General features: G+C 51.9%; 53 protein-coding genes, 1 tRNA gene and 10 pseudogenes. 16 read left to right on the plus strand and 48 right to left on the minus strand.

From position 1 onward, the window contains the following. The first annotated feature begins 238 nt into the window (after positions 1–238). Complete coding sequence (locus tag JCM15764_RS17415; protein ID WP_054698005.1) at positions 239–1,162, plus strand: selenium metabolism-associated LysR family transcriptional regulator; 924 nt, start codon at positions 239–241, stop codon at positions 1,160–1,162. Between the two features lie 118 nt (positions 1,163–1,280). Here the strand turns inward: JCM15764_RS17415 and JCM15764_RS17420 are convergent, their stop codons facing one another. The 9 genes and pseudogenes from JCM15764_RS17420 to JCM15764_RS17455 form a co-directional block, all read right to left on the minus strand. Then, a complete protein-coding gene (locus JCM15764_RS17420) occupies positions 1,281–1,976 on the minus strand; it encodes a Bax inhibitor-1/YccA family protein (RefSeq protein WP_054698012.1) in 696 nt (231 codons plus the stop codon). A 71-nt stretch (positions 1,977–2,047) separates the two neighbouring features. After that, positions 2,048–2,601 (minus strand): annotated as a pseudogene (locus JCM15764_RS17425) (YaeQ family protein). 49 nt (positions 2,602–2,650) lie between these two features. Next, positions 2,651–3,196 carry a tRNA-uridine aminocarboxypropyltransferase gene (locus tag JCM15764_RS17430; RefSeq protein ID WP_243689314.1) on the minus strand — a complete coding sequence of 182 codons (546 nt, stop codon included), beginning with the start codon at positions 3,194–3,196 and terminating at the stop codon, positions 2,651–2,653. An 11-nt stretch (positions 3,197–3,207) separates the two neighbouring features. Further along, complete coding sequence (locus JCM15764_RS24825) at positions 3,208–3,987, minus strand: helicase-related protein (protein ID WP_243689338.1); 780 nt, start codon at positions 3,985–3,987, stop codon at positions 3,208–3,210. Beyond that, positions 3,936–4,538: a DEAD/DEAH box helicase gene (locus JCM15764_RS24830; RefSeq protein ID WP_243689315.1), complete on the minus strand. Its 603-nt coding sequence runs from the start codon at positions 4,536–4,538 to the stop codon at positions 3,936–3,938. The genes JCM15764_RS24825 and JCM15764_RS24830 overlap by 52 nt, the downstream gene beginning before the upstream one ends. 74 nt (positions 4,539–4,612) lie before the next feature. Further along, positions 4,613–4,812 (minus strand): annotated as a pseudogene (locus tag JCM15764_RS17440) (cold-shock protein). Between the two features lie 160 nt (positions 4,813–4,972). Beyond that, a complete protein-coding gene (locus JCM15764_RS17445) occupies positions 4,973–5,263 on the minus strand; it encodes a putative quinol monooxygenase (RefSeq protein ID WP_054698017.1) in 291 nt (96 codons plus the stop codon). Between the two features lie 67 nt (positions 5,264–5,330). After that, on the minus strand, positions 5,331–6,476 hold the full coding sequence (locus JCM15764_RS17450; protein ID WP_243689316.1) for an HD domain-containing protein: 1,146 nt from the start codon (positions 6,474–6,476) through the stop codon (positions 5,331–5,333). A 152-nt stretch (positions 6,477–6,628) separates the two neighbouring features. Further along, on the minus strand, positions 6,629–7,717 hold the full coding sequence (locus tag JCM15764_RS17455) for a polysaccharide deacetylase family protein (RefSeq protein ID WP_054698024.1): 1,089 nt from the start codon (positions 7,715–7,717) through the stop codon (positions 6,629–6,631). Positions 7,718–7,947: 230 nt separating this feature from the next. Here JCM15764_RS17455 and JCM15764_RS17460 point away from each other — a divergent pair, with 230 nt between their 5' ends. Further along, positions 7,948–8,226 (plus strand): type II toxin-antitoxin system Phd/YefM family antitoxin, encoded by a 279-nt coding sequence (locus JCM15764_RS17460; protein WP_054698028.1) that lies wholly within the window; start codon positions 7,948–7,950, stop codon positions 8,224–8,226. After that, entirely contained in the window at positions 8,210–8,524 is a 315-nt protein-coding gene (locus tag JCM15764_RS17465; protein WP_054698031.1) for a type II toxin-antitoxin system RelE/ParE family toxin, read from the plus strand. The genes JCM15764_RS17460 and JCM15764_RS17465 overlap by 17 nt, the downstream gene beginning before the upstream one ends. A 183-nt stretch (positions 8,525–8,707) precedes the next feature. On the opposite strand, the gene JCM15764_RS17470 is transcribed toward JCM15764_RS17465, so the two are convergent. The 8 genes from JCM15764_RS17470 to JCM15764_RS17495 form a co-directional block, all read right to left on the minus strand. Further along, positions 8,708–8,932: a type II toxin-antitoxin system RelE/ParE family toxin gene (locus JCM15764_RS17470; protein ID WP_243689339.1), complete on the minus strand. Its 225-nt coding sequence runs from the start codon at positions 8,930–8,932 to the stop codon at positions 8,708–8,710. Further along, positions 8,851–9,249, minus strand: coding sequence for a hypothetical protein (locus JCM15764_RS30200; RefSeq protein WP_243689341.1), 399 nt, complete (start codon positions 9,247–9,249; stop codon positions 8,851–8,853). Before JCM15764_RS30200 ends, JCM15764_RS17470 begins: the two co-directional genes overlap by 82 nt. A 517-nt stretch (positions 9,250–9,766) precedes the next feature. Then, the gene (locus tag JCM15764_RS24840) at positions 9,767–10,237 is read right to left on the minus strand and encodes a TRAFs-binding domain-containing protein (protein ID WP_439645328.1); all 471 of its coding nucleotides are present in this window, start codon (positions 10,235–10,237) and stop codon (positions 9,767–9,769) included. Further along, entirely contained in the window at positions 10,174–10,560 is a 387-nt protein-coding gene (locus tag JCM15764_RS24845; RefSeq protein WP_243689318.1) for a TRAFs-binding domain-containing protein, read from the minus strand. The genes JCM15764_RS24840 and JCM15764_RS24845 overlap by 64 nt, the downstream gene beginning before the upstream one ends. Beyond that, positions 10,557–11,093, minus strand: a complete 537-nt coding sequence (locus tag JCM15764_RS24850; RefSeq protein WP_243689319.1) for a DUF4071 domain-containing protein — start codon at positions 11,091–11,093, stop codon at positions 10,557–10,559. The genes JCM15764_RS24845 and JCM15764_RS24850 overlap by 4 nt, the downstream gene beginning before the upstream one ends. Positions 11,094–11,122: 29 nt before the next feature. Then, the gene (locus JCM15764_RS17485) at positions 11,123–15,694 is read right to left on the minus strand and encodes a TIR domain-containing protein (protein ID WP_054698039.1); all 4,572 of its coding nucleotides are present in this window, start codon (positions 15,692–15,694) and stop codon (positions 11,123–11,125) included. Between the two features lie 9 nt (positions 15,695–15,703). After that, positions 15,704–16,174, minus strand: coding sequence for a TIR domain-containing protein (locus JCM15764_RS17490; protein WP_054698041.1), 471 nt, complete (start codon positions 16,172–16,174; stop codon positions 15,704–15,706). 208 nt (positions 16,175–16,382) lie between these two features. After that, positions 16,383–17,012, minus strand: coding sequence for a nucleotidyltransferase domain-containing protein (locus tag JCM15764_RS17495; RefSeq protein WP_054698044.1), 630 nt, complete (start codon positions 17,010–17,012; stop codon positions 16,383–16,385). Between the two features lie 235 nt (positions 17,013–17,247). Between JCM15764_RS17495 and JCM15764_RS17500 the strand changes: the two genes are divergently transcribed. Continuing rightward, on the plus strand, positions 17,248–17,535 hold the full coding sequence (locus tag JCM15764_RS17500) for a DUF1540 domain-containing protein (protein ID WP_054698047.1): 288 nt from the start codon (positions 17,248–17,250) through the stop codon (positions 17,533–17,535). Positions 17,536–17,582: 47 nt separating this feature from the next. On the opposite strand, the gene JCM15764_RS17505 is transcribed toward JCM15764_RS17500, so the two are convergent. From JCM15764_RS17505 to JCM15764_RS17510, 3 genes and pseudogenes are all read right to left on the minus strand, one after another. Beyond that, positions 17,583–17,930 (minus strand): nitroreductase family protein, encoded by a 348-nt coding sequence (locus tag JCM15764_RS17505; RefSeq protein WP_279384528.1) that lies wholly within the window; start codon positions 17,928–17,930, stop codon positions 17,583–17,585. Then, positions 17,921–18,085, minus strand: a complete 165-nt coding sequence (locus tag JCM15764_RS27180; protein WP_279384529.1) for a nitroreductase family protein — start codon at positions 18,083–18,085, stop codon at positions 17,921–17,923. Before JCM15764_RS27180 ends, JCM15764_RS17505 begins: the two co-directional genes overlap by 10 nt. A 15-nt stretch (positions 18,086–18,100) precedes the next feature. After that, positions 18,101–18,427, minus strand: a pseudogene (locus JCM15764_RS17510) (peptide chain release factor-like protein); the annotation flags it as partial. Between the two features lie 106 nt (positions 18,428–18,533). Between JCM15764_RS17510 and JCM15764_RS30205 the strand changes: the two are divergent. The 3 genes and pseudogenes from JCM15764_RS30205 to JCM15764_RS17520 form a co-directional block, all read left to right on the plus strand. After that, positions 18,534–18,662: pseudogene (locus JCM15764_RS30205) on the plus strand (phosphohydrolase); the annotation flags it as partial. A 137-nt stretch (positions 18,663–18,799) separates the two neighbouring features. Next, positions 18,800–19,078 carry a hypothetical protein gene (locus JCM15764_RS30210; RefSeq protein ID WP_439645329.1) on the plus strand — a complete coding sequence of 93 codons (279 nt, stop codon included), beginning with the start codon at positions 18,800–18,802 and terminating at the stop codon, positions 19,076–19,078. Between the two features lie 43 nt (positions 19,079–19,121). Further along, positions 19,122–20,212: pseudogene (locus tag JCM15764_RS17520) on the plus strand (AAA family ATPase). A 176-nt stretch (positions 20,213–20,388) separates the two neighbouring features. On the opposite strand, the gene JCM15764_RS24855 reads toward JCM15764_RS17520, so the two are convergent. From JCM15764_RS24855 to JCM15764_RS24865, 3 genes are read right to left on the minus strand one after another with little or no spacing between them, the layout of a single operon-like run. Then, positions 20,389–21,117: a cation transporting ATPase C-terminal domain-containing protein gene (locus tag JCM15764_RS24855; protein ID WP_243689320.1), complete on the minus strand. Its 729-nt coding sequence runs from the start codon at positions 21,115–21,117 to the stop codon at positions 20,389–20,391. A 23-nt stretch (positions 21,118–21,140) separates the two neighbouring features. Continuing rightward, positions 21,141–22,436, minus strand: coding sequence for a cation-translocating P-type ATPase (locus JCM15764_RS24860; protein WP_279384530.1), 1,296 nt, complete (start codon positions 22,434–22,436; stop codon positions 21,141–21,143). Next, positions 22,349–23,005: an HAD-IC family P-type ATPase gene (locus tag JCM15764_RS24865; protein ID WP_279384531.1), complete on the minus strand. Its 657-nt coding sequence runs from the start codon at positions 23,003–23,005 to the stop codon at positions 22,349–22,351. Before JCM15764_RS24865 ends, JCM15764_RS24860 begins: the two co-directional genes overlap by 88 nt. Positions 23,006–23,106: 101 nt before the next feature. Between JCM15764_RS24865 and JCM15764_RS24870 the strand changes: the two genes are divergently transcribed. Then, positions 23,107–23,517, plus strand: coding sequence for an endonuclease Q family protein (locus JCM15764_RS24870; protein WP_243689321.1), 411 nt, complete (start codon positions 23,107–23,109; stop codon positions 23,515–23,517). Between the two features lie 26 nt (positions 23,518–23,543). Continuing rightward, a complete protein-coding gene (locus JCM15764_RS24875; RefSeq protein ID WP_243689322.1) occupies positions 23,544–24,332 on the plus strand; it encodes an endonuclease Q family protein in 789 nt (262 codons plus the stop codon). A gap of 29 nt (positions 24,333–24,361) precedes the next feature. Here JCM15764_RS24875 and JCM15764_RS17535 read toward each other — a convergent pair whose 3' ends face one another. The 15 genes and pseudogenes from JCM15764_RS17535 to JCM15764_RS17600 all read right to left on the minus strand — a co-directional run bounded on the left by JCM15764_RS17535 (position 24,362) and on the right by JCM15764_RS17600 (position 35,535). Further along, positions 24,362–25,078 (minus strand): DsbC family protein, encoded by a 717-nt coding sequence (locus tag JCM15764_RS17535; protein WP_243689323.1) that lies wholly within the window; start codon positions 25,076–25,078, stop codon positions 24,362–24,364. 68 nt (positions 25,079–25,146) lie between these two features. Continuing rightward, a tRNA-Arg gene (locus JCM15764_RS17540) sits at positions 25,147–25,223 on the minus strand. 108 nt (positions 25,224–25,331) lie between these two features. Continuing rightward, positions 25,332–26,216 carry a DMT family transporter gene (locus tag JCM15764_RS17545; RefSeq protein WP_243689324.1) on the minus strand — a complete coding sequence of 295 codons (885 nt, stop codon included), beginning with the start codon at positions 26,214–26,216 and terminating at the stop codon, positions 25,332–25,334. A gap of 25 nt (positions 26,217–26,241) precedes the next feature. Continuing rightward, positions 26,242–27,071 (minus strand): annotated as a pseudogene (locus tag JCM15764_RS17550) (TRAP transporter substrate-binding protein). After that, a complete protein-coding gene (locus JCM15764_RS24880; RefSeq protein ID WP_243689325.1) occupies positions 27,025–27,279 on the minus strand; it encodes a hypothetical protein in 255 nt (84 codons plus the stop codon). Before JCM15764_RS24880 ends, JCM15764_RS17550 begins: the two are co-directional and overlap by 47 nt. 402 nt (positions 27,280–27,681) lie before the next feature. Next, positions 27,682–28,196, minus strand: a pseudogene (locus tag JCM15764_RS17555) (adenine phosphoribosyltransferase). 37 nt (positions 28,197–28,233) lie between these two features. Continuing rightward, entirely contained in the window at positions 28,234–29,244 is a 1,011-nt protein-coding gene (locus JCM15764_RS17560) for a sigma-70 family RNA polymerase sigma factor (RefSeq protein ID WP_054698099.1), read from the minus strand. 68 nt (positions 29,245–29,312) lie between these two features. Continuing rightward, positions 29,313–29,963 (minus strand): protein-L-isoaspartate(D-aspartate) O-methyltransferase, encoded by a 651-nt coding sequence (locus tag JCM15764_RS17565; protein ID WP_054698053.1) that lies wholly within the window; start codon positions 29,961–29,963, stop codon positions 29,313–29,315. Positions 29,964–30,040: 77 nt separating this feature from the next. After that, positions 30,041–30,786, minus strand: a pseudogene (surE, locus tag JCM15764_RS17570) (5'/3'-nucleotidase SurE). Positions 30,787–30,876: 90 nt separating this feature from the next. Then, the gene (locus JCM15764_RS17575; protein WP_243689326.1) at positions 30,877–31,194 is read right to left on the minus strand and encodes a hypothetical protein; all 318 of its coding nucleotides are present in this window, start codon (positions 31,192–31,194) and stop codon (positions 30,877–30,879) included. Between the two features lie 131 nt (positions 31,195–31,325). After that, a complete protein-coding gene (locus JCM15764_RS17580) occupies positions 31,326–31,661 on the minus strand; it encodes a hypothetical protein (RefSeq protein WP_054698059.1) in 336 nt (111 codons plus the stop codon). Continuing rightward, the gene (locus JCM15764_RS17585; protein WP_054698062.1) at positions 31,658–32,449 is read right to left on the minus strand and encodes an energy-coupling factor ABC transporter ATP-binding protein; all 792 of its coding nucleotides are present in this window, start codon (positions 32,447–32,449) and stop codon (positions 31,658–31,660) included. Before JCM15764_RS17585 ends, JCM15764_RS17580 begins: the two co-directional genes overlap by 4 nt. Then, positions 32,446–33,327 carry a cobalt ECF transporter T component CbiQ gene (cbiQ, locus tag JCM15764_RS17590; protein WP_439645327.1) on the minus strand — a complete coding sequence of 294 codons (882 nt, stop codon included), beginning with the start codon at positions 33,325–33,327 and terminating at the stop codon, positions 32,446–32,448. The genes JCM15764_RS17585 and cbiQ overlap by 4 nt, the downstream gene beginning before the upstream one ends. A 148-nt stretch (positions 33,328–33,475) precedes the next feature. Beyond that, a pseudogene (locus tag JCM15764_RS17595) lies at positions 33,476–34,979 on the minus strand (cobalamin-dependent protein). A 202-nt stretch (positions 34,980–35,181) separates the two neighbouring features. Continuing rightward, positions 35,182–35,535, minus strand: a complete 354-nt coding sequence (locus JCM15764_RS17600) for a hypothetical protein (RefSeq protein ID WP_054698102.1) — start codon at positions 35,533–35,535, stop codon at positions 35,182–35,184. Positions 35,536–35,934: 399 nt separating this feature from the next. Between JCM15764_RS17600 and JCM15764_RS17605 the strand changes: the two genes are divergently transcribed. Continuing rightward, complete coding sequence (locus tag JCM15764_RS17605; protein WP_054698068.1) at positions 35,935–37,413, plus strand: LuxE/PaaK family acyltransferase; 1,479 nt, start codon at positions 35,935–35,937, stop codon at positions 37,411–37,413. A 162-nt stretch (positions 37,414–37,575) separates the two neighbouring features. Here the strand turns inward: JCM15764_RS17605 and JCM15764_RS17610 are convergent, their stop codons facing one another. The 4 genes from JCM15764_RS17610 to JCM15764_RS17625 all read right to left on the minus strand — a co-directional run bounded on the left by JCM15764_RS17610 (position 37,576) and on the right by JCM15764_RS17625 (position 41,464). Further along, positions 37,576–38,844 (minus strand): B12-binding domain-containing radical SAM protein, encoded by a 1,269-nt coding sequence (locus JCM15764_RS17610; RefSeq protein WP_243689329.1) that lies wholly within the window; start codon positions 38,842–38,844, stop codon positions 37,576–37,578. A gap of 49 nt (positions 38,845–38,893) precedes the next feature. After that, positions 38,894–39,439: a hypothetical protein gene (locus tag JCM15764_RS17615; protein WP_243689330.1), complete on the minus strand. Its 546-nt coding sequence runs from the start codon at positions 39,437–39,439 to the stop codon at positions 38,894–38,896. A 24-nt stretch (positions 39,440–39,463) separates the two neighbouring features. Next, positions 39,464–40,288 carry a cytochrome c biogenesis protein CcsA gene (gene ccsA, locus JCM15764_RS17620; protein WP_054698071.1) on the minus strand — a complete coding sequence of 275 codons (825 nt, stop codon included), beginning with the start codon at positions 40,286–40,288 and terminating at the stop codon, positions 39,464–39,466. 144 nt (positions 40,289–40,432) lie between these two features. Then, positions 40,433–41,464, minus strand: a complete 1,032-nt coding sequence (locus JCM15764_RS17625; protein WP_243689331.1) for a cytochrome c biogenesis protein ResB — start codon at positions 41,462–41,464, stop codon at positions 40,433–40,435. A gap of 219 nt (positions 41,465–41,683) precedes the next feature. Between JCM15764_RS17625 and JCM15764_RS17630 the strand changes: the two genes are divergently transcribed. Continuing rightward, positions 41,684–43,273, plus strand: coding sequence for a tetratricopeptide repeat protein (locus JCM15764_RS17630; RefSeq protein ID WP_243689332.1), 1,590 nt, complete (start codon positions 41,684–41,686; stop codon positions 43,271–43,273). A gap of 34 nt (positions 43,274–43,307) precedes the next feature. Here the strand turns inward: JCM15764_RS17630 and JCM15764_RS17635 are convergent, their stop codons facing one another. From JCM15764_RS17635 to JCM15764_RS24895, 6 genes are all read right to left on the minus strand, one after another. Continuing rightward, entirely contained in the window at positions 43,308–44,123 is an 816-nt protein-coding gene (locus tag JCM15764_RS17635) for a TolB family protein (protein ID WP_243689333.1), read from the minus strand. Beyond that, positions 44,120–44,611: a hypothetical protein gene (locus JCM15764_RS17640; protein WP_054698081.1), complete on the minus strand. Its 492-nt coding sequence runs from the start codon at positions 44,609–44,611 to the stop codon at positions 44,120–44,122. The genes JCM15764_RS17635 and JCM15764_RS17640 overlap by 4 nt, the downstream gene beginning before the upstream one ends. A gap of 15 nt (positions 44,612–44,626) precedes the next feature. Continuing rightward, entirely contained in the window at positions 44,627–45,892 is a 1,266-nt protein-coding gene (locus tag JCM15764_RS17645) for a hypothetical protein (protein WP_054698083.1), read from the minus strand. Between the two features lie 567 nt (positions 45,893–46,459). Beyond that, on the minus strand, positions 46,460–46,702 hold the full coding sequence (locus JCM15764_RS24890; RefSeq protein ID WP_243689334.1) for a hypothetical protein: 243 nt from the start codon (positions 46,700–46,702) through the stop codon (positions 46,460–46,462). 145 nt (positions 46,703–46,847) lie between these two features. Then, positions 46,848–48,734 carry a CxxxxCH/CxxCH domain c-type cytochrome gene (locus JCM15764_RS17650; RefSeq protein WP_054698087.1) on the minus strand — a complete coding sequence of 629 codons (1,887 nt, stop codon included), beginning with the start codon at positions 48,732–48,734 and terminating at the stop codon, positions 46,848–46,850. Beyond that, the gene (locus JCM15764_RS24895; RefSeq protein WP_243689335.1) at positions 48,731–50,695 is read right to left on the minus strand and encodes a cadherin-like beta sandwich domain-containing protein; all 1,965 of its coding nucleotides are present in this window, start codon (positions 50,693–50,695) and stop codon (positions 48,731–48,733) included. The genes JCM15764_RS17650 and JCM15764_RS24895 overlap by 4 nt, the downstream gene beginning before the upstream one ends. Before the next feature lie 756 nt (positions 50,696–51,451). Between JCM15764_RS24895 and JCM15764_RS27185 the strand changes: the two are divergent. The 5 genes and pseudogenes from JCM15764_RS27185 to yedE all read left to right on the plus strand — a co-directional run. Further along, positions 51,452–51,769 (plus strand): annotated as a pseudogene (locus JCM15764_RS27185) (PhnD/SsuA/transferrin family substrate-binding protein); the annotation flags it as partial. Between the two features lie 107 nt (positions 51,770–51,876). Continuing rightward, on the plus strand, positions 51,877–52,224 hold the full coding sequence (locus JCM15764_RS27190) for a phosphate/phosphite/phosphonate ABC transporter substrate-binding protein (RefSeq protein WP_279384532.1): 348 nt from the start codon (positions 51,877–51,879) through the stop codon (positions 52,222–52,224). A gap of 7 nt (positions 52,225–52,231) precedes the next feature. Next, a complete protein-coding gene (locus JCM15764_RS17665; RefSeq protein WP_054698093.1) occupies positions 52,232–52,774 on the plus strand; it encodes a tetratricopeptide repeat protein in 543 nt (180 codons plus the stop codon). Between the two features lie 2 nt (positions 52,775–52,776). Further along, complete coding sequence (locus JCM15764_RS24900; protein WP_243689336.1) at positions 52,777–53,073, plus strand: YeeE/YedE family protein; 297 nt, start codon at positions 52,777–52,779, stop codon at positions 53,071–53,073. Continuing rightward, entirely contained in the window at positions 53,052–53,807 is a 756-nt protein-coding gene (gene yedE, locus JCM15764_RS17670) for a YedE family putative selenium transporter (protein ID WP_243689337.1), read from the plus strand. The genes JCM15764_RS24900 and yedE overlap by 22 nt, the downstream gene beginning before the upstream one ends. The last annotated feature ends 36 nt before the right edge of the window (positions 53,808–53,843 follow it).

The raw sequence follows: 53,843 nt of genomic DNA on the forward strand, positions 1-53,843 counted from the left end.
ACCCTTCACCTTCACCCTTCACCCTTCACCCTTCACCCTTCACCCTTCACCCTTCACCCTTCACCCTTCACCCTTCCCTTCTCCCCTGGGAAAGGAAACTGTACCGGACGGCTGGTGCTAATCAGGTTTCTAATGGGAAACGCTACTCTTCTCATAAATGATTGACTCCCCACTGTCAAATTGATAATTTTGATAAAACTTATAATCATCATCGTTTTTTCCAATAGGAGGAATATTCATGAACCTGAAACAGCTTGAGGTTTTTCTGGCGGTGGCCGAAACGGGCAGTTTTTCCCAGGGGGCAGAGGCGACCTTCATTACCCAGTCGACGGTAAGCCTGCACATATCCTCATTGGAAAAAGAATTCGGCGTCAAGCTGCTGGATCGGACCGGCAAGGGTGCACTGCTCACCGAGGGGGGGAAGGTGTTCCGGCAGCACGCCCGGCAGGTCGTTGTCGCGGCACAGGAGATCGCACTGGCCATGAACCGCTTCCGGGGCGTGGAATACACAACCCTGTGCATCGGCGGCAGCAACATTCCAGGCGACTATATCATTCCTGAAATACTGTCTTTATTGCTGGCCCGGTTTCCTTCGCTCACCGTAAACATGATTCAGGGTGACAGCCGGGAGATTCTTGCCAAGATCCGGAATGAAGAAATTGAAACCGGAATCATCGGCAGTTGGTTCGACAATGATGACTTTATCCTCACACCGGTGGGTAATGACGTAATCAGGCTGGTGGTGGGGAAAAAACATCGATGGCACGGCAGGAAAGCAGTAGGCCTGGAGGAGCTACAGGAGGAGGCTTTCATCCTCCGTGAGTCCGGTTCCGGGACGGGCAAAACAGTAGCTGAAGCCTTGGTGTCTGCAGGGATGAATATAGCCGCCATACAGGTAAAGGCGCGGCTGGGAAGTAACGAAGCCATAAAGCAGGCGGTGATGAACGGATTGGGGATTTCTTTTATTTCGCAGATCTCAATAAATAAAGAACTGTCAAGAAAAGAACTTGCAGCAATGGACGTAAGCGGGGTGAATCTTTCGCGACATTTTTACCTGGTACAAAGGAAGGGACGGGAACTGTCGCCCGCAGCCCATGCCTTTGTTGAAATTGCCCGGAAGATGCATTCAACGGAGAAGGCTAGGTTCTTGTCCTATTTCTAGGTTCCAGGAGTCTGTCTGACATGGGGGATCGCAGCGAGAGGATAGCAGGTCGAGGACAGATTTACGGAAATATGGACCGACCTGCTATTCTCGCAGCATTCCTAAGTCCGACAGACTCCTAGCGGCGGTTACCGAGCAGACGCAGCAGCATGAGAAACAAGTTGATGAAATCCAGATAAAGGGTAAGGGCGCCTAGGATGGCCGGTTTCCGACCCTCTGCACCGCTCGCGGCCATGGCCTTGATCTTCCAGGTGTCATAGGCGGTAAGACCGGTAAAAACTATCACCCCCAGGGCAGAAATGATCCACGAGGCGGCGCTGCTTTTGGTAAAGATATTGACGATCGAGGCGATGACAATACCGATCAGCCCCATGAAGAGAAAGCTGCCCATGCCGGTCAGGTCACGCTTTGTCACATAACCATAAATGCTCATGGCGCCGAAGGTGGCGGCGGTGATGACAAAGGTGGAGCCGATGGATTCGGCGGTGTAGACGGCGAAGATGGCGGACATGGTGACGCCATTCAGGGCGGCATAGAGGATGAACAGTGACGAGGCTGCAGTGGCGCTGAGCCTGTTGATAGCGCCGGAAATGGCGAATACCAGCCCCAGTTCGCCCAGGATAAGTGCGTAGAACACCAACCTGTTGCCGAAGATGGCATTGAGCATAACCGGTGAAGAAATGGTGACCATGGCCAGAATTGCAGTGACCAGAAGTCCGCCACCCATCCAGGCGTAGACCTGCCTGATAAGGGTGTTCTGGGCGATGGCAACCTGATCGGCGGTGCGTGGGTATTTCACATTGAAGTCGTCCATTTTGTGCTCCTTCCTTTTCTAGGTTTGCTGATAAAATTGATTACTATATGTCCGCCTGTCAAGCGTGCACTCTATGCTTCGCTCAATGGGAGACCGGCCAGCAGTTCCAGTGGAGCTTCCAGAGTCTTGCCGGAAGTGGTTACATAGATAGTGCCACCGGTGATGGTAACTTCCCAGGCGATTGACCGCTCCAGGCCGTCAGCCAGTTCCCTTACAAAGTTGAAATCAACGCCGACGACTGAAAGGTTCGGCATGGCGGCAAGCCGGGCCAGGTGCTGGTCCTCCCAGCGGCTCCGATTCTGGGCGCCCGCCACAAGCACTACCCTGCCCGCATGACGGGCCGCCTTGAGCAGGCGTTCCGGCTCCGGTGTTCCCACCTCGACCCAGAGCGTAACCCGGCCATCGCCCCCCTTGACCCACAGATCGGGCTCGTCTCCGGCGCCGACTCCTTTGGTAAAGGCCAGTTCGGCGCATAGCAGATGGAATAGGCCAAAAGACGCAGCACCAGCCGCTCCGCCGTCTCCGAAGGGTGCCGGGCAATGGTCGCCTGCAGCGCTTCATAGGTGCTGCGGTCCACATCGGTCAGTTGAATGTTTGCACGGTAGATGGTGGATGGTAAGGCCATTATCCGATCGGCTCCTTGTGTTGCTCCGGGTGAAATGCAGTTTCAGGTGCTACTGCCCAACCGCCGCGCCGCGCATGGCACCCGGCGGCCTGATGAAAGAGAGAAAGCGCTCCTGCAGCTGCTCGGCCTGCTCGGCCTGCTCGATCCGCCCCGTGTTCCGCAGTATCTCGATAACGCATTCGGCCGTACACAGGCAGGCCTCTTTCTGGTTTTTTCGCAGGTTGTAGCGGGACATGCCGGCCGGCTTGAGGCTGACCCGGTGGGCCTTTCGCAGATAGGGGCTGCGCTGGTGAATCTTGCGGGCCTCGTGCCAGGTGCCGTCGATGAGGATAAAGCGGGTGATGTGCGACAGATTGCCGTTGCTTTCTTCGTTTTCGTCCGCGGGTCCGGGATAGACAAGCGCCACCCCGCCGGCCTCGATCTCTTCCACCAGCCCGGCAGGGGGATTCATGCGGTCCCAGCGCACCTGCTCGGCCGCATCCCCCATGATTTCCAACACCAGACGGCCGGTATTGGAGCGCTTGTCGAATTCCTTGAAATGGGTCAACAGGGTGATTTTCATTGGTGGGAAAATATCACGTAATGGGGAATTCAACAAGAGCTACGTCACTGGGCGCGCCGCGAGCGATGTACCCGTGGCCGTGAAGCACCAGGGCGAGCTTCCTTACCCGGATGGCCCGCTGCCACCTGTTTTGCAGGCTGGCCGCCTTTGGCAGGAGCCGCGCTTTTATTTGCGGCCGGCTTTGCCTTGGGCTGCTTGCGGACTTGGGGCGTTCTCGGGGGGCGTGCGAATTCAGCGTCGCGGTGCGGCGCCGGGACATTGTAATCAAAGCCCTCGACCGTGCGCCGCTCCAAAGGGGCGCCAAGTGCCTTCTCGATGGTGCGCACCATTGCCGTATCCTCGGCAGTTACCAGGGTAAAGGCGTCGCCGCTTCTTGATGCACGACCGGTACGGCCGATGCGATGGATGTAGGTCTCAGCCTTATCGGTAATGTCGTAATTCACCACGTGGGATATCTGTGTCACGTCAATGCCACGGGCTGCGATATCGGTTGCTACCAGGATCTGGAACGAGCCGTCACGAAAGCCATCCAATGCGGCCTGGCGCCTGTTCTGGGAAAGATTTCCCTGGAGCGATGCGGCCCGGTAACCGGCTTTTTCCAGCTGCTCGCCGACACGCTTGGCGCGGTGTTTCGTTTTGGTGAAAACCAGCACCGACTGCTTGTCGGTGTGGCGCAGCAGTTCCAGGAGCAGAGGGGTCTTGAGGTGTTGGGAAACCGGATAAATGGCATGATTTACCGTAACCGGCGGAGCAGTGGATCCCACCTGCACCGTCACCGGGTTGTGGAGGATTTCCCCGGCCAGGCGTTTGATATCCGGAGGCATGGTTGCTGAAAAGAGCAACGTCTGGCGCTTTTTCGGCAATTGTCCGAGGATGCGGCGGATGTCGGGAAGAAATCCCATGTCGAACATCTGGTCGGCTCATCCAGAACCAGCACTTCAAGATGGGATAAATCGATGGTCCTTTGGCCCATGTGGTCCAGGAGGCGTCCCGGACAGGCAACGACAATTTCGACGCCGTTTCTCAGCTTCTGTATCTGCGGATTGATGTTAACGCCGCCATAGACGGTGGCGCTTTTAAGTCGAGTCTGCTGTCCGAGCACCGTAATGGCCTCGTGAATCTGCTCGGCCAGTTCCCTGGTCGGCGCGATAATCAGGGCGCGCACCCTGCCCCTCGGTCCCTCCATCAGCCTTTGCAGGATTGGCAGAACAAACGCGGCTGTTTTCCCGGTGCCGGTCTGGGCCAGGCCCATGACATCCTTTCCATCCATAACAGGAGGAATTGCCTGGGTCTGAATCGGTGTCGGCGTCACATAGCCTGCTTCCTTCACTGCGGCCGAGATAAGTGGGTGAAAATTAAATAACTGAAAATTCATAAGATCCTTTTTTCAAAAAAAAAAGCCGCGGATTTCTCCGAGGCTTTTTCTGCGTTAACGAAGTACTACTTGCTTCAAATTCTGGTTACATTCGCGGCCTGAAGCCTTTCGGACCCTTGGTGACCTCAAACTGAACCCTATCCCCCTCAGCAAGGGATTTGAATCCTTCGCCGCTGATGGCGGAAAAGTGGCAAAATACGTCTTCGCCGTTTTCCTGCTCGAGAAATCCAAAACCTTTGCTGTCATTAAACCATTTTACTGTTCCGTTTACCATTCGTTACTTTTCTCCGATTTCTTTACTGCTTGATATTATCCGGCATATTCCGGACCAAAGGCACCATAACAGCATTGTTTGTACGGAGTCAAGCTAATAAAAATAAAAGTTAAAAAAAATTCCAGAGGTTGCCTGGGTCTGCAACCGCAGTCGATGGGTTTTATTCTACGCCGGTCAGGAGATTCACGGCTTTATCCGCCATCAAGGGTTCGGTAGCCTTTACATAGGCGGTGAAATGAGGTGATGCCATGTGCCGGTCCAGGGCATCCTTGTTCTGCCAGTTTTCGTAGAAAATAAAGACTGCCGGGTCATGGTTATCCTGGTGCAGCCGGTACTCGATGCATCCTTCCTCTTTCCGGGTGGGTGGGATCAGTTTGATCAGCTCCGCCTTCAATGCCTCGATGGATTCCTTTTTTGCCACGACCTTTGCCACGACGGTCAAGTTTGCCATGATACCTCCTCCTTTACGATGTTTACAGGTTACGGGGCAGCATAACAAAATAATGCTGCCAGGGCAATCATGGGCATTTTTTCCCTTCCAGCATCCTCAGCATCTCCACCCGCTTTTGCAAAATGAAGTCGGCACGCTTTTCTGCCGGCATGGCACAAAGCCGCTCTATCTCGATCCCCAGTTCCGCCGTAGTCATGGCGGCAACTTTCACCGCTGTTTCCCAACCGGGGGGTATGGTGTTCTCCGGCTTGTCGGCACGGGCGATCACCGGCAAGATCCAGGCAATGCCCGCCTTGACGGCCTGCTCTGCGCTCCTGATCCTGGTAGAAGAGCGCAGCTCAGCCCATTTGTTCAGATGCATATGGAGCCGGCTTGTCCAGGAAAGGGCCTTCATGTAACTGGCAGGCAGACACAGACGCCTGCCCAGACGGTGCCCCATATGGAATCCTGCCTCTTCATGGCCATGATGCCTGGGATACAGGTCAGGATCGGTGGCCAGCTTGCCGATATCGTGAAAAAAAGCACAGAAACGGGCCAGCGGGTCGCCGGTCACGGCTGCGGTCCGTTGCAGCACCTGCAGAGAGTGGGTGAACAGGTCTCCCTCGGGATGATGCTCCAGGGGGCCGGCCGGGATTTCCGTCATAAGGAACAGCTCGGGCAGCCACTCCTTGCCCACACCGAAATCCAGCATCCGCTGGAAGAATATCCCCGGCTCCTTGCCGCCGAGGGCCTTGAGCATTTCCCGGCTGAATCGTTCCACCGGAATATGGCCGAGCCTGGCAGGCCAGTCCCTACCCCGGATCAGCGCCTCGGTTGCCGGTGTCATCCGCCAGCCGTCCGCCTCGAAGCGAAAGGCCCTGAAGATCCTCAAGGGATCGTCGGTAAAAGTATTGTCGGTACAGGCCTGCAAAAGACCTTCGCGCAGGTGTCGGCTCCCGTCAAGGGGATCGTATAGCATACCGGAAAGATGCATGGCAATGGCGTTGATGGTGAAGTCACGGCGGCGCAGGTCCTCAATGAGGGACTCTTCCCTGAGCTGAATGATCTCGATCTTCCCCAATTCAGGGTGGCACTGGAACCAGATGGGGACAGTCGTCTTGCCCGTGACCGGGTAAAACCCGCAGCTACGGAGCGTTTCATCGGCAAGCGCCGCCACCAGGTCGATATCTTCGCTTTCCTTGCCCAGCAGGAAGTCACGGACACTCCCCCCCACCACATAAATATGTTCATGCAGTCGGTTGGGAAAAGCGCCTGCAGGGAGATCAGCAAATCCTTCATGGGTTCTCCATACTCCTTATTACAACCGCACCTTCGGCCGCCTGTCGCTCTTTGTAGCCGCAACCAGCCCTGTCCCTTGCGGTTTCCTCACCCAGGCGACCTGCGATCCCCTGGAAAGCCCGGCAAAGCGGTACCCTTCCCGCTTGAGCTCGGCACCAGTTCCTTCAGCGCCGCCAGGGTTTCCTGGTGCCCCGCTCCGTCGTGGAACAGTATGACGATATTTTCCCGGTGCCGGTTCTTCAACTGGTTCAGCACGCTTCTGGCAATGAATGCATGATTGCCCAGCCCTTCCGGCCTGGTATCGTTGCTGTCAACATCCCAATCGACAATCTGTACTGACGGATTGCTGATTTGGGAGATTCGGCGCCGGATGGTGTTCGACCCGTACGGAATGCGGACCAAAAGCCCGTCTCCTCCAAGCTGGTCCAGGAGTGCCGCTGTTCTTGCAATTTCGCCGTTGAGAGCCGATGGGCCGGCGGTTAAGCGTCTGGCGTCATGGGTAAAGGTATGGTTGGCGACCGTATGGCCATTGCCGACGGTATCTTTCACAAGCTGTTCGTGTCCCTTGATATTCCTCCCCACGGCAAAAAAAGTGGCGTTAATTCCTTCAGACTTGAGATAACGGGCGATGGGGAGGGTGAGCGGCGAGGGCCCGTCATCGAAGGTAAGATAAAGGGTCGGTCTGGCCCCCTTGCGATTGGCCTTTTCCTGCGAGCCTGCCGGCCTGGCAGCTGCCTCGGCCGGGCGAAGGGAAAGGATCTCTTCGTTTGCCAGGGCCGCCTGTTCTTTGGCTTGCAGAATTGCACGCTCCCGCGCCCGTTCCAGGGAAGCCCTGTTTGCTTCGCCAGCCCCATGGAGAAGCTGGGCAGTTTTTGCAATGACATTTTTATGCAGCATCCTCCCCTTGATGACGGTCAGCTGGTAAAACCGGTCGGCCTCTTCATCCTTTCCCTGCTGCAACAGGAGTTCGGCCTGGGAAAAGGCGATATGGACACTCTCGAATTCAGTGGGCAGGTGCTTGTCGGCACTTTCCTGGCGGGCAGCATGTAAGGCGTTAACGGCGTCGTCCCGCCAGGGAGACGGTGTTGTGGAGCATGCGGAGAGTGTTAGCCCGGCCATCACCAGGAGAAACCAATGCCTTCGGTTGAATGATGCTTTAAATATGCCTTTTGCCATTAAGTGCCTTCCATCACAATATCTAGAGGGCATTCCCTATCGGGTACCCGCGAAGTTTTGCCATAATACCAGCTTTTAGCGCTTTGTAATGGTTTTGTTTTCGGCGATTGCCATTTGGGCAAGGTTTGTCCAGAGGAAAGGTCATGATTCCCTGAAAAATGGGTTTGACAGGCAATCATTTGGCATCTAATATGATGCAAAATAATGCACTAAATAGGGTGAGGTATCCCATGTCCATAAGTCTGGCAGAAGACATACGCTCGGTTACCGATCTGAAACGGCATACTCGGGAAATTCTTGATCATGTTCACCAGTCAGGGCGTCCCGTGGTGCTGACTGTCAACGGCAGGGCCGATTCTGTAATCATCGACGCCAAGGTCTACGAAAAGCAGCTTAAGGCGATGAACCTCGCCCGCTTGCTGTCCGAGGCGGAGGCACAGGTGTCGGATGGTAAGACTCGCTCGGCCCGCGCGTTCTTTGAAGAGTTCAAGAATGCGCGTAAAATATAACGTCCAAATCACTCCGGCAGCCGAGCGCGATGTGGAGGAAATCTGGATCTACATCGCCGATGACAGCCCGGAGAACGCCAATGCCTTCATTATAGGCGTTGAGGAACAGATCACCACGCTTGAACAACTTCCCGAGCGCTGCCCGCTGATCCCGGAAAACGAGCAACTTGGTACAGCCTATCGCCAACTGCTTTATGGCGCCTACCGCACCATCTTCCGTATTGCCGGAAAGACAGTTTATATTCTGCGCATCATCCACAGCTCCCGCCTGCTTGATTCATCCTGCTTCGAAGATTGAGCTTATTGAGAAGAGCTTGAATGGCGCTGTTCTCCCTTGCCTGCCCTTTAGATCGCAGGATACAAAGCTGATCGGTGCCCCTTTTGACCCGGTGCCTCTTTCAGGAAGCTGCAAATACACAAATGCAAGGCCTGTGATGATCCTGACATCGCATGGTTTTGTTTCGGGTGTTAAAGGGGAATGCTATCGGTAGACCTGATCATGACTGCCGATGTCGAGGAGGATGATCTCCTTTTCCGTAACGAGAACCGTGAGGGTAATGCGGTAGCTATGGGTAATGCTTACTGCCTGCATTCCTTTCAGCTTGCCGGTCAGGCTATGGAACTTCAGGTGCGGCTGGAACGGATCACGCTCAAGGTCGCGCAGGACGAAGGCGAACTTCTGACGCAGGTCGCGGTGGTGCTCCATAAATTTTTCGGCGGAGCGGGTAAAGGAGGCCGTCCAGACAAGGGTATACACGATCTAGCTTCCAGCTTCAGCTCTTCGATCAGGTCGTCTGCGGTGCCGCGCTTGACCCGGCCTTCCTTCAGGTCCTGAAGCGACTCCCTCACCCGTGCGTAGTGGGCCTCCTGCTCTGCGACAAGAAGCTCCTGATAACGTTCCTCGGAAAGCACCACGTACTGGGGCTGGTTGTTCCTGATGACGTGGAGATCACCCTTGGCGATGAGATCATCAACCGCGGCGATCCCGCGTCTTTTGATTTCCTGGGCAGGTACGGTATTCATGTTGGCATCCTTTTAGTACTTGATTAAGTACCAGAAACAATACCATTTCCTTATAACATTTCAAACGATTTTTCAGGCTGGGAAAGGATGACGCCACGCTTCATGGACTTTAAGATTTCATACAGGATTAGCAGAATCCCGTCGAGCCTTCGCGTCGTCGCGTGAGTTGGTAGGTGGCTGCTTGCGTGAGCAGGGAATCAACGAGCGGTGGAGCCGATTCAGACCCGGTAGACCTGGCGCAGGTGGCCGACCTTGACCACCCAGACATTGAGCTTGGTGTCTGAATGGAGTAAATGATGCGAAGTGGGTGGCGGAGGTTTGGATCAAGTGGCCTGAGTATGTGTCGACGGCTCATGTCCTACCTAATTACCGGCCTGGTCCCGTGTCAAGGGTTGACCCTACAGCATCTCCCTTGTCGAGCAGAAGACGACGCGTGAAGGGTGAAAGAAAAATGGATTTTGGAGACCCTGTTTCATTTTCTTTCATTTTACCGACAACATGTCCTCCCACTTAATTGTCAGGCAAGTCCTGCCTTCTGCTTTAGCTCTGATTCAATTTCCGTAAACAAAGAAAAATCATTTTCACATCGCCGCTCACGCGCTTCCTGGATAAGACGCAGATTACGCAGTGTGGTCTCAGGCTCCCACGATTCGCGAACTGCAGCAAGAGCACTGGCCAGGTTCTCCGTCGCGCTGACTTCGTCCTTTGCCAGCACTGCCAGTTCAAGGAGTGTAGCAAAGTCCCAATAGTCCTGAGTGCCACGTTGGACGCGCTGTTTGACGGCATATGTCACTACCGGCAGGATCTCCAGGCGACGGGGATCTGGCGGATCTTTCAGCTCCATAAGGGTCACGGCATTGATCCCAGGATAGGCATCTCGCCAGTCGGCTCCGAATCCCTTCAAATAGGCGTCAATGGCCTTGATCAGCAGCCTTTGGCAAGCATGACGCTGCCTGCCACTCGGGCTGTCTCCCAGCGATCCTTGTATACTCGCCCGAGGATGCCGTAGGTTTCGCTGGACGGCCCACGTCGGGCGATCAGTTCCTGGAGTACCCGCTCTGCATCTTCACCTCTTCCGGCGCGATTCAGGGCAAATCCTAGTTGTTCCTGCACCATAACTGTCGTCATCAACACCGGCGACATCTTCGGCACCAGGGAGATCATCTCGTCCCAACCTTTTACTGCCCGGTAGGACAGGAAAAGATCAATCACCACTCCGGCTTCACAGTCGTCAATTTTCTTAATATCGCCTTCCAACGTTTTCAATGCGTCCAGCCCTGCTTTGCGGGCCTGGGCAAGATGCTCCTTCATGGTCTTAGAGTATTCGACCCTGTCACGAAACGTGTCGGTCTTGGTGTGATCAATATCCGGGTAATCTTCAAGTAATTGATAGATAGGCTGTCATGAGTCGGTTTACGGGCATCAACTAGACGTTTGGTCAGCAGCGTCTGGAACTTGGCAACATCGGACGGTTGACCGTCTGCAGATACTGCGTAGGGGATTGCCCTAAGTTGGGCCACGTCAAAGGGTATTTGCCCGCTTCCTTCGGCGAACATCAGCACCGTAGTATGCGGCTTGGCGGCATGACGCACACCCAGCTCGTAGAAGACGTTGGCATTGGCCGCAGTTAAATCGGCAACTGCATATTCACAGAGGATCAGCCGCTCGAACATCGGCTTGTGGATGATGCCACCGGTTTTCTCCTCGTCGGCCCGCAACGGCTCCATACCAGCATCATGCACCGCCGGGACGATTAACTGCTCATACACCGCGTCAAAATCAATCTCTCGACCGGTGGCATCTTTTTTGCCGAAGGGCATGAGGATAAAACATAGGGGGGACATTACTACTCCTTTGTCTATAATTGCCTTAGTCAAGAACCGTATCTCTTCATCCAAGGCCAAAGTTGATTTTCCTTTACATCATGACCAATGAATTTGTCTTTCAACTTCTTTTCATTCTCCTTAACAGCATCCAATATTGTCCCGATGTTAGCTCTATATGCGTCCCTTTTCCATAGGGTTAAGGTGTCAGTCTTAATAAGATCATTGTCCCATATCCAGAATCGCTTATCAGCACAGCGCAGAAACAGTCTGAAAGATGCCCAGGACTTCACTCGATTTTCATCGGCAACAAATCGCTCAATCCAAATTCTCGCCCAAGAGTTCCGTTTACTGCTTGCTTGCGCCGTTTTTGCCACATCCATCAGCCATGAACGTCCGTGGTCAGCAATCCATGCATTCAATTGCTCAGCATGTTTTTCTTCGTTTGAGAACCCGAGCAGCCTGAGACCGCGCGCTATGTCGTAGTCACGTTCCGACGATAACCAGAACTGAATAGACAAGTCTATCCATTCGTTTTTGCCGCAGGTCTGCGCAAGATAGGCTATTTCCGACAGGTCTTTGTCCGAGTCGCAGCTGTTAAGATACTCGTTCCATAAGCCGATTACCGATGGGGATTCCTGCGCTTCAAACAATGAAAAGAGAATGTGTTGAATGTCTGTGTAGGAATCAACAATACGGGTGGTTTTGTACTTCATGATAGTGTTGAAAAGTTTTACGCCGGTTTCCGGTTCGAGATTCAGAAGTGTTGCGCATAGGCTTTCATAAAGCCCTTGGCAAAAGGCCAGTAAACGCCGACCTTCGATAGTGCCATCCATCACAGGTTTAATCCACTCTCGCCAATAAGTGATACCGCTTGCAACTACGGCATCAAGATTCCCGTTTGAGAATGACGTATCAATCCAGTGGTTCCCCCGCTTCTTTTCAGCCTTCAAAACCTCCGTTACCTGATTATAAATCTTCTCCAACCTGGCATTTGCCATGCCTTCATCAAACGGCTTGCGAATCGCACCTGATGTTCCCCCCCAAGTAAATTTAGTCCATTTTAGACCGAAATTCTCATTGAGATCGATGTTAATTTCTTCGTCAATATCATTTCGGTTCTGACAGATACTAATTTTAAGATGCCGGAGGACTGCTTCATCTCTCTCCGTTTGCATTGCGATTCGAGTCCAAATAATATGCAGCCGCAGAGCATATTCAGCAACCTCTTCTGGGCGGTTACCTCGCTGTTTTACGGCATAGCCCAACCACCTTAATGAAATCCTGTCGGCTATCTCTTCAAATGAAATGTGCTTTGCAAAATGTGCAAGCAGAATACTTCCCCAGTCATTCTCGTAATCACAATTACCACTATCTATCTTCCATGCGCTCTCAAGCACTGCATTCGCTGCTACATGGTCGTTAGTGTTATAAATTATCTCAAGACATAAATAGCGAATTATTGAATTGTCACCCTGTAGCAAGTTCAGCAATCTTTCCCTCAACAGGTGATCCATCGTGCTCAATGTTTTTATCAAATAATCAAGTACGGCATAGCATGTTTCAGGGTTTGATCCATCGTACCCATTCAACGTATTTAAAACCAAGTTGAGACAGGTGGCGGTTATCTCCCGGTAACGTGCCTGCGTCCTGGAGATGTATCCGGTCTTCCCTCCTCGCTCTTGAAGCAATAGGAATTGCTCATCGGAAGATCTGTCGAAAACTACCATTGGGAATAGCGTCAATTCAGCACTGTGGGCTTCCTTATCCGTATTGGCTAACGTCATTCGCCAAGCTTCGATAATCGACTCACGCTCCAGTTCAGTCAAGACCGGTAATTGTTTATAGAGCTTACCCGCCAAAAGAAGGCAAGATAAAAAGTTTTGGCCATTTAATTGCGTGGTCAGCTTCCTAAATAGTTCAGCGTATCGCTCTGCCTTGTATGCGCATAAAGCCGGCTCCATATGCTCAATTGCAATATCCTCTCGTGTCTGTGAGCGATGTTCGTTGGCTTTGTATTCAATCTGATGGATTGCGGAATCAAATTTTACTGAAAACTCTTCCGGCATTGTACAGTCCGGATTTATGGCGACATCTGCTAGATTCTCAGCAATGTTTATCGAAGACAATTTAGTTCGCTGTAGGTAATCAAGGTAATTCTCTTCACTCCAAAGATTGATAGAGAAGTCGCATCCGTCTTCTTCCCGGAGCTTTTTGTACCTTGACCGGAATGATAACTCTTCTGGTATGTCTTCACGAAGAGCTATTGAGTCTTCACTACATATCCAAAAAAGCAAGTAATCAGCTGCGCGTAATGCAAGGCTCTGATTTGTTGCCATTAACTCGCTTGCCTTCGTCAACAGGGCAGTTTGGACATTACTTGGTGCAGTACGTACTATCCATCTATAATCAACGTTTGATCCACCCATTACAGCCGTGGCAACAGAGCCGTTACATAGTGCCAGCACAAAAGGCGCACGGTCAAAGTGAGAAATGACGGATTCAGCTACATTGGCAAGTTGAAGCAGTCTCTGGTCAGCAACGATTTCAATGCGGTGGCCGAAAAGCTCCTTGCCACCTAACTCGACTTGCTGTCCAAGACGTTCCTCAACCTTTTTAATCAAATCTTCTTTTTTTGATTCGTCACGTTCAAACAAGCCACGATACCCAAGCGGATGGACAAATCCGAGCCAGCGCTCAAATGTCGCCACCATTTCTTCTTTGACATGGTCAAAATTGTGCGTTTGCAACATGGCATTCATCAGATGATCTTCGACCTCTCGATAGTCGCCGAAAGTTCCCCAAAGGTCTTCCATAACATGAAAATAGACGTGAGGCTTTAAAGGGAAATAGGCGCTGACCCGTTCTGAATCAGCCTCGTCAAGATTGCGGCCTGATATCCATTTCCGGAACAAGGCGATACTGCACTCATCCGGATAACTATCAGTCAACAGGGCATGATATAAGGCCATGGCGCATATTTGCACCAACCGATCACTATCCGGATGTGGACCTAACCGTTCAGCAATTATTTCCTCAACTTCAAGAATGTCACCCTTGCCGCTCTTTTCGATTTCATTGGCGAGCAAAAGCCCAAGCCCCAGAATCAAGGAGTTTGGCGCTACTTCGAACTTACCTCCGCCCACATCCCTGAGAATGCCTGAGGAAACAAGCTCAGCCCTGATTTCTGCCTGTTTTCCATATACCGACAATGTTTGCGCAAGCTGTCCGGTATTGACACGTTGACCGTACTCCTTAACAACTTCAGTAATCAGCGCAAGGAAGTCCGTATGGGATATCCTTACATCAGGTGAGCGTTTACGCCTGAGCCTGTCTCGCCAATCTTCATAAATCAGCCGGTCTATTGTTACGTCATCACCGGATTCTTCAAGCTGGTCCTTGAGGCGCACCGCCATGTCAAAATAACGCGGCTTGGCAACCAGCTTAAGAACACGGTCACTAAACGAGGCTCTCGTAAGGTGATGGCGTGTCAGTGCATGATCAAGCTCTTCGTCATTGAAGGGCGACAACTGCCAAACCGACACACTTTCCTTATATTCATTCTCCAAATGATAATTCCAATAGCCGTTGCGGCAAGTGACTATTAGAGCAATGCTTTTCCGGAATTGTGAAATAAGGTAATTATCGAAAAGATCACGCCATTCAAGTGACGGGCGTTCATTCAGACCATCCACAACCAATACTATCTGAGGGAGATTGTTTACTTTGCTGGTCAGAAATAATTTCAGACGAATTTCCCATTCAATGGCTGAAATGGAATCATTGGCTTTTGCCATGGCATCAGCCATCTCGGTGATGAAGCCTGCCGCTTTAGATACCTTTGTTGCTGAGATGAACACCACTGGTAACTGGCCACCAGTCAAAGAAATAGTCTTTGCTATCCATGATGAAACAGCCCAGGTTTTTCCGTCTCCTTCTTCGCCGAGAAGCACAAAAGGACGGTTATGCTCCTGCCATTCGCTCCACCAGAAATCCAATGCTTCATTAGCTGAGGCTCGTTGAATATAGTGGCTCTCAGGGCGTAATACGGTGAGGTCTTGGCTGAAATTAGCTGAGGAGAGATTTTTGTCGGAGAGGCAATTGAGCAACCATTGAGAAAGTTTTGCCGTCCAGCTACGACTATGCTTCCCTACTATTTTACATAGTTCTTCGATTTGAAGGTTGTAGTCTGCGAGATTGGTTGGGAGCAAATGTGACTGGATAATGGCAAGTTCGCGGAGATCATCGGGAAGATCGTCCTCTGCCAACTGTCCGGCGCCACCCACTAGAACAGGGACAACGAGCGGTTTGTTCTTGCTTTCGAGCGCTTTTCTTTTAAGTGCAGACAAGACTTCACGCCGTACAAAGTCTCTCGGGTCATCTAGCCGCTTACGGTTTTCTGTTAACAGCCAGTCCGGCCCGACCACAATTAGTATTACCTGCGCCGAATCAAGTGCGTTTTGTATTGCCTCCGGAAAGTCATCACCAGCCTCAATTCCGGACTGATCGTAAAAGATATCTTCAGCGTCAAACCGTTGGATTAGACGATCATAGAGACGACCTGTATGACCATAAGTGTCTTGTCTGCGATAGCTTATGAAAATGGAAGTAGCGGAGAGCATGATTAGAATTCAATATCCAAGTTTTTGATAGACTTCATCTTTATAATAATAATTCCCTGATTCCTTCATCTGGCATTTCTCCAATGCATATGCAATTATTTTTGGAGAATATGGGACAACGATAGCACCAACATCACGTATTATTGGCGGGCAAGTCGTTTCGACAATCTGACGGCTCCCATCAAGATTGACACCGATAATCGTACATTCTTTCTCGATAGCTACCTCTGCCTCCCATCGCACGTACTTATATTTGTAACGAGTATCCGCACCAATCAACATCACATACTTGCCAGCCATGTTGATCCGTTCTCGGCATTTACGCTTGATGTATGCTTCATCTTCAGAGTTGATCTCGGAAGAAAGCTGGCAATCGACAAAATTAAAATCGATATGCTCACGAGCTTTCCAGGCAAGCATCAGTCGGTAATAGTGAATGTCAGTGCTACTGAATCCTACGAAAGTTCTTGGAAGGCCCAATATATTCTCCTATGACGACGAATTTAGTCACATTCACAAATCCAGGACAGATCTCTTCTCATCAAAAACTAAGAGATTCAAGGCGATTCAAAGAGGATGGTCAGCCCCTTAAATGTAGGGTTCATCAAGGGTCATAACTTATTTTCAACACTTCTTCCCGATGTTGCTGTGCTTCTGGTCAACGATTGTATCACCGTTGACCTCTTCCTTACTTGTTTCGTGCGGCTTTAGCTGCCCGATTTTCAGCAAATTGTCCAAGGTCATGAACGTCTCCTACAACAAAAATCTTCGGCTTATCGAGAATTGTCTGGAGAAAATGGTCCTTTTCCCGGAGCCTTTTGCGTAAATCGTCAACAGTGACTACCACCGGATTTACTTCTCTCCCCAGGCGCTCATGTACTTTGGAAAGCGCCTGCACGACGGAGACAAATGACGCAGAACCAATGATAAAAAGATCCACATCACTTGCTGCGGTCTCTTTCCCCTGCGCTACGGAGCCAAAGATGAAGGCAACCTCGGCTGCATTCCCGAGCGGCAGCAGTGCGTCCCGCAAAACATCAGCCAGGCCGGATGTCTTGCGGAATATGGAAGCAAGTTCTTCGTAAATGGGACAGTCACGGTTTGCCTGATACCTGACCTGATTGCCCACGCTCTCCCGAAGCAGGAAACCCGCCTGTGCAAGGGTCTTCAGTTCCCGATGAAGAGATCCTGCGGGGATACTGGAAAGGCGGGAAATTTCTCTGACGTAGAAGGACTTGTCCGGGCGCAAAAGCAGCAAAGTCAGCGCCCTGCGCCGATATGCGCCAAAAAGTGTTTCCGCAATACCTTGATCAGCCATAAAAGCCGCCTGTTCTCTTTTTTGCTTCACTTGTAGCATTTTTGAGAACAAAAGGATACTTTATTTTTCCCGCGCATATGGGATCTATGGTGCCCGGCTCCACATCTGAAAGTTGATTCACCTTCTTCAATTAATGAGCCCTACTCTTTCTACTCACTCACAAACTCCCCGGTTTGACATCGCCTGGAACTATGCCAGACTTTTTAGTGGGAAGGGGTGCATAAGGAGGAAAAATATGGCTCAGGCAATGCCGAAGATTAAAGTCTGTGACGTTACCGACTGCGCCTACAACAACCAGAAAACCTGTCATGCCATGGCAATAACGGTGGGGGACTCTCACCCCACTTGCGATACATTTACCAATTCATCACAGAAAGCGGGTGTGTCGGAAATTACCGGCGGCGTGGGCGCCTGCAAGGTGGACAGCTGCAAGTTCAATCAGTCGTTGGAATGTTCCGCCCCCGATATTCAGGTTACTATCCATAAGGACCATGCATGCTGCAAAACATTCACGGAAAGGTAATTGTGAGCATTTGACAAAAACACTCCCCCTTCCCGCCTTTTCTTATATCAGAACTCCGCGAGGACCAGTTCTTCCGCGTCCTTGCGGATGGAACGCTGACCCGTGTCTGCAGGATAACCGATGGCTAACACCGCCATCAGCTCCATTGCCGAAGAAACACCTAGCAGGCGACCGACCTCAGCTGCACTCTTGAGGATTTCCCCAAGCCAGACAGCCCCCAGCCCAAGCCCGTGGGCGGCAAGGAGCATGTTCTGCAGGCAGGCGCCCATGGCCTGGTGGTCCTTGACATCGTTATACATGACCGTGCGGTCGCAAAAGACGGCAATGGCCACCGGTGCACCGCTGATAATGTGCCGGTAACGGGTCAGGGCTGCCAGCTGCTGCCTTATTTCCACGCTCCTGACGATAACAAACCGCCACGGTTGGTTGTTGAGCCCCGAGGCGCCCAGGAGCCGGCTTTGACTATTTCCAGCACTTGATCCCTGGTTGGCTCTTCATTGGTGTAGCTGCGCACGCTGCGGCGCGAATAGATCCCTTCCATCAAATCCATCAGGACACTTCCTCCTTAATCATCGCGAACAACACGTTCCTTTTTTCTCTGTGATACAATTTTTTTCTCGGAGAGCCGCCGCTCTTTGGCCTTTTTAGGCGTTTTGGTGGCGATTCTTTTTTTTGTTTTCCGTTCCCGCTTGATAAGCGCCTGCTGCAGACGAGACATGGCCAGCTCACGATTTTGCCACTGGGAGCGGCTCTCGGACGCCTGCACCACGATGCCCGTGGGCAGATGGCGAATGCGTACCGCCGAATCGGTAGTATTGCGGTGCTGCCCCCCAGGCCCCGAGGCCCGATAAAACTCCACTTTTATATCCGCTTCCCTTATTTCAATGGTCACCCGGCAACTCCATCTTAAATCAATAATTATCACTGCGCCTGCTTGTATACATTGACAGGCAGGCACGCCTCAATATAATAGCTTCAAAATGTTGCGGGGTAAACATATGGATGGGGCAGCACTGCTGAAAAAATACTTTTCCAATGAAGCAGCTCTGGATATTGTGTTGAAGCACAGCCGACTGGTCGCCGACAAGGCCCTGGAGGTTGCCGGAGGACTTGGCACACCGATTGACCTGAAATTAATTGAAGAAGCAGCACTGCTGCATGATATAGGCGTGTCGCGGGTCCACGCGCCGAAGATGTTCTGTTTCGGCAGCCAGCCTATATATGTCATGGCATCACCGGCAGAGAGATCCTTGAAGCAGAGGGCTTGCCCCGCCATGCCATGGCATGCGAACGTCATATCGGCGTCGGACTCACCGCGGAGGACATCCGCCGCCAGAAACTGCCCCTGCCGGCCAGGGATATGGTGCCCCTCTCCCTGGAAGAGGAGATTATCTGCTTTGCCGACCTCTTCTATTCCAAGAATCCCGATTCGGTGACGGTGATGAAATCCAGGGAAGAAGTTCGCGCTTCACTGGAGAAGTTCGGTGAAGGGAAAATCACCATCTTCGACCGCTGGTATGCAAGGCTGTGCCCCGCAGCCTGAATGTGCATCCGGTTGTCCTGTCTGAGTAAAAAGGAGAAACGTTATGGCTAAAAGGATATTCATCGGCGCCACCGGTCAGAACTGCGGCAAGACCACCATGAGCGTTTCTCTCATGCACCTGGCGCGCAAGAAGTACAAAAAGGTCGGCTTCATCAAGCCTATCGGCCCAAAGATCGAGCTTTACGAAGATTTCATCGTCGATATGGATGCGGTGCTCATGGCCAGAGCCTTCGGCCTTGAGGAGGATATCGCCCTCATGTCCCCGGTGGCATTGCATAAGGATTTTACCAAGGACTATCTCAGCGGCAGGCTGAACGACCTGTCCCTGGAGGACTGCATAATAGATGCGGTGGAAGAGCTTGATTCAAAATACGACTTTCTCATCATCGAAGGGGCCGGACACGGCGGCGTCGGTTCGGTCATCGGCCTGAGCAATGCCCGGGTGGCAAATATGCTAGAGGCGCCGGTAGTCATCGTCACCGAAAGCGGCATCGGCAAGGTGGTGGATGCGGTACACCTGAACCTGGCCCTTTACGAGCGGGAAAAGGCCGATGTGCGGGCAATTCTGGTCAACAAACTGTTGAGCAAGAAAAGGGAGCATGTCCTCGGCTACCTGCAGAAGGCCATGGAGCCCAACCACCTGCAGGTGATCGGCGGCTTCAACTTTTCTCCGGTCCTGGCCAACCCGACTTTGGGGCATATCGGCAAGCTGCTCAACCTCCCCCTCAACGGCAATATGGATGAAAAAACCCGCATCATCAATCATATCCAGCTGGGCGCAGCCTCTTCCCAGCGGGTCATTGACGGTCTGCTGGACTCGACCTGATGATCCTGACCAGTTCCAGGGACGAATTGATCGTCACCCTTGCCTCCCTCTATCACATCCCCGCCTACAAGTCCAAGATCGCCGGTCTGGTCATAGCGGGCCATGTGCCCGTATCCAAGATCAGCCAACAGATCCTGGACGACAGCAATATTCCCTATATCCGCGTCGACAAGACCACCGCCAAGGTCTTCACCACCCTCTCTGCCGATGTGGCCAAAATCACCGCCGAAGACGAAGAGAAGCTCAACTGGATCAAGACAAATGCCGAGCAGGATGTTGATTTTGATGCCATCGACGCCCTGCTGTAAGCCCCCCCCGCCGAAAGCCTGCCGTGGCTTCGAGAGTGAGTGACAGAGCCACAGCGGCGAGCGGACACCCGCCGGTACTTGAATGAAGCATTCTTTGGCGCAAACGGCTATTCAGGCAGTTACATCGAGAGACGGTGCAAGGTCCGCAGCTGTGGCGACCGAGCGAACGGACGAAGTCACGGCAGGCGTTTTCTCCTCAGCACAGCCTTTTCCAGCTCCGACACCAGCAGAACAACTACTGACAAGGCCAGCACCAGCCCCATTTCCTTCAGGTCCAGGGGCTCCGTGGCAAAAACAGGGTTCATGGAAGGAATCCAGACGACACAGGCATGCAGAATGACAACGAGGAGTATGGCGCCGATCAGCTGCCTGTTGCTGAAAATGCCCAGTTGCAGAAGCGACAACTGCCGGGACCGTGCAGAAAGGGCCATGGCCATTCTGCTGAGGATGAGAAAGGTGAAGACCATGGTCTGCCAGGAATAGCCAGCTTTCAGGGCATAAACCTGCAGCCCCAGGGCGAGACCGCCGATAAAAATGCCATAACGGGCCATGAACCACCCTCGACCTTCGGCAAAGACCCCTGAGGCTGGATCGATGGGGGGCCGATCCATGGCATCCTTTTCTACCGGCTCCACGGCCAGGGCCAGACCGGGAAAACTGTCGCAAAGCAGATTGAGCCATAAAATCTGAATGGGAAAGAGCGGCAAAGGCAACCCGACAAACGGGGCAAGGGCAATGAGCACCAGGGTGCCGCAATTGGATGAGATGGAATAGATTATGAACTTGAGGATGTTGGCATAGATGCGCCTTCCTTCCCTGACCGCTCTTACGATGGTGGCAAAGTTGTCGTCCAGAAGGATCATAGCTGCTGCCTCCTTGGCAACGTCGGTACCGGTAATCCCCATGGCGACGCCGATATCGGCCCTTTTCAGGCAGGGGCATCGTTGACACCGTCCCCGGTCATGGCCACATATTTCCCACGGTCCTTGAGCGCCTGGACGATTTTTAACTTCTGCTCCGGTGCCACCCTTGCATAAACACGGATGTCCTCCACCCGTTTCTCCAGTTCATGGAGCGGCAGCGCCTCAAGCTGGGGGCCGGTCATCACCTCCCCTTCCCCATCGAGAATCGACAACCTCCTGGCAATGGCCGCCGCCGTCGCCGGATGATCGCCGGTTATCATTACCGGAATTATCCCGGCCGTCTTGCATTGGGCTACTGCATCGAAAGCCTCCTCCCGGGGCGGGTCCTCCATGCCCACCAGTGCGAGAAAGGTCAGATCCTTTTCTATCGCCTCTGACGAGATATCCTCAGGCAGGGATGCCCATCGCCGCATGGCCACGGCCAGAACCCGCTGACCGGAAGCTGCCATAGCCTCATTTGCCGGGTGAACGGCACCAGAGTCAAGGGAGACGATGGTCGAACCGGAAAGCATGGACGAACTCCTGGCGAGGATTGCCTCCAATCCCCCCTTGGTGTACGACACGACCCCTTCTGATCCTTCATGGATGGTGGTCATGCACTTCCGATCGGCATCGAAGGGGAGTTCCGCCAGGCGTGGAAACTGGGCCGCCAGCTTTACCGGATCGAAGCCATTTTCAGCAGCCAGGACATAGAGAGCAGTCTCCGTCGGATCACCACTCAGCGTGTCGCCGTTAGTCCTGGCATCGTTGCACAAGGCCGCTGCAGCCATAAGATGAAAAAGGGAGGAATTGCCGGCACCCCCGGCATCCCGTGCAGATGTGGCCGCCGGAATAGTCCGTCCATCGGCAAAAAGCTGGGTGACGGTCATTCGGTTGCGGGTCAGGGTGCCTGTTTTATCGGTGCAGATATGGGTAACAGCGCCAAGGGTCTCCACTGCCGACAGCCGCCGGATAAGCGCTTTCTGCCTGACCATCTTTTTGGCGCCTAATGCCAGCGAGATGGTCACCACTGCCGGTAACGCTTCGGGGATGACCGCCACGGCCAGGGAAATGGCGGTCATGAACATGAGCAGGGGGGATTCCCCCCGCAAGTAGCCCATGGCAAAAATGACGCCGCAGATGAAGAGTACCAAGAGGGCCAGACGGCGACCGAAAGCCGCCAGCTTCCTTTGCAGCGGCGTCCTGGTATCCCCTTCCGCCTGGATCATGGAAGCTATCTTGCCAAGCTCCGTCTCCATGGCGGTGGCAACAGCCAGTCCAACGCCCCTGCCCGCGGAGACGATGGTCCCCTTATAGGCCATATTGACTCTCTCTCCCAAGGTAGAGAGGCTTCATCAAGGGTGCTTGAATTTTTTTCGGCAGGAAAGGACTCTCCCGTAAGCGAAGCTTCATCCAGTTTAAGCTGGGCGGCCTCAGTAATCCGCAGATCGGCAGGGACAACGTCACCGGCTCTCAGAAGCACCACATCCCCCGGCACGATCTCTTCCACCGCCATCGTCTGCGGCTCTCCTCCCCTGATGACTTCAGCGGTAAAGCCCGCCATCTTCTTCAGGGCGGCAATGGCCCGTTCAGCACGGTATTCCTGCACAAAACCTATGATTGCATTTAGCAGGACAATGGCAATGATCGGCGCCATATCCCCGGCATCGCCGATTATCCCGGCTATGACGGCTGCAGCTATCAAGACCAGGATCATGAAATCGCCGAACTGGGCAATGAACATGACAAAGGGAGACCTGGCCCGTTTTTCCCTGAGCTGGTTCCGCCCGTATTGTTCCAGTCGCTTACGGGCCTCCTCAAGGCTGATGCCGCTCTTAGAGGAGCCGAACTTGGCGAATGCTTCTTCAATTGAGAGTAAATGCCAGTCCATATGAAGGTCTTTCTTAGTTGCAGGGCAGTTGGACGAAATCTGGTATAAGTATAAAGGTCGGTCCGGTTATGGCAATTATTGAATTGAAAAGGTGACAAAGCGTGCGTCTTTTTGCCGATCTCCATATCCACTCCCCCTATTCCATCGCCTGCAGCCGCAATCTGAACCCGGAAAACCTCTGTCGGTGGGGTCAGCTGAAGGGGATTTCCGTGATTGGCAGCGGAGATTTCACCCATCCCCTTTGGTTGAAAGAACTGCAGGAAAAACTGGAAGAGGACGAAGGCCGACTGTTTGCCTTGAGAAAGGAACTGCTTCCGGTCAATGTCCCCTCTTTCTGCCGCGCCCAGGTCAAGTTCCTCCTCTCCGGGGAGATCAGCTGTGTCTACCCAAAAGCCGGTAAAACGAGAAAAGTCCATGCCCTCATCTTTGTCCCCGATTTCACTTCGGCAGTAAAACTGACGGAGCGGCTGGCAAAAATCGGCTCCATCACCTCAGATGCCGCCCAATCCTAAAGCTTGACGCAAAGAAGCTGCTGGAAATGGTGCTGGAAGTTTCGCCGGAGGCGATGCTGGTGCCGGCCCATGTCTGGACGCCACATTTTTCCGTGCTTGGCGCTGCTTCCGCCTTCAGTTCCGTTGAAGAGTGCTTCGAAGAGCTTACTCCATATATCTACGCCGTGGAGACGGGGCTCTCGTCCGACCCGGCAATGAACTGGCGCCTCTCGTCCCTGGACGGGGTGCGCCTCATCTCCAATTCAGACGCCCATTCACCCGCCAAATTGGGAAGGGAAGCGACCATCTTTGATACCGACCTGAGCTACGGCAGCATCATGGCAGCGATCAAAACAGGTAAAGGACTTTGCGGAACGGTGGAATACCTGCCGGAGAAAGGCAAATACCACAGCGACGGACACCGCAGCTGCGGCATCCGCCTGACGCCCCAGGAAACCATTGCCCACGGCTTTCGCTGCCCCGCCTGCGGCAAAAAGATTACCGTGGGGGTTTTGCACCGGGTTGAGGAGCTGGCAGACCGGCCGCAAGGGTTCAGGCCGCCGGGGGCGCCGCCTTTTCATTCGGTAATTCCGCTACAGGAATTAATCGCCGAAACGCTGAAAATCGGCGCCGGCAGCAAACGGGTTGAACGGATTTACTTTGAAATGCTGGAAAAACTGGGGAACGAATTGACTATACTGTTGGAGAAGGGACTGGAAGAAATTGCCGGCGCATCTTCCGGACAGATTGCGGACGCGATCAGCCGGGTGAGAGAAGGAAATATCCGTATCGAGCCGGGGTATGACGGCAAGTTCGGCTCGATACGGATAAACTGAAAAAACTACTGCGGGCGAATATGCATACTCTAACAGTTAGTTCTTGAGCAATTGATCGATCTTTTTCGTATCGGCACCAACACCTGCTGGCCATTGACAAAGAAGGTCGGCGTCCCCTGGACCCCCATTTTTTTGGCCAGTTCCATGTGTTCCTGGGCCAGGGCCTTGACCTTGTCGCTCACTGCCGGGGCATTGGCAGGAATCTCCTGGCCCAGCATCATCTCGTCATAGGCTTTCACCTTGTTTTCGGCATTGAGGATGTACTGGATCTTGGCGATGGCTGCAGGATGGGCCAGTGGAGTAAAGAAGACATAGCGGGTGACATTCGTCTTCTTCATGAGGTACTCTGAAGCTTTCCTGCAGTATGGACAGTCAGGATCGGTAAACTCGACGATAACGTTCTTTCCCTCGCCGATTTTCACTGCCTTGTCCAACGGCAGGCTCTGCACCAGCTTGGCCGCCAATTGTCCCTTTTTCTCCGCCGTCAGGCTTTTGCCTTCCTTGGTAAATATTTCCCCGAGAACGACGTAATCCTTCTCCGGCAGGTAATAGAGCACATTCTGGCCGGTAACCACCTGATACAGTCCATTGATGTCCGTTGATTCAAAGCTGTCCACCTTTACCTGAGGATAGGCCTGTTTGAAGGCGACCTCGGGCTTTACGGCTGCGGTAGCGGCAAAAGCGGCCGAAGACAGTGACAGCGCCAAGAAAAGTTTTACAGACAACCCTCTGCGGATGACCTTCATGTGTTTCCTCCTCTGGTTCTGGTTGTGCAGAAAAAAGGAATTACGAAACCGTAATCCCTTTGCGTTTTTGGCGTCCCCGAGACGATTCGAACGTCCGACCCCTTCCTTAGGAGGGAAGTGCTCTATCCTGCTGAGCTACGGGGACATGGAAGTATTTGGCCTAGCGTAGCCAAAGAAGAATTTCTAACAAATCTTACCCCCGGAGTCAAGACAATTCAAGAGACTACGTAGCAAAAGCCTCGAATGCAAGAATCTATCTCTTAATTGCCAACGCGACCCCGGTTACGGTCACGAACATCCCCACCAGGGCGGTAACGCCCAGCTGTTCGTCGAAGAAAAGGAAGGCCATCAACGAGGTAACCGGCGGGACGAGATAAAACAGGCTAGCCACCCGCGAGGCTTCGCCACGCCGGATAAGGATATTGAGCAGGGGGATGGCCCCCAGCGACAGCACTACCACCAGCCAGGACATGGCAAATATGAATGTGCCGGTCCAACGTACCTGCATCGTTTCAAAGGTTGGCGCCAGGAGCGCCATTGTCAGCGCTGAGGCAGCGAATTGGATTACGCCGCCGCTCCGCAAATCCATGTGGGCGCAGTAGCGCTTCTGATAAAGTGTGCCCGCGGTGATGCCAAACAGGGCCATTATGGCCATGGATAGGCCCAGCGGGCTACCCCCGGCAAAAGAAATCTTGTCCATCAGCACCTGTACTACGCCCACCAGACCGAGGCCAAAACCAACCCACTGCCTGGGGTACACTTTCTCCCCCAGTATTCGCGCAGCGACAACGGCGGTGAACAGCGGCTGCAAACCGGCGATGAGAGATACGATACCGGCAGGCACCCCCTGATAGATCGCGCAGAACACGCCACCGATATAGAGGGCGTTGACCAGAACGCCGGATACGGCAATGTGTAGTGACTGAACTGGGCCGGCAGGCCAAGGCGCCCGCATCAGCAGGGCCATGGCCAGAAGCAGCAGCGTGACGAACCCGAACCGCCAGAGAAGAAAGGTGAAAGGCTCGGCGAACGGAAGGCCGAACTTTGCACCAATGAAGCCGGTGCTCCAGAGGAGGACAAATAAAAAAGGCGCCGCCATCGCCCCATAACCAGTTCTGTCTATGGTGGTATCCGTCATGACTGCTTACTCTCCAGCCTGATTGTTAATCCCGGTACTTTTTCAGCAGATCCTTGGCGTCTTTCAGAAGCGCCTTGCCGTTGGCCCCCTTTGCGCTAACCTCCTTGATCCATTCATCATCGACAGACTCGGTGGCCTTGGTCCATCTCTTGTATTCGGCATCGGTGAGGATGTTTATCTTATTCTTACGGTTCATGGCTACCTTGCGGGATACACTCGCCCCCTCGTCCCATATTTTACCTACCCACCTGGAGACCTCACGACCGCTGTTGTTGTCGATGACCTTTTTCAGGTCGGCAGGCAAGCTGTTGTATTTGGACTGGTTCATGGCAAAGACAAAGATTGAGTTGGCATGTTTGGCCTGGCTCGGTGCTGTCTCAGTGTGGGTTTTGCAAACTTCCTGCAGCTTCAGAGAAGTGGTTACCTCCCATGGGATGCTGACGCCGTCCACCACCCCCTTGGCAATGGATTCAGGCACTGCCGGCGCCGGCATCTGCACCGGCATCGCACCCAGGCAGCCAGAGTCTTGGTGCCGATGCGGCTGGCTGCACGTACCTTCAATCCCTTCAGGTCCTCCAATGTCTTGACGGTCTTGCTGCCGAAATGGAGCTGCGAACCGTCATGCACATGGGTGAAGATCAGCTTCACCCCCTTGAACTCATCCATCGCATTTTTCTGAACATAGTCCCACATGGCCTGGCTCGCTCGCTCGGAACTTTTGGCCATGAACGGCAGCTCGAAGACCTCAGATTTTGTGAAACGACCGGCCTGGTAGGTCGGCAAGCTCCAGACGATGTCGGCTATGCCGTCACGGGCCTGGTCGAAAAGTTGAGCAGGTGAACCTCCCAACTGCATGGAAGTAGAGTTGACACTTGAGCCTGCCGCCTGACTCCTTGCCGATCTTGTCGCACCAGGGAATGAGGTTTTTCTGGTGGAATGTGGAACCTGGCGGCAGAAAATGGGCCACTTTGAGGGTGACTGCTTCCGGGGCGGCAAAGCTGGTCCCGGCGCAAAGAGCTATGACGGTTGCGGTTAAGACCAGGCATCTTTTCGACTGCTTCATGTTTCGCCTCCTGTCCATCTTTTTATTATTATAAAAAAGTGTTTTGCAAAAATAACTCCAATCTATAACCCAATATACAACACCATCACCCATAATCTAACAATCTGAAATCTCAGTCAAATTTAGATGAACATGTGTTAAATAAAAAATAAAGTTGTTCTATTGCTGTAACGAAATTGTAAAATTGTGAGTGAGGGTGTAACGAATTGATGGGGTAGGCTGCCTGTTCATTCGCGGCAGTAAGAGGCAATCATCGGCAAAGATTGAATTGCAGCGACTCCGGTCAACACATCTGCATTGTAAATAAAAAGGGAGTAGCGAGACCGCTACCCCCAAAGTACTTTATCCTACACAAGTCAACCTGCAGTGCCACAGAGAGACATGGATCGGCAGGCGAATTGCCTAAAACTTCAACAGCGAAAAGACTCTTTCGACAGGCAGTTTGGTCCTGCGTTAAGGAATTCGAGCTCTGCCATGAAGCAGCATTCAACAAGCTCCCCCCCCATGGAATCGACCATATCGACCACAGCCGACATGGTCCCCCCCGTGGCTAGCAGGTCATCGGCGATCAGTACCCTTTCCCCTTTCTTGATGGCATCAGTGTGCATTTCCAGGGTATCGGTGCCGTACTCAAGATCATAGGTTTTTTTAAATGTTTCCGAGGGAAGCTTACCGGGCTTACGCACCAGCACGATGCCGGCACCCAGCTTATATGCCAGGGCTGCGCCGATTATGAAACCTCTGGCCTCAACTCCAACCACCTTGTCGATTCTTTTGCCGATGTAACGGTGGGACAAGAGGTCAATCATCCGCTGGTAGGACGCCGCATCGGACAACAGAGTGGTAATGTCCTTGAAAATGATACCTTTCTTGGGGAAATCCGGGATGTCTCTGATGATACTCTTCAACTCTTCCATGCCTTCTCCTTGACATTCTTCTTCAAAACCAAAGAATTTATTTGCTGGGTACACTGCAACGTGCCGCCAATTCCGTTGCCTCCATTATCTTTCTCAACTTTTCCAGCGACTTTGCCTCGATCTGACGGATTCTTTCCCGGGTTACTCCGAAACTGCGGCCGATGGTGTCCAGGGTCTGGGGGTCTTTGTCATCCAGGCCGAAACGCAGGGTGAGGATCTTCTTTTCATTGTCGGAAAGGGTGTCAAACCATTTGGAGACCATTTCGTACCTGTTCACATCCTCCAAAAGTTCGGCAGGCGAGACGGTGGAGGTATCCTCTATGGTATCAATGAGAAAGTAATCGTTGTTTTCCCCCATGGGGCGCTCGATGGAATAGGTCTTTTTCAGCAGCACCATAAGCCTGCGGATATATGCCGAGTTGACCTCCATGGCGGTGGCCACTTCCTTGATGGAAGGTTCTCGATTGATCTTCTGCAAAAGCTCCCGGGTTATTCTCAGCATCTTGTTGATGTCGTCGGAAACATGGACCGGCAGCCTGATGGTCCGGGACTGGTTTACCAAAGCACGCTCGATGGACTGCCTGATCCACCATGTGGCATAGGTGGAGAAGCGGCATTCCTTGGAGAGCTTGAACCGCTCCACTGCCTTGATCAGCCCCATGTTCCCCTCTTCGATCAGGTCCAGGAAAGGGAGACCGCGGTTGATGTAACGTTTGGCGATTTTTACCACCAGCCGCAGATTGGATTCGATCATCTTGTCGCGGGCAGCCTTATCCCCCCTGTCGATCCGTGCTGCCAGCTCTTTTTCTTCGTCTGCAGTCAAAAGCTTGGTCTTTTGAATCTCCCGGAGATAGAGCTTGATGGCATCGTCGAAATGCTCGACTACGGCTACCTTGATCTCTTCTTCCTCCACCTCCTCATGTTCCTCGACCTCTTCCACCTGCTCCAGCTCTACAGCATCAGGCTCAACTTCCGGTTCCATGAAAAGGTCCAGCGCCTTGTGCGGTTCCTCTCCCGGAAAAACTCCTATGGTTTCATCGTTGTCCATGGCAACCTCGCTTGTGGGTTCAAGTTCACTTCCGTCTGCCTTCTTGACCATAGCACCACTTTCCATAATTACTCTTCGCCGCTCCATCCGTACTTGCCGATGAGTTTGACGAAACGGCATGGGACAGACTCCTGACAGGTGACGATCCCGTCCTTTTCCTTTGTCACCCGTACCAGGGTCTGATCCAGCTGGTTTCCCACGGGTATTACAAGCCTGCCCCCCAAAGCCAGCTGATCGACGAGGTGGGCCGGAACATCCGGCGCCCCGGCAGTGACGATAATCGCATCAAACGGGGCCTCGGCGGCCCAGCCATCGGTGCCGTCACCTATCTTCAGGTTCACATTCAGGTAATGCAGCCTGTCCAGGGCCTTTCTTGCCCGCAAGGCAAGAGAACGTATCCGCTCCACAGTGTAGACCCGGTCAGACAACTCGGCAAGAATGGCGGTCTGATAACCGGAGCCGGTTCCCAGTTCGAGGACTTTTTCCCGGCCGGTCAACTGTAGCATCTCGGACATGAGAGCCACCATGTATGGCTGAGAAATGGTCTGTTTTTCACCGATTGGAAGAGATGAGTCACTATAGGCCTGTGCAGCCATAGCCTCTTCAACGAAAATATTACGTGGAACTTTCAACATGGCATCAATGACACGCCGGTCCGTGATACCGCGGCCGATAATCTGCGTCTCCACCATTCTTCGTCTTGTGATGTCGAAATTCATAATAAAACCTTAATGCCTATAGCCGGAAAAATATAACAGACAGACACCCATCTGTCCAGCCTACAACTGCTCCGGCATCAGAAGATTTCCCATTTTTTCAGAACGGCGATGGAATTGTAATTGGTCAGATCAAGATGTAATGGGGTTACGGAGACATGTCCACGGGAAACGGCGTGGTAATCGCTGCCGTCGATGTCCTTGAAATTAAGATCGACGGTGCCTATCCAGTAGTAGTTGCGACCGCGGGGATCGACCTTGTCGACGATGGTCCCCTCGTAAGATCTCTTTCCCTGGGTTGTCACCAGGGGGGGGCGAATTCTCTCCCGGGGCAGGTCCGGGGACATTGACATTGAGAAAGGTATCGGCCGGCAGCCCTTTTTCACGGACAGTGGCGGCCAACTTTACGGCAAATTGAGCTGCCGCGGCATAATTGGTTCCCTCGGCGGACGTTACCAGGGAGACGGCAATGGCCGGAATGCCCATCAGGGTGGCCTCCATTGCCGCTGAGACAGTGCTGAATAGGTCACATCATCACCGAGATTAGCTCCGCGGTTGATGCCGGAAACAACTATGTCCGGCTTGAAAGAAAGGAGGCTGTGGATGCCCAGATTGACGCAATCGGTCGGGGTACCGTCAACGGCAAATATATTCTCGCCGATCTTGTTGGCCCTGAGCGGGTGATGAAGGTTAGTGCGTGACCGATAGCGCTCTGTTCCCTGTCCGGAGCAATCACGAATACCTGGCCAAGCACTGTCATTGCCTCAGCCAAGGCGTTGAGGCCGGGGGCGCGCACCCCGTCATCGTTGGTCAGGAGAATTTTCAAGGTAGCCTCTTCGTCATACTGCCTCTTTATAAGGTACTAACCGGTTCTGCGCTTGTAAAGGCCGCAGCAAATTAATTTAATGGCAATGGATCAAGGAGAAGCATTGCCTCTTCCAGCGAATCTGTTGCCAACGATATCGATTTCTTTAGTAGCAGCCCCCGTGGTAACCAGGACTGGAGCTGCCTCCCCACTGCCGTAGAAACCAAGGATCTGCCCCTCCTGCGGCCGTCCACCACCGTAAAAATCCCTTATTTTCAGATAATAGGTACCGCCCTGATGAAGGCCAAGGCGATAATTCCCCTTACGATCGGTCTTTGTGGAGACAAAAAGAGGCCTGCCTCTCATTTCCCGATTGGCATAAGCCAGGATCAGCACTCCCTCGACAGGTTTCCCATCACGATCGGCCACCGTGCCTTCTATGGCTGTTGCCCCCTTCTGGAGGGTGCCTTTAAAGGCCACACCGTCGGTAAAAGTGCCAATGTTCGCTTTTTCACCGGCTTTGACAATGTGTATGAATGGTTTCCCGTTTTCGTCTTTTTTCAGAAAGAAACGTCCCCGGGGGACAGCGGCCCGACCCCCTTTCCTTTGAGGCGCTTCATTCCTCCCAGGAAATAGCTGCCGGCAGGGGCCTCGACGGTAAATCTTCCATCACCTTCAATCGGAAATGTACCGTCAGGAACTCGCCAGTAGCTTTCCGGTAAAGGAGGAGGACCATTGGTCACATTGAAGAGATGGACGTACCCGTCGCCGGCCAGATCCTTCTGCGGCCATACCCATCTGCCGGAGAGGGTACCGGTTGCTGGTTCCTGGGCAATTGTGACTGCAGCTATGACTACTACCACAGATAAGGTGATAACTTGAACCAGTTTTTTCATGGGACCACTTCCTTTTTCAGCGTTGAACTCCGCTGGGGGAAACATCCACAAACTGGACAGCCCTGCATGGAAAGAGGCTTTTCCAGTCTGCATCGTGCAAGCAGTGCGTCATTTTGAAAAATTTCCAGGGTAGGACCGTCCGCCTGGACCTTTCCCTCGTTAAGAATGATGGTCCGCTCGCAGAGGCAGATGACCATGTCCAGATCATGACTGGTGAAAATCTTCGTATGATGGAAGTCCCGGAGAAGCTCCATGAGCTGGCGTCTGGAAAATGGATCCAATCCGCTGGTAGGCTCGTCCATAACAAGGATATCCGGAGACATGGACAAGACTGTGGCAATGGCTACTCTCTTTTTCTCCCCTCCCGAAAGGTGGTACGGCGCCTTCTCCTGCAGGTGCAGTGCGCCCACGTGCTCCAGAGCACACTTGACCCTGGCATCGACTTCCGCAGCCGGAAGGCCGATATTCATCGGCCCAAAAGCTACATCATCGTAAACGGTTGGCATAAAGAGCTGGTCGTCTGGATCCTGGAAGATCATACCGACGGTCCGGCGGATATTCGGCAGGGTCGCCTTGCTCATGGGGAAATCACCAATGCGGATCTCTCCGGCAGTGGGGGTCAGGTAACCGTTCAGGTGCAGCAGGAGCGTTGATTTGCCGGCGCCATTGGCGCCGATGATGGCCACCGATTCTCCATGGGTGATGCGAAAGGAAACATCATAAAGGGCCGCCGTACCATCGGGATAGACGTGGCGAAGATTTTTAACTTCAACGATATGATGACTCATGTGAATAGTTCCGTCACCAACGATCCCACAAGCAGTGACAGATTTTCGCACCGCAGGATGAAGAAAGAGGTAGACCAGCAGAGAAGGAAGGCTGTTTCCCTCCTGCCAAAGGTGAATTGGTGACGGGTATTGAAGTTCCCTTCAAAGCCCCTGGCCAGCATTGCCATGTGAACCCTCTCAGCCCTCAGCCAGGTCCTCAGAAGAAGATGACCCAGAAGAGGAACAAAGCTTTTCATGCCCAACCCATTTTTACCATTGGCCCGCAGCTCCCGCGCCCGAGACACCCGGCTCCCCTCTTCTGCCAGAACAAAAATATACCTGTAGAGGAAAAGCAGCTGTACAGCAAAGGCCCGCGGCATGCCAAGCGTCTCCATTGCCCGGCAGATGGACGGAAAACCGGTGACGCACAGAAGGATTAGCGCCGCACTTATGGTAAGCGCAGATCGTATTAAGACCGAAGCGAAAGAAATCCAGCCACCGCTTATGGCCAGAGGCCCGAACTCTATCATCGTGGCCCGGTCAAACAGCGGATTGAAGAGGGCGACAATGACGGCAAAAGGGCAGATTATGGCTACTTTTCTGGCAATGTAGCCCACGGGAAGGTCGGCAAGTGCAATAATTACAGCCGGAAAAATGAAAAAAGGGAAAACTGCGGAAAGTTCGTACTTACCGAAAGAAACCACAGTCACGACAAAGGCAAGGGTAACCAACACCTTGGCGCGCGGGTCGAGGCGGTGGATCGCCGTATCTCCCTTTGCCAGCAAGTCCAGTCGTTTGAAGTCAAGTAATGCACTATCGATGGAGAGCATGTCGTTAGAAATAATAGATGGTAGTGAAGTCCCTTTAAATAGAAAATGAGGCTGGATAATCAGCCTCATCTCTTTTCAACTTCCATTGAAAATGGATTAACAGGGATGAACAATTGCACTGCCGACGACTTTGGGTGCTACATATGTCTTTTTCATCAGAGCGCCTCCTCTCTCTTTGTTATCGGTAGATTCAAATACCCGTAATGTGCGTAGCGGGTCAGGGAATGGGTGGAATTGCCTGGCTCATGCCTGGCTTATGCCCCTTCACGGTCTTGATCAAGGCCTTCACCTCAGGCGGCATCTCCTTACCTTCCTTCATGGCCGCTTTTATCTGCCCGGCCAGATATGAATGTTGATGAAGATATCCAACACAGCCAGCATGAAATCCTTCTTCCATCCGCGGATCTTATTCAGATTCTGGAATTTGTACATGTAAAATTGTTGAGCGGCCCTGCCCAACTCCTTTTCCAGCTGGTCTATCGTCATGTTGGTCGGTTTGAGGACCGGTTCCACCAGATTGTACTTGCGATAGTCTTTGGTTACCACATATTTTTCCAGTTGCGGATAGAGTTCGGCATAGGGCCAGGGAGCGATGGCAAGGAAAAAAGCCATGTCCGGATTATAATGCTTGGCCAGTTCTATGGTGGCGGCAATGGATTCAGGGGTGTCTTCAGGCATGCCCAGGACGAATGAGGTTTCCGAAACGATATCGGCATTGTTTATAATGTCGATTGCCTGTTTTGACTGCTCTACCTTCGTGTCCTTTTTGAAAAGGTCCAGGGTTTCCTGGGAGCCTGCCTCAACCCCCACATAGATGTGCTCTACCCCTGCTTTGCGATACTTATCCATAATGTCGGCATCACGGAGAATATCATCAACGCGGGTTTCCATCAGAAGCTTGACCCCCACCTTGCGTTCGATCATCAGATCGAGGATTCGCACCCAGCGGTCCCGGTCAAAGGTGGGAATTTCGTCGGCAAGCATTGCGACTTCCACACCATACTTCTTACTCAGCATTTCCAGTTCGGCAACGAAATTCTCAGGACTTCTGGCCCGCCAGGTCTGGGCCCAGAAAAGCTGCTGTGAGCAGAAAGAGCATTTCTGCTGACAACCTCGCGACGAGGAAACGATAGCCAGCCGGGCATTATTCTTGGCACGATAGGTATAAATAGGCCATTCCACCAGGTCCCAGGCCGCCTGAAGGGAATCCAGATCCTGTATATAGGGAGCCTTCGGGGTAGCAATGACGCTGCCATCGGTATAAAAGGCCAAGCCGGGAACGGCAGCAGGATCCTCACCGGCATTGAGGCAATTCAGAAGGGACGGCAGTGTCACCTCCCCTTCGCCACGTACCACATAATCAATCACATTATGATCGGCGGACAATAATTCTTCATAGCAGAAGGTAGCGTGGACATTACCAATGACTGTAACAACCTGCGGATTGACTGATTTGGCAAGTCGAACAAGTTCGACAGCATGAACTATGGAAGCGGTGTAGGCAGTTGTTGCAACCACATCAGGTTGAATGCCTCGATCCGTTCCTGGATCTCAGGCCATTTGTGCCACAGCGACATGGCGTCATAGTAGTCGACTTCGTAGCCCTGCGCTCGCAGGGCACCGGCAATATAGACAAAGCCCACGTTCAGCCAGGTGCCTGCAGACTCAACAACCCCTGAATGATAAGGGGGAGTGATGAGTGCCACCCGTTTTATAGTCATCGAGAACTCCTTTGAATTTAAACCACCAAATCATGGATATCAGCAATTATCATGCCGTCAAAAAGCCATCAACACCAGACCTAAACAACTGTATTTCCAAACACTTACAATAAAACTTCCATTGAGGTGCTACGGTTGATTGGTGAAATAACCGGTATAGCCAAAGCAAAGTAGCGTAAATGGACTAGGGAGGAGCGTTCAGTTAATGAAAGGTCATATCGAAAACAAACCAGTAACCTATGCCGAAGACAATGAACAGGATGATGTGCTTTATCAAGAGCATTCGACGGCGTGTTCTTTCCGAGTCGACACCGTAGTAATTGTCAACATAGGTAAAAGTGCGTCCTGAGCCTGTCGCCATGATAATAACACCAGCGGCAACACTCTGCCAGAAGAAGAGGTGCTCCAACTGGTTTAGTATTCCGGTCACCATCGGCTGTCGACCGTGCATATCATGGAGTACGGCAATGGCAATTATGGCCGCCAGCCAATAACCAGCTGCAAAATCATGGATAAATCCATTGAGAACGACAAGAGATTTCTTAACCTGCACCATGACCAAGCTCTCGGTAGCATGCCGGCATCAGATAATTCATAGGCCGGTAAACACTTTCTGTTAGTTGTGATAAGTCCTTGGCATTATGGCATAAATGATTTACCGGTACAATTCTATTTTTAATCTGTTGTTAATGCACCATTCCGCCGTTGATGGCAAACGGGTTATTCCTTGACTAGCAAAGGCCCATAAGCTACTATTCCCCTGCCTGCATGATGAGCCCGCGGATATTCGAGCTGTTTTTTTGTTCACTGCTGCCCGAAAAAGCAGCAGCCCCACCTGATCACCTGGCAGCTATGCTGTATTTCTGGCCTATCCGATACGACCTTGATTGGCTCAAACCTTGCTAGCACAGTTCCCGGGTATTAACCACCAACCCACTAAACAGGAGTCCATTTTATGGCCACAACTGATAGTACAAGTCATCGTCTCACTGAAGAAGTTCTCGGATTTATTCAAGCAGGAGTTGACGCTGAACTCTCTGATGCCCAATTCAATGACTATTCAATGCAACTGTTTGCATTGCAGTACCAGAACAACGCCATCTTCAGGGAATTCTGCAACGCCAAGAAAGTGAAACCGGGTGATATCAGTCGTTGGCAGGATGTCCCTTTGGTATACAACGATGTGTTCAAAACACATCTGGTAGCATCCTTTCCTTTGGAACAGTCGGTGATGGCATGCTTGACTGGTGGCACAACCAGCCTCACCCAGCGCGGTCGCATTTTCAGGGATGAGGACGGTAAACGCCTCGTCTTTGGCGCAAACAGGATGATGACCGGATCATATCTTTTTCCTGATTTCGAGGAGGGAAAACGTTGCCGCATCCTCATCCTTGCTCCAAGCCCAGAATTGGCGCCATCCATGGGGATGGCCATCGGCATGGATCAGACGAGACAGGCCTTCGGCACTCCGGACAGCATGTTTCTGCTTGGCAAAACCGGCATCGATATAAAAAATCTGCTCAAGGCGCTACGTGAGTCGGAAGCGAGCGGAGTACCGGTGGCACTCATCGGAGCCACCGCAGCCTATGTCTACTTCTTCCAGTCCTGCCGCCGCAAAAAAATGAAATTCCACCTTCCGCCGGGAAGTCGCATCTGTGACGGAGGTGGCTACCGAGGCCGTTTTGGAGTGGTCACTCGTGATGACTACTACGCCATGGTCAAAGAAATTCTTGATATCCCCGAGACACACTGTGTAAACGTTCTGGGTGAAGCAGAAACTGCGACCAATCTCTTTGATGATGCTCTGCGGCGCCATGTGAAAGGACTCCCCTCCCGCACGCGGACTCGTCCGGTACCTCCATGGTCACGTGTGCTGGCCATGGATATCGACGATCTCAGCCCTCTTCCGGACGGCAAGGTCGGACTCCTGGCCCACTGGGACTTAGCCAATGTGCCGACGGTGCTGGCAGTCATAACCGACAATCTGGGTTACACCACCGATAACGGTACCGGCTGTGAAATGGTGGGCCGGGCGAAAATTGAAAACGGCAAAGTCTCCCCGCTCCCGGATGAACGTCCCATGGGGCCCATGGGGGATTCGGCGATCTTTCGTATGCTTGAGACCTATACCAATTTTTCCATTGATTTAAAGATGCGGCTGGCAAAAGATCCGAAGGTTGAGCCAAGTGTACGGGAAGAAATCGAGGCAAGGCCTGGCTCAGTGCCCTCCTGCCCCCAGGTTGTCGACGAAATTTTGGTAGCCCAGGCAGATCAGGAAGCTGCCAAGCTTCGAGATGAGTCACTGAACGCATTCAAGGATCAAACTGATCGCCCGCTGGATTGGTACAAGACCGAGGCGGAAAAACAGACCTTGAAGGATCACCCGGCCGGCCTGCAGTCAGAGAAGGGGAAAAAGGAGAAAATCAGCAAGTAAAAACTGCTAAAAAAACCACCATCAGGGTAAAAAAAGGGGGAATAGATTCCCCCTTTCTCATTTCCAATAGAATTCAGCAGGCTTTATGACTGCTCCAGGTTCATCGTGATCTTTTTTCGCTGACTGCCTTATGGGAAGCTTTCCACTTCTCAAAGGCGATCTTCACCCTTTTCTGATGGGCAATTGGGACATGAGCGAAATGAGATGGGCATAGGGGAAACCTGCAAGGGGAATTCTCAGCATATGCAGCCAGACCCGTTTCAGGCTGAGCAGCTCAAGAAACGTTTGGTGGAATTTCTCTTCACGTACATCAGCGGTCATGGCCGGGTCGGGATGCTCAAAAAGGGCAAAGGCTCCGGTGTAGTATTCCCAACCAAGCTCCTTGTACAGGTATGGCTCATACTGCCGGGCCAGTTCCGTTCCCGGATAGGGAACAACCAGTGAAGGATGCATGCTGACGCCCAGTCGGTCGCACAATTCCACCGACCGTTTGAAGTCATCAATGGAATCCTCGCGGGCTCCCAGCATATAGAAGAGAGATACGTCTATCCCGTGATCCTTAAGGTACGGACAGCCCTCTCGCGGTCGACACCGATTTTGCCGTTGGCTCCATATGCCTTGAGCTTCGTCGGTCATGGCATCCCAGCCGACCCATGCGGTTAACATGCCACTTTCACGGGCCGCATTCAGCATGCGCGACCCTGACGGGGACAGGACAGGGCGCAAACTGCCGAAACCCATCCATTTCTTTTTACTACCCTTGAGCGCGGTAAAAAGATCAATTGCCCGCTGCTCGAACCCCTCCCACCAGATATTCTCGTCCCCATTGATATACATCTTTTCAGGGATCGCGCACACATCGCGCACCACATCCTCAATGGGACGAAAACGGATGCTTGCCCCAAAAAAGGGCTTTACCGAACAGAATGTGCAGTTATACGGACAGCCTCGCGAAGTATTGATAACACGGAACTGATGCCCCCCACCCAATTTTCCGTAAAGAGGTGTGGGCAAATCATTGAGGGGCAGCTGTTCGCCACGATAGAAAGGTTTCAGCTGGCCGGCCCGGAAATCGCGCAGCACCTGGGGCCAGGCCGATTCCGCCTCACCGATCACCACGGCATCCCCATGGGATTTGGCCTCTTCAGGCATGGATGAAGCATGGATACCGCCAAACACCACCTTGATGCCACGCGTCCTGAGAGCATCGGCTATCCGATATCCCGGGACGGCGGTGGGGGTCAGGATACTAATGGACGCCAGGTCACATTGGATTTTATCAATGGCTTCCGGAGTGGCACTGGCGCTGATCAGCTCAATTTCGATAGTGGGATCTTCCCTGCGCGTAAGAGCAGCAAGATACTCCAGTATAGGCGGAGCAACAGGGGTCCAGCCAAAAGGAAGGGGCGGAAAAATGATGCAGAGTTTCATCTATTGAATACCTTTTAGTACTGCAGCAGGAATACAGGGATACACATGATTAAAGTTTGAATTTCTGGTTTGCATAAATAGCATCCAGAACAGTCTTTGCATCTGTCCGGGGAGTTCGGTAGATCTTTCCATCTGTCCGTACTTCAACGTTTGATACCATCCCTAGCCCATACGCGCCATCAGGGTAAATGACAAATTTAACTTCTAAGCCCCTGGCAGAGACACCAGCCTTCTTCATCTTAAAATCAAACCAACCGGCGGGAACATAACCGGTAAAATCGATGAAAATATTTCCGTTTGCCGCCCTGGTCTCACGCCATTCCTTCTTTTTGAGATATCCATATTTGCCGAAGGCTTCCCCTATTGTCATCGCCTTATAATCAGGGAGAGAGGCTCTCTGAATAACACCAGTCATCCCGGTGGTACCAGACCTGGAATTGCCGGCGGTAGCGTGTGGTGATTGAACGCCGGCCGGAACAATGGCGCCTGCCGTATTTGATACCACACCCCTTTTTTGACTCTCAAAACCAAGCCCGGCATGTGCACCGACTAACGATAAAGCACTAACCACAACAATCAACACCATCTTTCGCATTCTTACAAACCCCTCCCAAATCTTTCAGTGTTCAATCCTGAACCCGGAATGGAAGGTCTCCACACCGAAAGGAATGCCCCAGTAGCTCACAATCATGAAGATCAAAGCTATCAACGCATACCAGGCAAGCCTGGTGCCGCGCCATCCGAAGGTAATGCGCAGGTGGAGATAAATGCCGTAGACCAGCCACGAAACCAGTGACCAGACCTCCACCGGATCCCATCCCCAGTAATTGCCCTTCACCTGGTTGGACCAGAAACAGCCTGAAATCATCATCAAGCCGTACATGATGAACCCCCCGGCAACAAATCGGTAGGATAAAATATCCAATGCACCGAGGTCGGGAAGCCTGTCGTATATTCCTCCGGATTTCCTCTCCTTGAGAAGATACATGAGACCCAGGCCGGCAGCCACAAGTACGGAAGCAAATCCCGCCGAAGCCCCGACGATGTGCACCCAGATCCAGCCACTTTGCAGGGCTGGAGACAGTGAGGTGGCTACCTCCTTCATCAAGGTGCCGGCCCAGCCAAGCAGGACGAAAACCACGGGAATTATCAGTACTCCCAGAGGACGAACTTTTTTGGAAATAAACTGAAAGAAAACGAAAATGAGAACCGCCATGAATGTCCCGAGGGTCAGGGACTCGGAAATATCGATGAAAGGCGTGATCCCCGTTGCAGACCAGCGAAGCGCAATGGCTATCACATGCGGAATAAAGCCGGCCACTGCACTGTATAGCCCAATGGTGAACAACTTCTCCTGCTTGGCTATCATGCCGAAAATATAGCTGAAAGTACTCAGGCCATACAGTGAAACAGCTGTCCAGAAAAACATCAGTGCTGGTTTCATGGTTTATCCCCCTTCTGAATTGAAATTTAGCTTCTCAAGATTTCCGACTTCGCATCATCCGTCCGATGGTAGTAATGAGCATCCCGGCAAAACCAACCCACAGACTTGCCAGTACTATCGGTTTACCCGGCTCGTAACGCACGTTCATGCAACCCAATAACGCACATCTTTGGGGATAAGCCGGTAATTAAAAGCAGTGAACGGTTTCCCAATTGCAACCTTTCCCTCTTCCACAACCGCATCGGCCATTCCTTTATTATCCTTTGTCAACGGACTGACCAAGTAGGAAACGTCTCCTCCCCGTTCATAAAGCTGGGAGGGAGAAAAAAAAAGCTGCAGTTCCATGAGCGGTTGCAGGGGCGCCTGGGGAAAAGCAAATGGAGCCGGACCTTCTTTGGTGCCTGTGGCGTATAAATAAGTGTCGTTTCGTTGCTTTAGGCTCTGCAGAGGAAGATGAGCACCATAGATCTCTTTGCCATTAGAGTCGTTGAGTACCACCAGCAGCGAATACCCCTCCCTGTCGGTGTAATAGGTGAATCCCTTATGGGTCAGGTTGTGGGTGATATAGATGATGCCACGACTTTTCCGCCCAGCCTCGCCAACTTCAATCTCGTATGCCGCTCGCTTATCTTCTTTCTCTATCCGGAACCCTCGATGCATCTTGATCAGTGAGGTTTCACCTTTCAGGCGGGAAAAAGAAAAGAAGCGTCCATGCTCATACTTGTCGTAACTATTGACATCACCGCTAGGCAGGACCTCTCCTTCAGTGAGCCTGATATTACCTCTGAAATAAAAGAGGCTGTTATAAACGATTCCTGCAAGAATAGATACAAAACTGACATGGAAAAGAATCATGCCGAATGAAATGATGGTAATGCGCCGGTGCCAGATTCTACCGAAAAAGCAGCAAGCCACATTAATCACAAGAAGCACAAGAATTCCATTAAACCAGACCGTGCTGAAAATAAGCTCCCATGCACGTTGGCCGCGAAGTATGGTTACCCCGGTAAGGCTGCAGATCAGGATAGCTACCAGCAAAGCCATCGCCAGTTTGGCTGAGGCCAAGAAATCGTATGCTATGCGAGGGATTTTGTGAATGGGATGATAACGTGGTTCAAGTGGGAAATGTTCAGCTTCTTCGGTATCGGCTTCAGGTAATTTCTTGAACTTGGTCATGATCTGCCTTCAGGGGATGCAAGCTTCCCTTCTTTCGCGGGCCGAAACAATGGAAGCCCCAGGAACAATGTTTTTACAGAAATTGTGACTTTAACATGATTGCTGCCTTGCATGCAATGACATCTTGCTTATGTTCTTACAGTGGCAGAAATCACTTTTAATCTTTTCCAGCACGATTTATAACATACGAGAACAAAATCAGTTACAGGATTAACAGAGATGCACGAAAATAGATCAGCAACAATAGTTATTGGATTGGTTGCAATCGCAGTGTACGCAATCACTCTTTTCAATGGTTTTGCCTGGGACGATGTTCTGGTTATTGTCAAAAACCCGATTTTGACCGGCAGTACCCTTACTCCATTCAGCAGCATCGACACTGCCAGGGAAACTGACCACACCCCTTATTACCGCCCCCTTACCCTTCTTTCATTTCTCTTTGAATATCGTTTGCACGGCTTCAACCCAACGTTGATGCACCTGGCTAATCTTATTCTGCACATCTTGAATGCCATCCTCTCATATTTCCTCGCCAGGAGCATCACTGCCGGTCACCGGGCAGCACTTATTACCGCCCTTCTTTTTGCCGTCCATCCAATCAATACCGAAGGTGTGGCATTCCTTTCAGGCGGGCGCAATACGCTCCTTGCGACCTTTTTTGCAATGTCAGCCTACCTGCTGCACGCAAAGTCAATTGCCACCCACCACCGGTGGTCTGCGCCCATCGCATCTGTACTGTTGCTGGCGGCCCTTCTCTCCAAAGAGACTGCCATCGCTATCATACCGTTCATCTTCGCCATCGAAGTACGATCTCAGGAAGTCGACGGGCCGAATGGGTGGGGCCGAGCAGCGCGCAGGCTCGCATTGTACATCTTGCCGCTCTTTGTTTATTTCTTGTTGCGAAGCCACGCCTTGGCCAATGCCGGACCTTCAATGCCCATTTCACCTGGTCTTTTCTCCCGGCTGACCGATAATATTTACATTATCCCCCGCTACCTACTGACCATACTGTGGCCACCAGCAGCAAGCATGAACTATATCATCCCTGACGATCTGCACACCCTTGCCCTCCCACTTGCTGCAGGCTGGATAGCCATCATCGCCGCCGGGGCCTGGCTCTTTACCCGCGGCAGTAAAACAATGCGGTTTGGAATGGCATGGCTCGTGATCTTCTGGCTGCCAACCAGCGGCATCATACCTTTCCCCAGCGCCCACATGGCTGATCGTTACATTTATCTTGCAGGCTTCGGATTGTGGCTGGTTCTTGGGGAACTGTCTGCTAAGATTCTGTCTGCCGATAACAGGGCCGCCCGATATGGATTGGCTACAGTAGCGTCAATACTGGTGCTGCTTGCAATATGCACCATCATGCGCAACAGGGTATGGGAAAATGACATAACCCTGTTCTCGGACTATGTGGAAAAGCATCCGGAGGAGGCCTTCGGCCACCACAATCTCGGGACAGCATTTCTCGATCTGGCAAAAGATCCGGAACGTGCAGACCGTGAATTTGCAATCACCTTGGCTCTCAATCCCACTTTTCCCCTTCTTCACACACAAATGGGATACATACGATTGTTACAAGGCAAGTATGATGAAGCACTGCTCCATTACGATGAAGCACTGATACAGAACCCAGAGGATGCTGAAGCTTTGCTGAACCGGGGAGCTGCACTGGAAAAATTAGGCAGATACAGAGAAGCAGCTGCTGACTTTACTCGTTTTCTGAAAACCCCCAACAGGGAATTGGATAAAGCTAGACCAGGAATACAGTCAAAATTGGTTGAACTTGGACAGCACACCCAATAAATTGTTAAATGACCTGCCCTGCAGGTTGTTTGCATTACAAGTTCTCGTGTTTCCACCAAAACTGTTGACCCATCTTGACTCCATATGCAACTGATTTGCCATCTGGCGCAAAATTAACACGCCACACCGCTTCATAATGGGGGTGCTCCTTCACCGTTTGGGCTTTAGTATCGCCAACAACAACAAATCGCTCCCCGCGATTCCGAGCCCTGTAAACCACACGACTGCCATCTGGAGAGAAACGTGGTTCAACTGCCATATCAAATGATGGGCCTTCCTTACCATTTACCGCCACAGCGTATTTTTCTCCTTTTTTGACAACATACGCATAATTGCCGCCGTCAGGACTGAATACCGGCGCATTGATCTCTGCGTAATCTGAGCCGACCCGTCTGCCATCAAGGTAAGCACGCACAGAGTTCTTGACCATTGCTGTATAAATTACCTGACCCTGCTTAGAAACAGCAATATCGAAAGCACTATCATAATGTGGCACCCGTGTTTCCGCACCATTTTTGACCAGAAGATCTTGCTCACCCTGTGTGGCAAGGAAAGCCAGATACCCACCCCCCTCAGAAATTTCAAAGGACTGAATTTTGTCGTACCAGTTGCTTTCGGTTTCTTTTAACCCGGATTCCTGAAGGTTTACGGTAATTACTCCCTGCTTCTTCCCTTTTGTAGCAATATAGGAGAGATGGAAGCCCGATAAGTCTGTCCTTATTGGAGAAAGCGCGTCATATGCGTTCCCAGTCCAACAATCGTCCAAATCCGAGTTACAAATGACAAGGTTGCTTTTCTGCGATCCTGAATGACGTGCAATGTAGGAAATTCTTTTACCATCCGATGTCACAACCGGCGGCTCATGATCCCATCAAAACTTTCAGAGACTTTTTTATCTGAGACGACCTGCCATTTACCACTCGCCATTGCTTCATAGACTATTCGTCCGCCAGGGGCAAAAATAATCTTGCCGATACTGTCATAGGCGGTTCCTTCTTCTTTGTTAACAACAACATGCTCCTTACCATTATTAACCGCGATATAAGCATAACTGGTACCGCTTTCTGAGAACAAGAGGTCCCGTATGGAGTCGTAGAAAGCTCCTGATTCTGACCCCGCATAGATCGTTTGCTTGTTATCTTTTGCTACCGTTATAACAACACCCTGCCCCAGCGGGCTAAAAGAGGCATCACCAACCGCACAATCTTTCGGAACATCGGCTAGTTTGACAGAGTCCCTTACAAACCCAACCTTCTGTTGATTCCTGGAACCATGATCACAGGCGGCAAGACAGACAGACAAAAATAAAAAAATGAGTAAACAGCAGATGTTTTTCATGGCGCTCCCATTCCCTCAGTAAATAAACCTTGAGATTTCAGTAAAAATTGCATGCTGCCCGACAGATTTTCTTTTTAGAATGACGCTGTCTCCCTTGTCACCGTCAAGAACCAGGTTCCCTTGCACCAAGATTTGGCCATCGCCACTCAGAGCCTCAAAAGAGGTACCTACCACAGTAACAACAAGTCCGGGTGACGGCCGAAGTTCAATAGGAAAATCAGTTTCATTTGGGTCGGGAGTTTTGAAAATCCTTGAGATTGACTGTGCGCCCTTTTTACTGGTCAGTCGAATAATGCCTGCATGTTTCAAACTGTCCAGGAAAAGGTGTTCTTGCCCGGTAACGTCAACCACCGCGGATAGTGTTGATCGGTATTTTTCCAGAGATCCTGGTGCAGTTATAACCGGCGGAGGATCGATATATATCCCATTTCCAACATATATCTCACCAACGGGTACACCGTTCCCTAATACCATGGGTCTCACATTGTCACCTACGGAACTGTTAAATACCTCATTTTTAACCACTATGGAACAAGATTGCATCCCAATATTGATATATGAACAACGGTCACCGACAACAGTATAATCACTGCAGACCCCGATTCTAATATGGTGAGAATTGTCACCTATGGTGATGTTGCCATTGACGTTGCCGATATCGATAATATCCGAATTGTCCCCTATGGTGATGCTGTTACATCCAGAGCCGATGGATATATCGTCACTGACAGCACTTTTACCAGTACCCACAACGATGTTACTTAGTTGGGAACCGTTGGCTCTACCCACATGCACGCGATTAGTAAAGGAAGGATCAGGTGAGTTGTTGAAAGGGTATAAATCAACATACCCTTTAGAAAAGTCGGAAATTTCAGTGAATTTTCCTGTGGTGGAGTTACGCCCACGACGGTATTTGATAGCTCTCCAGTCTTCAAATGACCAGATGTCTTTGCGGGTGTCCCGCCTGTATAAGATCCTCCCTTTATCAAAAGCAGGATCGGGTAAAGTATTTACAAGCTCGTACTCTATGACGTCTTGCGGGTAGCTTTCGGAGAAAGCAATGGGTTCAAGTGCATGTGGCGACATGGCAGTAACTACCAGGACCTCTTGCATGCCTGTATTGATCTCGCTTGTAAGCGGTATCGTGTGCCTGGTTCTGAAGTCGGTAATACGGAATTTCTGCCCGACGGGCAATTGCCCGCTGACGGCAAGGGACCTGAGAGTCGCATAAACAGTGCTGGCTGGATAAGTTGAGATCTTACCGCCTGCAATCGCTGCCACGTCACTGTCTCGCCTTGCAATGTCTGAACAATAGCCACATGAGAACGGTACAACAGAAAGCTAACCATCAAGATAGTTACATATGCCAAGGGATTCCTGAAATTAACATCGTCCATGCTGAGTTCTCTTCACACATCGAAATTCGATTAGGTTAGTGACTGATATTCTTAACCAGATGGAAATTACGCAAAAAAAGGCCCCGCCCTTGCGGGCGGGGCCTTTGCTTACCGACTGGCTAGTCAGGTCTAGTAGACACCACCAACAGTATAGGTCTTCAGACCTTGATTACAGTTGGTACCTGTCATATTACAGTTTGCAGAGTAGGTAGTACCGCCGATCTGCTTCGGAGAGTGGTCGGAAAGCTTCGTCGTGTTCCTGATAAATGCATAAGGACGAGCATTGACCGTGGCCGGCGTACCGGTGGAGGTGCCTGCCCACCGAACAGATTTTGTACCGGTAGTAGCAGCACGTTTACACCATGAACATCCATAGCACGCACCGGCCTGACGACCGCGGTATCGTAGTTGCTTGCATGGCAACAGTTGCAAGCATAGCGGAAGTAATTTGTCATACCGCCGTTGGCGCTGGAGGTAAACGCGGAACCGCTGGCATGGTTCGCTGCCGTATTAGTGTCGTACCGGTGTGGCAGACGATACAGAGTTTGACGCCATTGGTGGCGCTTAGTGTTGTGCCGGAGGTGGTGGCCGTGCCACGGATGGTCTGAGCGCCGCCATGGGCGACAACGGTGCGCAGTGTCAAACCGCCGATTGGGGTTGTACTGGTCTGATTATGACAGTCGAAACAGTTCATAATAACACTGTTAGCAATGGTTCCTGCAGTTCGGGTGAAGTTGTTATATGGGGCAGCCAAACGGTTAGTGGTTGGATAGCCCGCCTTTCTCGGCCCGAGAACGGGATGGAACGACGAGTTAGCGGTGGCAAATTGCGCCTTAACGTCAACCAGCTTGTGTGCCGGTAGGACCGGTAGCACCATTGGCGGCAGTGTAGTTGGTGCCGAGCAGGATACCGCCGAAAGGCATGTACTGTGTTCCGGTACCGCCGTTATTGGAACGGGCTGTGGTGTTAGTGGCACCGTTGTTGTCATGACACTTCAGACAGAACTTCTGGGTAACGACATTGGCGATAGTTTCATTAACGGTGGTAGTTCTGGAACCAGCCGCATAGGATGTGGAGAAACGCTGGAAGGTAAATGCACCACCTGCAATGTTGGTGATCGGTGCTTCACCCTGTACATCCGGGTCACGCAGGTCAATGTTGCCGTCCGCGTGATATTTAGAAGTCTTCTGAGACGTATAGTTGCCCTCCAGATGACACACAATACAATCAGCATCTGCAACTGCTGTACGACCTGTTTTCTTGTGCCCGTAAGTCTTGCCGAATTCGGCCGTCACAGCAGCAAGTTGCTTCCCTGGCCGGCCTTTAGTACGGGTGATGGCCGCTGCATGGCAATCGGTACACTTAAGCGTATTAAGCCCCCAAGTGGTAGTGATGTGACAGGCCGCGGTACAGGTGGAATAACCTGAGTTTGCAGGATGCTTGACTACGTTGGTAGGGTAACCCTGATTCGTAACGTCGATATCCGTATCACCGTGGGCTGCACCACCGCTGGTACCGGAAACTGCCCCTGTATGGCACTCGTCACAAACATAACGGCCATAATTCATATGGGCAGAGTGACTTCCGGTATTGGGACCGCTTTGTGTTGAAGGGGTAGAATAGGCGACAAAGGCACCGACTCCATTATGGCAGGCTCCGCAACCGGCACCAGTACTACCCCAGACAGGTGTTGTGCCAGCACCAGAGCTGTAGGGGCTCCCGTGACAAGTGGTGGTACAGTTATAGTTACTGTAGCCATTATCGGCTGGGTGTTTGGTAACATTCGGCTGGTAGTTCACATTCACTATGTCGATATTGCCGTCAGTATGACCGTCAACAACGGATGGGGAGCTGGTTGCCGTGGTTCCTGGTGCATGGCAATTGGTACAGGCAAAGGCACCATGTTTGGCATGACTGCCGGTAGCAGGGCCGGTTGCGCCGATGGAGACGCTGTGGCAGGCAGAGCAGCCATTTCCTGTCGACCCCCAGGCAGGAGTGGGAGTTGATCCAGTGGGGCTGTATACGTTCCCATGGCAACTGGCATTTGAACAGCTGTTTGCAGCGAACCCAAGAGCAGAATCCAAGTTGACGACAGCGAGATTTGCACCTCTGTTTCCCTTGCCATGGTCGGCATTACCGCCGGTACCGCCAATATTGTGGCAGGTGGTACAGACAGTGGCAGCAGTATGAACAGGATGGCTACCCGTTATGTCTGGATAGACAGTGCCGTTCGGCTCGCCATTGCCGCCAGCCGCACCGTGACAGCTGCCACAAGCTATATTGGCAGTTAAAGGATCGCCCTTGGTGTGACAGGCACGGCAGTCAGGCGGCGTGCTTGCAGTTGGATAGGTTGCACCAGGGTCGCTGTTGTTATGACAGCCTATGCCGCTGGAACAATCCGTGTGGCCTGCGCTGGTGGCATAGAGAGGTACATTGTGTCCATTCCCCTTGAAGCCTTTGCTGTGGGGATGACATTTAATACATTCAGCCCGGTTGTAGTGGTCATTCGAGGTCACCGATTTACCAACCGTCTTTACTGAAGAACTGTATTGGTGGAAATTTGTCTGGTGGTGGCAGACTTCGCAGATATTGGTCGAACGGGTCAGAGTCGACCGCTGATCGTTACCTAAGAGATCCATAGCCGCTGTAACGGTGGATGTCATTCTGGTAAAGGTCACATTCCTGGTGCCGGTGGGTGTAGCTATCTGCTGGGCAACCTGTTTCACGTTTGTAGTGCCGAGGTGTGGCACCAGGTACAGTCTTTACCGGCGCCCCAGTTACCGTAGCCTTTTGCGTTGGTCGGGTCGAGGTTGGCAGCACTGTGCATCAGGGGATTGACATAGGCGATGGTTGCAAATGAACCTGTCACTATACCATTAGCGGGGGTACGACCGTCAGGGTCAGTAAAGGTAGCTTGGAAGTAGTAGGTGGTGGACTCGGTAAGGTTTGTCAGATTGGCAATGTAAGAACTGCCGGATCGTGCCGTCGTGGCAGTATTAGGGTAAGCAGTTGTGGTTCCCCATTTGATAACACAGGTATTATCGCCATCGTCGTCACCGGTGAAAGGTGCTGTCACGGTGATAGTCTTCGACGTTATATTAGAAGAGGTCAGTGCACCGGCAGTCGTACTATTTACAGCTGCTGCACGCGTAACGACCAACGAATAGGTTTTTGTCGTTGTGCCGTCCTGGGCGGTTACCACCGTCGTTATGGTATTCGAGCCGACGGCTAGAGCAATAGAACCGGATGCAGTGCCACTGGCTACCGTGGTGCCATTAACTTTAACAGTGGCGGTCGGATCTTCAACAGTGGGTGTCACAGTGGTTGAAGTAACGGGGTTTGATACCGATGCAGTATAGGATATGGTTCCACTGGCAAAAGTCGGATTCAAAGCAGCAGCAGACAGAGAAAGGTTGCTCAGATTAGCGTTGGTCGATGCGGCAGCTGCACGATTGACTATGACTGTGTAAGTCTTGGTCGTGGTGCCGTCTTGGGCGGTGACCTGCACAGTTATAGTATTATCACCAACAGCAAGAGCGATGGGGCCTGATGCTGTGCCGCTGTTGACAGCTATACCATTAACCGTCGTGCTAGCAGTTGTATCTGCTTCGGTCGGAGTAACAGTTATCGAAGTAACGGAGTTGGCAACCGAGGCAGTATAGCTGGTCGTGCCACTGGCAAAGACAGGTGTTAATGTTCCACTGGATAATACCAAATTGCTCAAATTTGCGTTGGACGATAAAGGAGCAACTGTTGTGTAACTTCGACTTGAAGTCGTTGCCATTGTATTTCCGGCAACATCACTGACACCACCAATCGTATAATTGTAGGTGGTTCCGTTGGCTTGTCCTGAGATGGGATAAGTAGCGGTATTGGTCGGAGCAGTACAGGTTGGGGTACCGATGGTGGCCCCGGCCATGGTGATATCGGCTGAACCAACGGTGGCGCAGTTAATATTTTCATTCCAGGTCACAACCAGACTGGTGTTAGGTGTTACACCTGTGGCGCCGTTTGCCGGTGTGGTCGAGGAAACGGTCGGGGGGGTGCTATCGGCAGCAGTCTCATCGACGATAACAACCCCTCCCGCGCCACCGGAAACAGCAGCTGTACTACCATAATATACGCGTGCGTCTGTACTTGAACCAGACACATAGATAACGCGAATCCCTAGTTTGGCACCTGCAGGAACCGTTGCTGATTGGCCTGACAGACTCACCGTATAATCAGCGCTGGCCCCAGAAGTTAATGTTTGGGTGGCTACTGACCCCGTAAAATTTGTTTTGGTGCCGTTTGCTGCAACATAAAAAAGCTGAAATCCAACCGTATATCCACCGGAGCCGTCCCTTAACCTTCCAAAATATGACGTCCCTGTTACCGTTGTTGCCGATGCATATGCGGTGTTGTAGATTGACTCCAACATGGTGGCGCCAGCCGTATAGGTACCAGTTGTTCTATTTGAAGTAGTAACAGCCGTTGTCGCATTCAAAATATTAATATCAGGAGTCGGAGTAGCGGATGTTGGATTCGTTGTGCTCACCGTATTTGTTACGACTCCTGTAGCAATTGTTGTCCCGGAACTATCATCTATGTAGAATGTTTTAGCAGCAGCAGTTGCGGTATTCGGCCTATACCACCCTTCATACATGAACACCGACAGAGTCAAGGTAAACACCAGCGTCAGCGCCACCTTTGCCCATAAGTTCAACCTCTGATTTTCTTAGCGATAACCTTACCCATAATCTCTACCCCTTAGTCCAGTAGTAATCAAAATGTATTAAAAGAAGCCTTTTTCATCAGCGCTTGCCTTTAAATAATAAAATTCTAGGAGCTAATGAATGCAAAAACAGTACCCATAATACGGACAGCAACCCTCCCATTAAAGCAAAAGCACCAAGCAAGGTCTGAAAACGGCTGGTATAAAACAGCAAATTTTCCTGGCTAGCCCAGGTTTTACGTGGACATTTTTTTAACATGAATATGCGACCCTGAGTAAATTCAGCAAGTTACCCCAACGCCGTATCCACCCCCTCTCTTTCAATTTTGCCGGCAGAGCAAGATCCATTACGTTGTAAAACGGACGCCGACAGTCATTTGACCATTGATGCAATAGCCAGGAACCAAAGTCGAAATCGCCCGGAACCTTATATACATTATTAGCAATTGTCAAGACACATGCCTTACTGATCTTTTGCGCCGCAGTTCAAAAAGCATAACCCCCGAGCCCAAAATTGTTGTTTAGCGTTGTTTAGTCTGTTAGATTACCTCCATATTCATTTTGATTGGAGACCACCATATGGTCCACGGAATCTTCAGCAGGCATTATTTATTTATGCTATTCATCCTGCTAATACTTGCGATGTCTTCGATGGCAGGCTGCCGGGAGCGAAGCAAGAGGCCGATGATGCGTATCGGTTATATGAATTGCAATAACGAGCAGGAGACAATGGCACGTTTTCAGCCGCTTACCAGTTATCTCTCGGAAAAGCTCAATGTTGATTTCGTGGCCGTTCCGGTCGATACACACGACTTTGAAAAGCGGTTTCGCGATGGCGAATTTGCCTTCACCCATACGAACTCCCTACTTTATATTATTCTCCGTGAGAACTACCAACTGCAAATTATTGCCTCCGACAAGCGCGGCAATTTCGGCTCCCGTACCGGTGGCGCCATTATCGCCCGCAAAGGGAGCGGCATAAACAAGCTGTCCGACATCCGCGGCAAAAGGATGGTCTTTGGGCCGATGCTGGCACCAACCGGCTACCTTGCCGAGTACGACCTGATGCTGCGGTCAGGCATCGACCGGAGGAAGATCTCGCCTTTTACGCCATCCCTTCAGGTTCGTACAAGCATGAAAAACTGGTTTACGGGGTGCTTTTCGGGCAGTATGACGTTGGTGCTGCCCCTCTGCTGGATCTTGAGGTTATGGCACGGGAAGGAAAAATATCACCCGATGATTTTGTCATTCTTGGCCAGACTCCCCTCATCCCGTACTGCACTTTCGGAGCAGCAACCAAGACCGATCCTGAGCTTGTCGCAAAGTTCCGCCAGGCGCTACTCGAACTGAAACCGACCGATACCGTGGAAATCAACGGCGAGCAGGTCAAGGTGCTGAAGGCTGCCTGGGCCGATGGATATGAGCAGCTGCTTGACAAGGACTATGACACGATTCGCGACATGGCCCGCCGTGTGAATATGCCCCCCTATCAAAAATACTGAGGCTCGTGTGTTTAAAGACCGATTCGATAAGTTGCTCTGGCTGTTACTGTTCATGGTATTTGCGGCCCTGGCCATGCTGATTGGCAGACATACCTCATCCGGTAAAACAAACGCCCCAGCCGTCGCCACCTCGAAAGCAATGGAAAGGGAGATGGCTTTCCAGGCACGAGTCACCCTGCTGCAAAAACTATATGCTCCCGTGGAGGAACTGCGCCTGCGTGGTGACATGCAGGGAGCCCTCCTGCGACTGGATGAGCTCAATCGTTCCTACCCGGGTGAAGCCCACGGTTATATATTGAAAGGGCAGATCCTCCATCAGGCAGGAGCAATAGAAGAAGCCGTTTCCAGTTATGTCCGGGGCATAAAATTAAGCGGCGACTACATTGACCGTAAAAATCCCCTGTCAAGACGCGATGATGTAAAACGTCTTGTCGATGAAGGACAGCAGATAACCAGGAGAGCCAGGGCTAACCCGGACAACATTTCCCTGGCCGCTGCAGTTAAAAATATCAATTACCTTAGAAGCCGCCTTGCAGGGGGATGTGAGTAAGAATGAATCTGAAAGACCGGCATTTCTGGATCATTGTTGTTACCGGTGCTTTAATGGGGACTTTCGGAGTGCTGCTCTCCGTCTGGGGTAATCCCGAAAACTCCGGCATCTGTGTTTCATGCTTTATGGAGAATAGTGTGGGAGCATTGGGTTTTCACGATAACTCACGCATGCAGTACCTGCGTCCTGAACTGGTCGGTTTTGTCCTTGGCGCCATGGTGAGCGCCGCCGCTTTCAGGGAGTTTCGTGCCCATGGGGCAACAATCCGCTGCCCCGGTTGTTTGCCGGGATATTCCTGATAATCGGTTGCGCCGTCTTTATAGGCTGCCCTATCAAGCTGTTTCTCCGTTTGACAGCCGGGGATTTCACCGCTTTGGCGGGAGTTGCCGGCCTGGTTGCAGGTGTCTGGATCGGTCTCAAGGGATTGGCCAATGGTGTAGAATTGGGGAGTTCCGGAAAGCAAACCGGCAGCAGCGGTCTGCTTATCCCTGCTTTTTTTTGCATCTTGCTGCTGTTCATGATATTCCCGCCGGCATTCATCCTTTCTTCAGGCACAGGAAGCGCAGCACAATATGCACCAATGGCCGTTTCCCTTGGCGTCGGTCTGTTGCTAGGAGCCTTTGCCCAGCGAAGCAGATTCTGCATCACCGGTAGCGTCCGCGACGCTATTCTAATGGGTTTCAGGTCCCATATGCCATGGGGATTCCTGACCTTCGTTGCTGCAGGAACTATCACCAGCATCAGCTCCGGCAGATTTCATCCCGGTATGTTCGGACAACCGGGAGCCCACCTGGACCATCTATGGAGTTTTCTCGGAATGCTCCTGGCAGGCTGGATATCGATGCTGATCGGCGGCTGCCCGTTCCGACAGCTGATAAAATCAGGTGAAGGGGACGCAGATGCGGGTCTGGTGGTCGTTGGAATGCTTATCGGCGGTGCGTCGTACAATCATGGACACTGGCAGGAACCGCCGCCGGTGTTCCTTTTTACGGCAAAGTGGCAGTTCTCGCCGGCTTCATATTTATTCTGCTGACATCATTGCTGAATCGCCAGCGTCAATCCTAGGAGT

The organism is Geotalea toluenoxydans JCM 15764, assembly GCF_001311985.1.
Lineage (GTDB): Bacteria > Desulfobacterota > Desulfuromonadia > Geobacterales > Geobacteraceae > Geotalea > Geotalea toluenoxydans.

Bases quoted from the DNA above. Each gene is read 5' to 3' on its own strand.
- JCM15764_RS17415 (WP_054698005.1), top strand. From the start codon at position 239: ATGAACCTGAAACAGCTTGAGGTTTTTCTGGCGGTGGCCGAAACGGGC.
- JCM15764_RS17420 (WP_054698012.1), bottom strand. From the start codon at position 1,976: ATGGACGACTTCAATGTGAAATACCCACGCACCGCCGATCAGGTTGCC.
- JCM15764_RS24825 (WP_243689338.1), bottom strand. From the start codon at position 3,987: ATGCCTCCGGATATCAAACGCCTGGCCGGGGAAATCCTCCACAACCCG.
- JCM15764_RS24830 (WP_243689315.1), bottom strand. From the start codon at position 4,538: ATGAATTTTCAGTTATTTAATTTTCACCCACTTATCTCGGCCGCAGTG.
- JCM15764_RS17445 (WP_054698017.1), bottom strand. From the start codon at position 5,263: ATGGCAAACTTGACCGTCGTGGCAAAGGTCGTGGCAAAAAAGGAATCC.
- JCM15764_RS17455 (WP_054698024.1), bottom strand. From the start codon at position 7,717: ATGGCAAAAGGCATATTTAAAGCATCATTCAACCGAAGGCATTGGTTT.
- JCM15764_RS17460 (WP_054698028.1), top strand. From the start codon at position 7,948: ATGTCCATAAGTCTGGCAGAAGACATACGCTCGGTTACCGATCTGAAA.
- JCM15764_RS17465 (WP_054698031.1), top strand. From the start codon at position 8,210: ATGCGCGTAAAATATAACGTCCAAATCACTCCGGCAGCCGAGCGCGAT.
- JCM15764_RS17470 (WP_243689339.1), bottom strand. From the start codon at position 8,932: ATGGAGCACCACCGCGACCTGCGTCAGAAGTTCGCCTTCGTCCTGCGC.
- JCM15764_RS30200 (WP_243689341.1), bottom strand. From the start codon at position 9,249: ATGAATACCGTACCTGCCCAGGAAATCAAAAGACGCGGGATCGCCGCG.
- JCM15764_RS24845 (WP_243689318.1), bottom strand. From the start codon at position 10,560: ATGAAGGAGCATCTTGCCCAGGCCCGCAAAGCAGGGCTGGACGCATTG.
- JCM15764_RS24850 (WP_243689319.1), bottom strand. From the start codon at position 11,093: ATGTCCCCCCTATGTTTTATCCTCATGCCCTTCGGCAAAAAAGATGCC.
- JCM15764_RS17485 (WP_054698039.1), bottom strand. From the start codon at position 15,694: ATGCTCTCCGCTACTTCCATTTTCATAAGCTATCGCAGACAAGACACT.
- JCM15764_RS17495 (WP_054698044.1), bottom strand. From the start codon at position 17,012: ATGGCTGATCAAGGTATTGCGGAAACACTTTTTGGCGCATATCGGCGC.
- JCM15764_RS17500 (WP_054698047.1), top strand. From the start codon at position 17,248: ATGGCTCAGGCAATGCCGAAGATTAAAGTCTGTGACGTTACCGACTGC.
- JCM15764_RS27180 (WP_279384529.1), bottom strand. From the start codon at position 18,085: ATGGATTTGATGGAAGGGATCTATTCGCGCCGCAGCGTGCGCAGCTAC.
- JCM15764_RS24855 (WP_243689320.1), bottom strand. From the start codon at position 21,117: ATGGGGATTACCGGTACCGACGTTGCCAAGGAGGCAGCAGCTATGATC.
- JCM15764_RS24860 (WP_279384530.1), bottom strand. From the start codon at position 22,436: ATGGCCTATAAGGGGACCATCGTCTCCGCGGGCAGGGGCGTTGGACTG.
- JCM15764_RS24865 (WP_279384531.1), bottom strand. From the start codon at position 23,005: ATGGACTGGCATTTACTCTCAATTGAAGAAGCATTCGCCAAGTTCGGC.
- JCM15764_RS24875 (WP_243689322.1), top strand. From the start codon at position 23,544: ATGGTGCTGGAAGTTTCGCCGGAGGCGATGCTGGTGCCGGCCCATGTC.
- JCM15764_RS17535 (WP_243689323.1), bottom strand. From the start codon at position 25,078: ATGAAGGTCATCCGCAGAGGGTTGTCTGTAAAACTTTTCTTGGCGCTG.
- JCM15764_RS17545 (WP_243689324.1), bottom strand. From the start codon at position 26,216: ATGACGGATACCACCATAGACAGAACTGGTTATGGGGCGATGGCGGCG.
- JCM15764_RS24880 (WP_243689325.1), bottom strand. From the start codon at position 27,279: ATGAAGCAGTCGAAAAGATGCCTGGTCTTAACCGCAACCGTCATAGCT.
- JCM15764_RS17560 (WP_054698099.1), bottom strand. From the start codon at position 29,244: ATGGACAACGATGAAACCATAGGAGTTTTTCCGGGAGAGGAACCGCAC.
- JCM15764_RS17565 (WP_054698053.1), bottom strand. From the start codon at position 29,963: ATGAATTTCGACATCACAAGACGAAGAATGGTGGAGACGCAGATTATC.
- JCM15764_RS17580 (WP_054698059.1), bottom strand. From the start codon at position 31,661: ATGAAAAAACTGGTTCAAGTTATCACCTTATCTGTGGTAGTAGTCATA.
- JCM15764_RS17585 (WP_054698062.1), bottom strand. From the start codon at position 32,449: ATGAGTCATCATATCGTTGAAGTTAAAAATCTTCGCCACGTCTATCCC.
- cbiQ (WP_439645327.1), bottom strand. From the start codon at position 33,327: ATGAGGCTGATTATCCAGCCTCATTTTCTATTTAAAGGGACTTCACTA.
- JCM15764_RS17600 (WP_054698102.1), bottom strand. From the start codon at position 35,535: ATGGTGCAGGTTAAGAAATCTCTTGTCGTTCTCAATGGATTTATCCAT.
- JCM15764_RS17605 (WP_054698068.1), top strand. From the start codon at position 35,935: ATGGCCACAACTGATAGTACAAGTCATCGTCTCACTGAAGAAGTTCTC.
- JCM15764_RS17610 (WP_243689329.1), bottom strand. From the start codon at position 38,844: ATGAAACTCTGCATCATTTTTCCGCCCCTTCCTTTTGGCTGGACCCCT.
- JCM15764_RS17615 (WP_243689330.1), bottom strand. From the start codon at position 39,439: ATGCGAAAGATGGTGTTGATTGTTGTGGTTAGTGCTTTATCGTTAGTC.
- ccsA (WP_054698071.1), bottom strand. From the start codon at position 40,288: ATGAAACCAGCACTGATGTTTTTCTGGACAGCTGTTTCACTGTATGGC.
- JCM15764_RS17625 (WP_243689331.1), bottom strand. From the start codon at position 41,464: ATGACCAAGTTCAAGAAATTACCTGAAGCCGATACCGAAGAAGCTGAA.
- JCM15764_RS17630 (WP_243689332.1), top strand. From the start codon at position 41,684: ATGCACGAAAATAGATCAGCAACAATAGTTATTGGATTGGTTGCAATC.
- JCM15764_RS17640 (WP_054698081.1), bottom strand. From the start codon at position 44,611: ATGAAAAACATCTGCTGTTTACTCATTTTTTTATTTTTGTCTGTCTGT.
- JCM15764_RS24890 (WP_243689334.1), bottom strand. From the start codon at position 46,702: ATGAACTGTTTCGACTGTCATAATCAGACCAGTACAACCCCAATCGGC.
- JCM15764_RS24900 (WP_243689336.1), top strand. From the start codon at position 52,777: ATGAATCTGAAAGACCGGCATTTCTGGATCATTGTTGTTACCGGTGCT.